This is a genomic window from Bdellovibrio sp. HAGR004, from assembly GCF_055397015.1.
In genome coordinates this window covers 3,169,174-3,224,539 of record NZ_AP029176.1, presented here as the reverse complement: position 1 = coordinate 3,224,539, position 55,366 = coordinate 3,169,174, and the positions used below count along the sequence as shown (strand labels likewise).

Here is a 55,366-nt window from a genome sequence, read left to right as displayed (position 1 = left end):
TCCTGCATTGGGGGTGGATTCTTTTTTATTCAGGTTGAAGTTCACCGGGGTGAAGCTGGCAAACGTGAAGAAGCCCGGTTTGGACTTCTGGATCAAGGTCTCGTCCGGTGTGTTTTCATACGATGCCGGAAGACCCTTCAGATAGTAATAACCTGTGACACCGATTCCTGAAATCGGTGTAAATCCATAGTTGCTGGCGAAATCAAGAATATAATGGATTCCCATACGAGAGTTGATGGAAGGGAAGTTCCACAGAACCATTGGTTGCAGAGTCAGCATTGAGCCCAAAGCCTCATCTTTAACCTGTTCACCGGCCGAAGCTGTCGTACTGAACATGGAGAGCTTCGTCCGAATTACCGGCGCTTGGAATTCCGCACTTGCAATGTGAGGAACAGTTAGAAGTAGGACTAAGGTTATGAAGTATTTCATAGTGTTGTTAATTACGAGCTTTGCCGAGAAAATGTAGGAAGTCAACTGACCCCGAATCTAGGATGGATGGTGGTAATGAAAATCTTGAAAACAAGGCAACTTGTGTTGTTGTCTTTATCTGTAACACCAGTATTGCTGTCTTCATGTGCTGGTAAGTACTCAATCAAATCCTATCCCAATGGAGCAAAAGTCTATATCAAGGACGTGCAAAGCCAGGAGAAGAAGCTTCTGGGGATTGCTCCATTGCAGGTCAAAGAGGAATCCAAGCTCGGTGACGTTTTCTTCCTGATTTTCGAAAAGCAAAATTACCGCACCAAAGAGGTGATGGTGAAGGTCAACGAAGGGGAAAGTTTGTCGGTGGCCACTCGCCTGGATCCATTGTCTGACGAGGAAAAGAAAGCCGAAGAACTGGCGCAGAATGATGATCAGAAAAAGAATGACCAGCAAAAACCAAAGCCAGAAGACAAGGATAAAAAGCCGGAAGACAAAAAAATGGAAGAGCTGCTGGCGGAAATGCAGGAGCTTAAGCTTCGTGTGGCATTGCTGGAAAACACATCCTCCTTCTATAAAGATGCTTTGTTCTCGCCACGCCTTTCTGGTGGGATGCCCTCCACGGAGCGTGACCGCACGGATCGTGTGGTCGGCCATGTGTTCCAAGGTCAACAGTTGATCGTAAAAGGACAGTACGAAAAGGCTTTGGCGGAAATCGACAAAGCTTTGCAGCTGGATGAATATTCAAATAACGCATGGTTGTTGAAAGGGTCCGTCAAGTATCTGCAAAAAGACTTTGAAGGTGCGAAGATTGCCTGGGAAAGATGTTTGAAGATCGATCCTTACAACAAAGTGGCTTATCAGTATCTGTCTGATGTCTATCAGCGCTTGGGTATGGCGCCACTGCCTAAGACAGGAGCCGAGATGAGATATCCGGCATCTAATATCGAAATTGAGAAAAGAAATAATAGCAGGGTTCGCTGATGAAGATTCTGGGTGTCGTTCTTTCTTTAATGCTTGCTTTGCCTGCACAGGCCTATCTGTCGTCTGATTGGGACGTCAGTTTGGGGGCAAGTTCCCTGAAGTATCAGATGCCAAGTCGAGAGATTGACGAGACCGTTGAGTCTTCCACGACCCTGGAAGTAAATTACTCCATCAATAACCCGTCTCTGAACACGGCCATGACCTTATCCTTTATGGAAATGGCGGGTGGGGGTGGAAAGCAGCTGCCGTTCACGCGCATGGCAATTGGCGGCCGCTATTATATGTTTGGTGTGAATGGAATGCGCATGATCGTGGACAGCTCCTCTGAAGCCAAAGTCTGGCGGCCCACGCCGTTTATTGCGGCGAATTTGGGGTTGAGCAATCTGTCTGTGGACAACTTGAATGCTTCATTGATTGATCTGAGCTTGCGGGGTGGCGTGGAAATCCCGGTGATGTCCGATCTGCTTTTGATCGGGCAGGTTGCAATGGGCATGAGTCTGACGGCTCCCTCCGCCGAAGACGAAGATATCAAATATAACTTTATGACTTTATATGCGGGCCTCCGCTTTGTGGGGTTTGACTAATGGCAAAAACCAACACCAATAAAAAAATACTTATCGGGGCAGCGTCTCTTGTCGTTGGCGCGGGTGCCATCTTTGGATTTTACACCGTCTTTAAAGGCACCGGTGGATCCGTGCTCTCCAAGCAGCGCTCCAATCAGTCCAACTTTCAAGAGCTAAAACGAGCCCAGGCTTTGGCTGTGAACACGCACTTGTCCTCCAAGACAGGACAGGCGTGGAAGAATCACAACTTTGCTGACCTGCTGGCGGGTTTTGGAGAATCCAAGACAGCAAAAGAAAACAAGGAGTTTTTCCAGGCAAGCATCTTTGTCTTGGATGTGGCTCCTGCGGCATTTAAACCTGAAGAAAAGCAGGATGTTGAAAAGTTACAAAGTCAGATTGTGAAGTTCCTGACCCAGGATGCGCAAGTTGTTGGGGATGCGGCGCAAACACACAGCTATGCAGCGAAGACTCTTGTGAAGCTGGGCACGCCCTCGGCAGCTGATTTGAAGCAACTGGAAAGCTTCTATAAGAAAACCAAAGATGCCCGCAAGGAAATCATAGCGGATGTGTTGATTCAGACTGAACCTTTAAGCAGCGAAGGCAAGGCTCTTCTAAGCAAACAATTACTGTCCAAGTCAGAGGTGACTCAAGGCATGTTCTTACTGGCGCGGGTGCGTGATGGTGAGGCACGCAAAGAATTGTTTAATAGGGTTTATAAAAACTACGCAAGTTATCCTGCAGAGGTGAAACCGTTTGTGTACAAGCAGTTGGCTTTGAATCACAGTTTGATTCAGGGAGACCTGAAGAAACACCTGGCGGCAGCGGCTCAAAGCAAGGATGAAAAGTGGGAAGACACCTTCCTTGTGGCGGTTCAGGAGCTGGACTGTGTAAGTGAGTTTAAAGAGGATATTCGAAGAATTCAAAGTCAGTCACAACATCCGCATTTGCAGATGTTGGCCGGGGCGATTCTCGCGAAAGATAAAGGGATAAAATGATGAAGCGTTGGTCGGTACTTTTCGCATTGTTGATGTTTTCTCAGGCGTCCTGGGCCCAGTATATTGAAGAAATGGGCTCTTTGGAGAATGTGTATGAGGCGCGGGCTCGTTCAGTTCTGAATACTATTTTGCGCCCGACGGATTACACTCTTGTTGTCGCCATTGAGCTGGATCATGATGAAAAGAAACTGAAAGAGTTCCACGACGAAATGGATGTGCAGTACCTTCCGGGCATGCCGTTGATGGGTGATGTGCCGACGTTGGGTAAAGCCACAAACAAACTTCATGAAATGAAGTCCAAGACAGATATTTCGGTGGTGTTGTCTCGTAATGTGACCCCGGAAACGGAAAAGGTCATCAAGGACCTTCTGACTTCCAAGCTTCATCTGGATGCGACGGCGGGGGACAGTGTGACTGTCAAACGCATTGAACTGCCTGCGGACCCACCAAAAGGGGAGCCCAAGCCCGATACGTTGCCTGAGCTGACCTGGAAAATGTGGGCTTTGATTGTTATTCTGTCTTTGTTGGCACTGTCCGGTTTGATGTTCTGGGCGTGGAGACGCGGCCGTGCGCAGGAACCGCGCAAAGAACTTAAAGAAAATCACGATTATAAGCACACAGAGAAAGATCAGGAAAAAGAGCCGGAAGTTGCTGCTCAAGCCGCTCCGACCCCGGCACCGGTGCCTGAGGTCGCTGCAGAACCTGAATTCAATATGGATGCAGTAAAGCAGCATGTGCTGGCGATTGCGGCCCAATATCCTCAGATGACTTCTCGGGCCGTGACGGAATACACCTTGAACGATTCTGCCGACAACGCTTCCGTTTTGATGGAATTCCTGGGCTGGGATGTTTCCAAGCGTGTCTTTACAGAGGTCCCGGCGATGGCCTGGGCTCGTTTGGGTAAAGCAGTGAAAGAGCGCGCCAATCCGCCAACTAAAGCTCAGACAGAACAGGCGATTCGCGATGTCTATAAGGCAATTTTGGCTGCTTATGTTGAGCACGAAATGTCCACGGATGAAAGCAACCCGTTCTCGTTCGTTTTAAAAATGCGTGAGGAAGAGCGTCAGCAAATTCTGGACAAGGAGACCCCTTCCAACATCGCGGTTCTGTGCTTGCATTCCCCTCCGGAAGTGACGGCGGGTATTGTGGGGACATTGGATGCGGAAAAACGTGTACGTGTTCTTGCAGAGATTTCTCGTGTTGAAAAGCTTCCACACAATGTCGTGCAATCCGTGGTGGGTTCCTTCAATCAAAGACTGACGGAACTTAGAATGCGCCCTGAACCAAAAGTGGAAGGGGCGACTGTCCTGGCAAAAGTGATCCGTGGCATGTCCGCCGAAGAGGAGATGGATTTGCTGGCACTTTTTGCCAATGACAACCCTGAAGAGCTGGAACGTCTTCGCCAGGTGATTCTGACCTTTGACGATCTGAAGTTGGTGCCATCGGATATTCTTTCAGAAGTCCTGGGGGCCTACGAAGTGGATGCGTTGTATGCAGCGCTGTTCAAAACACACTCCGCTTTCTATAACAGAATTCTTTCCACGATCCCTGAGCGTAAAGCCATGATCGTTGAAAGAGATCTGGGTGACATGGTTCAGATTCCGTCCCGAAAGAAAACAGCGGAAATCCGTCGAGACATCTGTCTGCAGGTGGAAAAGGTGATGTACAGCAGATCCCTGCGTATCGGGGATCTGGTCAACGGCAACGTTCGCGTTGTTAAGTCGGTTTAACGTAGAGCCCGATGAACGTTATGTCGTCGGGCTGTTCCTGAGCCTCAATGTGCTCCACAATCTGTTTTTGCATAATATCATGAAGACTTCGGGCGGCTCCACGATTGGTGCTGTCCACAGCAGTTTTGATCACGGCTCGTTCACCGTAAGCCGTTCCCTCCTTGTTGACCGCATCAATCAGGCCATCTGTATAAGCAAAGAATGCACTTCCTGGTTGCAGGGGAACTGTGACCGTCGAAAAGACGGATTCCTTGGTTTCACCCAGGCGTTTTGAATTCGCATCCGTCAGGAAGACCAGGTCATTTTTCTTCAGCTTTTTACCTTCCGCAGGCAAGGGGCAGATCAAAGGGAAATCATGGCTGGCATTGGAATAGGTCAGGGTGTGGTTGGTCTGATCATACAGCGCAGCGAAAGCCGTCATCATTTTTTCACCTTTGGCCAGATCGCACAGAACCTGATTCATCATGCTAAGAACTTTTGCCGGATCCCAGATGTTTTCAGCCATCGACAAAGACAGGACAGAACGGGCGGCAGAGGTGATTAAAGCCGCCGGAACACCGTGCCCGGTGGCGTCGCCGATAAAGACAAAGAGTTTTTCACCATCGTTAAAGTGAAACCACAGATCTCCACCGCATTCGGTGGCAGGTTGATAGAAGCCTTTGAGTGTGTACCGATCTGTATCAGCTTTGCTCTTCGGAAGCAGAGTTGTTTGAACCTCTTTGGCGGTTTCCAGCTCGGCTTCCATGCGCGCCTTTTCCTCGGTTTGACGGAGCAAGCCCTGGATCTTTTCCAGCATGGAGTTAAAGACCTTGGCCATGCGTCCCACTTCGTCGGAGGACTTCAAATGAATCGGCTTGGACTGCCCTGTAGAGGCAAACAGGGACATTCCCCCCGCCAGAACCGAGATACTTTGAGTCAGAGAATCAACGCTGACAAAGGTGGCGATCAAACCCAGAGCAATGATGAGGGCCGAGGCCATCAATGTCTTATTCATGGTCTGCTTCAGAACAGAATAGATCTGGGCTTTGTCGAAGGCCTGAAACATGTAGGTTTGAATCTGGGGCAGATAAGAATAAGAAACCAGGTATTCACGATGGCCCAGTTCCACTTCACGCACACCACTGCTTTGATCCTTTAAAAAGGCCATAAAGGCCTGCTTTGCCATTTCCGGATTTTGCAGACCTGCAGGTGATTTCCATTGCGATCGGCCCGGACTCCAAAGCCCCAGGGCTCCTTTTTGGCTGGCAAGTTTCAACCCCTCGAACTTGAGGTCGCCGTAAATGAGCAACTCCCCTTTGTGGAAATAAACAATCAATGAGTCCGGACGATCCAGATTCAGATCAGTTTGCAGTTTCCCTTCAGGCAAAGCTTGCAGGTAGCGCAATTGCGCCGGAGGAAGGCTGGTCGCTGTTTCGGCCAGGGAATCCATAAATTGGGTGGTGCCTTCCACCTGGCGATAGACCTGGATATTTCCCCATTTTTGTTGCGTGGCGACCGTCTTGATCTGATTGGAGAAAACGGCGCCATCAAAAAAGAGCAGGGCGGTTTGCACCCGCTCCATCACCTTGTCAGAACCTTTGGTGATTTCATCAGTGGCATTCTGGATTCTTTCCATTGCCGAAGAATATAAATAGGAGCGCTTGTCATCCAGGAAAGAGGATCGATTGATCCAGAAGATCGTGGCAGAGGACAGCAGCAGAAGCAAAGATGTAATAACTAAGAACTTAATCTTGATCGACATGGCCTTTTCGTATCGGCTGTTTCCAGGTCAGAGTTAGCTGGACCATGGTCGAAGAATGCAAAGCTACGATCAAAGTCCAGGCGTGCTTTTCTGTGCAGCAATTGCTCCTGTTCTTATTTAAAATGAAAATATGAAGTATCTCGTAGTTGTCTCAGTCCTGTTCTTCGCATCTATATCTATGGCGGATGAAATCGTCTTTGATCGAACCACCAACGTGGGGGTGCAGCAGCGTGATGTCTTGCGTTTCGAAAAGGGTCATTACTATTTTGACGGTAAGGATCTGGGAAGAAAACTTCCGCCCATGGTTCAAGGAGCCTGGAAAGAGATTGAAACAGGCCCGACCGAGCGTCAACCGGCCTCTTGCTTTGCTGGTAATTATGTCTATTCCAAATCCATTTCCGGTTCCAAGAAAAAGATCGTTCGGAAAGGTTGTACTTTCGGCCCTGAATTTGGTCGTTTGATGCAGAACCTTGAGGATCTGCGTAGCTATGCGCGGAGTTTATAAACTATGATAAAATTTTTGACCTTGGCGGCAATGTCGTTGTCTGTTTGTGCGGCTCAGGCCCAAAATGTCTCAGGAGAGGCCCTTTTGCAACGGCTGTCCCAGGTGCGTACGGCCTTGAAAGCGTCTGCGGGGGCATCGGTGGCTTGTGAAACACCTCAGTCTGCAAGCTGTGACTTTTCAGGTTATTGCGGCAAATTGGCGGAAAAGGCCGGTGATTTTTATCTGTATCGGGATAAAGAGGGTCGCACGATTCCCAATACGCAACTGATCGGGGCCTTAAGCATTGCCGAGTTCTGCGCCAAGAATCCGTTCCCACAGTCTGTGGTTCAGGATCCCTTTGTGTTCGTGGATCAATTTCTGTCTGAAGAAAAGGCCGGAGGAAAAGAACAGTTCCAAAAAAACCGGGCCGCATTGAAAGCCGCCGAACAGCGTGTGGAAAAAGTCTTCACCGACATGAAAACACGGGTGATCCGCATGTTGGAATCCAAGCGCACGGCAGAAAACTCGGCGGCCATTGATAATATGATCGGGCGCATTCGCACGGTGAAATACAAGCCCGCCAACACCAACGGCAACTATGGTGATCTGGCCATGCAGGGATGTGTTGGTCCTAACGGCTATTACAGTCCGGATGAACATGCCATCACCGTGTGTCCACAGTCCATGAATATGCCGGAGGCTTCTCTTTTTTCCTTGATGGCCCACGAAATCGGCCATGCCTTTGATCCCTGCACAATGGCGATGGGACGCAGTCAGGAAGGATTGATAGAACCCGATTGGATAGAAGGTCGGCGTGCGGCAGGAAAAGAGGTCTTTGCCCCCGTGTTTATGGAGAAGAACCCCTTTAAATCCGTCGTGGCCTGTCTGCAGTCGCCAAGCTCTTTGAATGTTAAAATTCCTTCGATGAAGAATTTGCTCTCAAACGTCGACAAGTTTGAACAGGATTTGAAAAATGAGATGTCTGAAATGGAGGACCTGCAGGGTGAAGGCGAGGAGGCTCCTGCTCGCGATGCCACCATGGCTCGGTTTGAGGATGAGCGACAAAGAATCCGAGACAATTATGACAAGTTCAAATACTGCTCGATGCTGACCAACTCCGGCCATATCGGAGAGGCGTTTTCCGACTGGATTGCGGCAGAGGCGCTTGCCTCCAAAATCAAGGAGATTCCTGAAGCGGGCAAAAGACAAGAGTTTGCCTTTGCTTCGCAGGCGCATTTTTATGGCACCGGCTGTTCGAATATTCTGGAATCCAGTTTAAACAAGATTAACAGCGCCACTCAGGGCGCGTGTCCGGAACTTCAGGAATTTATGAAACATCAGGCTTCGGGGGGCCGACATAACGATCCTTATCATGTCGACTCACACCCAGCAACGGGCCAGCGTGTTGACCGCATCTATTATGCAAAGCCCGAATTGCGTGAGGCCCTGGGATGTAAGGGTGGCAATCACGGGCAGGCTTGTAAGTAGTGTGGCAAGCTGTGTTGAATTGTTAGGATTCTGTCAGGGGTCTTGACGGAACTCTGTCGTGGTCGCTAGCGTTGATGGCCATGACACCTGAAATGTTAACCAAACATTCGATGCCACTGGGAGCCCCACCCTCGGGAGAGAAAACCCGATTCGGCACCCGCTGTGTGTCTGCAAACCCGAAGTGTCAGCTAAAAAAATCAAATATTAATATCAATAAAAACGGCGTCCCAGTGACGCCGTTTTTGTTTTTTCAGGGAGTGCTTCCATGTGCGGAGTCGTAGGTCTTATCGGAGAAGATCAGGCCGGGGAAAAGCTGTATCCGGCGTTATTCGCCCTTCAGCATCGCGGCCAGGATGCTGCCGGAATTTTAAGTTACGACTTTGAGCGCTGCCAGTTCCATCTGGAAAAAGGCCTTGGCCTGGTGGAAGATGTTTTTACCAGCGAACGCCGTCAGCGCCTGAAAGGCAGCATGGCATTGGGTCACACTCGCTATTCCACCATCGGCAGTGTCGACAAAGAGGACCTGCAGCCCATCTTCCTCAGCTACCCTTATGGAATCGGGATGATCCATAACGGCAATGTCACCAACTACGACGAGATCGTGGATTATCTTCGGGACCGAAAACTACGTCGCACATTCTCGCGTAACGACCTGGAAATTCTTATGCATATGGTGGCCGTGGGACTGGCTTCGCGCAAAGAGTCTGCCGACATTGCCGGCAACTTGTCCGCGTCAGTGAAGGAACTTTTGCAACAGGTTCAAGGCGCCTACAGTGCCATTGGCATGTTGGCAGATCACGGACTTTTCGCATTCTGCGATATGAATGGAATTCGTCCTCTTCTGATCGGGCGAAAACGGCAAGGGGACAAATACAGTTACTGTTTTGCCTCTGAAAAGCAGGTGTTTTTTGGTTTGGGGTTTGAGTACTGGCGTGATCTGCGCCCCGGTGAATTGGTGCTGGTGGATAAAGATCTGAATTTTCAGTCGTCAGTTTTGACGGAAAAAAAGCCGCGTCCCTGCATGTTTGAATGGATCTATTTTGCCGGCTCTGAAACCGAATGGCACGGACGTCCGGTGTATGAAGTTCGTTTGAAACTGGGTGAAATTCTGGCGCAGGAATGTCAAAAGCAAGGGATTGATGTGGATCTGGTGGCCCCGGTGCCGGATACATCCCGCGCAGCGGCCTGTCGTCTGGCGGAGGTACTGGAAAGGCCTTACCGCGAGGTTCTTATTAAAAACCGCTACGTACAAAGAAGCTTCATTGTCAATGAACCTGAAGTTCGCAAGATGATGGTGAATCTGAAACTCTCGCCCGTTCAAAGTGAGATCAAAGGTAAAAAGATTCTGCTCGTGGACGACAGTATCGTGCGGGGCACGACGTCCAATCGTATTGTGCGTCTGCTGCGTGAAGCGGGGGCGGAGAAAGTCTATCTGGCCAGCACATGCCCTCCGATCCGCCATCCTTGTTTTTATGGAATTGATTTCCCGGAAGGGGAATCCTTGGTGGCGCACAAACGCAGCGAGGCGGAGGTGGCGCGGATTCTGGAAGTGGACGGTCTGGTCTTTCTTCCTTTGAATCGTTTGCAGGAGGGCCTGGGGCTTAGCAGCCTTTGTAGTGCCTGCCTTGATGGAGATTATCCTGTTCCGGTCTCAAGCGAAAACTTTTTGAGGACGCGGAACCTTAACCTTGGTGGTGAACTATGAAGATACAGGTTCTTTTTGGCAGTGCAAATGACGAGCGTGTGTACGGTCCGCTGTGCCGCTCTCTTGAAAAATGTGGTGAAGTAAAAATGCAGGTGGCTTCTGCCCATCGGGATCCACAAAAGGTCCACGAGATCGTCACGACCTGCAAAGCCGACGTTTTTGTGGCGGGTGCAGGTCTTGCGGCCCATCTTCCCGGAGTGGTGGCTTCCTTGACAGAGAAGCCTGTTTTCGGAGTGGCGGTCAATGGTGCCTTTGCCGGTTTGGATTCGTTCCTGTCTATTGTGCAGATGCCGCGTGGAGTCCCGGTGATGGCTGTGACCGAGGAAAATGCCGGGACCATAAGTGATTATCTGCTACACCTGAATCAAGTTCCCCGGGACCGAATTTGCCTGCACTGGAATCGCAGCCTTGAAAGTTATTCGCCCATTCAAAAGGCTTTGGACGAGATCCAGGCACAAACCCAACTCCCCGTGGAATGGACTGCGGCCAATGCTAAAAACTGTCTTGGTGAAATCGTCAGCCCCTGGGAATTGCCCAGAACACAGGGACTCAATCTGTTCCTGTGCGAAAAAGAACAACTGGCAAGTTCAAATCTGGCGCTGGATTTCTTTGCCAAAGCTCGCCACGGCGGATTCTGGGTTGGGGCCAACAATGTGACGAACTTTGTAGAGCAGTGGAAGAAGCTCATGATGTTGGGGGCGGCAAAATGAATCTAATCTATAAAGGTTCAGTGAAGGATCTTTACAAAAGCGGTGATGGCAAAATCATTTTTCAGTACAGCAACCGCTATTCCATTTTTGACTGGGGCGAAATGCCGGACGAGATCCCCTTGAAAGGGGAGGCCTTGGCGGTCATGGCCGGCATGTTCTTTGACTATCTTTCGGAAAAAGGAATTTCCTCCCACTACCTCGGGCAGAAAAACCGAAACTCCATTGAGGTTCAAGCCGTCGATGTTCTGCGGCCCGAATGGAAAGAAGACCGCTATGATTACGGTGCTTATGCCCATCGTCCGACGCAGTGTCTGGTTCCCCTGGAGGTGATCTTCCGTCGTCATTTGGGGATGGGGAATTCGCTGCAAGCCCGACTGGCCAGGAATCCGGCCTATGCTCAGGATCTGGGATTGAACCCCATCCCCACCAGTGACAGCAGCTTTGCTCCGGCTTTGATAGAGTTCTCCACCAAACTGGAAAGCACAGATCGCTATCTTTCCAGAGCGGAAATCCAAGCCATGCATGTGGTGTCAGAAGAAGAGTTGCACGGTCTGAAGGCCCATACGCAACAGGTAAGTCAACTGATGGAGGATCTCTTTGCCTCTTTCGGTGTGAAACTCTGGGACGGCAAAGTGGAGTACGCGTTCAGGAATGACGTGAACGGGCAGCGCGAGTTGATGCTGGTGGATTCCATCGGACCTGATGAGTTACGCCTGACCTATGAAAACCTGCCGCTTTCCAAAGAGTTCCTGCGCCAGATCTATGCCGGATCCGCCTGGAGTGAGGCGGTTAAAAAGGCCAAGGTCCTGGCACAGGAAAGAAAGACCCAGGATTGGAAAAAGATCTGCATCGAAGAACTGAAACAGCACCCCCTGCCGCTGACTGCCGCACAGATTCAAGTCGCCTCTTATCTGTATCAAGCCCTGGCCAATGAGGTGGCGGTGGCTCTGCGACGGCCGACGCCCTTTGCGCCCGATGTGAATTTGCGCTTCTGGTTTAAGAAAGTTCAAGAGATGGAGCCATTGTCATGAAGGTCGTTGTCGTCGGAAAAGGGGGACGGGAGCACGCCTTGGCGCGGGCTCTGCTGAAATCCCCCATGATCACCGATTTGTGGGTTTGCCCTGGCAACTCAGGGATGCAACAGGCGGGGGTTTCATGTGCCCCCTGTGAAAGTACCGAAGACATCGAAAGCTTCTGTGTCCGTCATGGCGTGCCCCTGGTGGTGATTGGTCCAGAGATCATGATCCTTTCGGATCTTAAACCCCGTCTTGAAGCACACGGCATTTCCTGTTTTGCTCCCTCTGCAGAGGTGGCGAGGCTTGAGGCCTCTAAACTTTTTTGCAAAGGCGTTTTAAAAGAAGCCGGCGTAAAGACCGCGGCCTGTCAGGTCAGTTATTCTTTGCCTGAGGCCTTGAAGTCAGTGGAGGCGCATGATTTCGCAAGTCCTCTGGTGATCAAAGCGGATGGCTTGGCTCAGGGAAAGGGTGTCTGGGTTTGCGAAAGCAAAGACAAGGCCCGGGAGGCGGTCCGAACTTTGGGTGAGCACTTTGGCTTCCCTCTGCTTCTGGAAGAATGCCTGCAGGGGCCTGAACTGTCGGCCTTCGCTTTATGTGATGGGGAGGATTTTGTCGTCTTAGGTACGGCCTGTGATTACAAAAGAATTTCTTCGGATCCTTTTAGTGCGAATACTGGAGGCATGGGGGCGTACAGTCCTTGTGACTTCATCACTTCCCAGGATCATCAGGAGATTCGAGGTATTTTTGCCAAAACTTTGACCCATCTCAATCGCAAAAAAATGCCCTATCAAGGATTCCTGTTTGCGGGTCTCATAAAGACGGCCCAGGGACTTTATGTCCTGGAATACAACGTGCGTTTGGGTGATCCGGAAACGCAGGCTCTTTTGCCCCGACTGCGCTCGGATCTGACAGAACTTATTGTTAAAGCGGTGACCCATCAACTGCAGAACCAGGATTGTGAGCTTTCTCCGGAAGTGTCGGTCCACGTCGTGGCGGCCAGTGAAGGATACCCAACGTCCCCGATGAAGTTAGGAAGCCCCATTCAAGTTCAGGCGGTCGATGATCCGAAAGTGGATCTGTATTTTGCCGGAGTCAGCCGCATCCAGAATGAGCTAGTCAATGTGGGGGGGCGTGTTCTGGGGGTGACGGCTTTGGCCCAGACGAAGCGTGAAGCGCGAAGCAAGGTCTATGAACACATGGAACGGATCAACTTCGAGGGTATGTACCTGCGACAGGATATCGGACTATGAGACCGCCACGAATTGCCATTCTGGCATCAGGAACCGGCAGCAACGCGCAAGCCCTGATTCGCAAGGCGCAGGATTTAGGAACTGACAAACTAGAGATAATTTTTGTTCTTTCTGATCAGGAAGAGGCCCCGGTTCTTGAAAAAGCCCGAGATCTGGGAGTTCCGGCCTTTCTGCGAATGAAGTTTGCGGATCGTCGCACCCATGAAGAATCCATTCTAATGCTGCTGAAAGAGCACCGCATAGACTGGGTCTTGTTAGCTGGTTATATGCGCTTGCTAAGCCCTTATTTTATAAAAACCCTGCAGTCCTGGCATCAGGGGGCTTCACAAGTCGTGAACATTCATCCCTCGCTGCTGCCAGCCTATCCGGGATTGGATTCGATAGCGCGAGCTTACGCCGATCAAGTATCTGAAAGTGGCGTGACATTGCATTTAGTGGACGACGGCATGGACACCGGGCCGATTTTACGACAGCAGAGGATTCTACGGGGCCCAGAGACATTGCCTGAGTGGACTGCCCAGTTTCATCGGGTTGAACATCAAATCTATGGAGCTTTCCTGGCCGATATTGCCGAGGGACATCAGAAGACTTGTTATTTTATGGAGACTTAAAAATGCAAAGACTATCTGTTCACAGCCGCTTTGATCTGAGCACAGAAAAGGCTCTTAAAAAAGCCTTTCTTCAAGCCGGACCGATTCATGATTTAAAACTCCGGAAACTGTACTGGGTGTTACCCAAAACGGACTTCCAGAGCGAACCGGATCTGGAAAAAAAGCTGGGCAAAGTTTTTTTTGACCCTATCACTGAACAGATGCACCAGGGATTCCCCGAATTCCAAGACGACCGAATCTATGTTGAAGTCCGTTTTCTGGCAGGGGTGACTGACAATCTGGCCCGCTCGGCGACGGAAGCTTTGATGTTGCTGACTTCGCAACATAATACTTCTTCGTGGCAGGATTTCCCGTGGGAAGTACATAGCGGATGGGAACTTGAAGTTCACGGAGATGTCTCCAAAGAACAGATTGAAAACCTGATGTTTCAAACATTGGCCAACCCTTTGTTACACAAAGTGACGGTGGCTCCGGGGCAAGAGTTGATAAAGAAAAACACCTGGGCGTCGTTTGCCGATTACTGGAAGACGGCCCCCCACAAGTCCGAACTTTTGTTGCTGGATCTTCACCAGGAAACACTGGAACGGATCAACCAAGAGCGCGGACTGGCACTCAGTGAAGAAGAAATCAAAACCATTCTTAATCACTTTAGTTCGCCGGAAGTCGTTGAAAATCGCAAAAAGTGGGGATGGGACGGCAAGATCACCGAGGTTGAACTGGAGTGTCTGGCGCAAACCTGGAGCGAGCACTGCAAGCACAAGATCTTTGCCGCGGAAGTGGATTACTCCGAAAGTGCCGAGGGACTTCCATCCCTTGGCAACAAGAAGGTCATGAGTTTATATAAAACATACATTCAACAGGCCACGAAGGATCTTTCAGATTGTGGCTATCTGGTCTCTGTTTTCAAAGACAACGCAGGCATCGTCGATTTTGATTCCCAACTGAATGTCTGCGTCAAAGTGGAGACTCATAACAGCCCGTCTGCTCTGGATCCTTTTGGGGGAGCCCTGACCGGAATTCTGGGAGTGAATCGTGATATCCTGGGCTGCGGCCTTGGCGCAAAACCCATAGCGAACATGGATGTGTTCTGTCTGTCGACTCCAAATCTTTTTCCGCCCAAAGATTCGGCCCGACGGCCTGAGCTTTTAAAAGATCCCAGCCTTATCTTCAGAGGTGTTCATCAGGGGGTCGAAGAGGGCGGAAATCAAAGCGGTATTTCCACAATCAACGGAAGTTTTTGTTTTGCCAGCGAGTTTGCCGCAAAGCCGCTGATTTTTGTCGGCTCGGTGGGGATCTTGCCAAAGACGGTGCAGGGGCGCCGGTCAGAAGAAAAAAACATCCGCGCCGGGGATTGTATTGTGGTGGCCGGGGGGCGTCTGGGAAAAGATGGCGTTCACGGCGCCACTTTCAGTTCTTTGGCGCTGCAAGATCAGGTGGCTTCCAATGTGGTGCAAATCGGGGATAGCATCACACAAAAAAGACTTCTGGATTTTACCCTGATGGCGCGGGATCAGAATCTGATTCAGGCGATTACAGACAATGGCGCCGGCGGGTTGAGTTCCTCGATTGGCGAAATGGCCCAGTACTCGGGCGGTGCGCGCCTGGATCTTAGCTGCCATCCGGTAAAGTACCAAGGACTTGAGTTCTGGGAGATGCTGATCAGCGAATCTCAGGAACGCATGTCCTACGCTGTGGACCCTTTAAATGTTCCTCAATTCATGGAGCTTGCAAAGAAGATGGGTGTTGAAGCCTTCGTTTTGGGTGAGTTCTCGGATTCAGGTGTCTTTGAAGTCCATCACGGTGAAACCATGCTGGCGTGTTTGGATTTACACTTTCTGCATGAGGGTCTAAGCCGACTCAAGCTGAAAGCCCACTTCACCGGACCACAGGCCTATCGGGAGTTCTTCCGTGCCGCAGATAGAAAAGAGCTGCCGGCAGCCAATGCCGAAAATCTGGCCAAGGTTTTGAAGGTCGTTCTGGCCTCTCCGAACGTCGCCTCTCGCGAACCTCTTGTTCGCCACTATGATCATGAAGTGCAGGGTGCCACACGAGTAAAACCCTATGGGGGTAAAACGCAGCAAGGCGCCAACAACGCAGGTGTTCTGGATCTGTCCGTTCACGGGGGGGACGCCAATAATGCCGTGGCAGTTTCAAATGGTCTGTGCCCTCAGTATTCCTATTATGACACTTACTTGATGGCCCAAAAGGCGGTGGATGAGGCTGTTCGCAATCTGGTCGCAACCGGAGCAGATCCTTCCAGGATGGCCCTGGTGGATAATTTCTGCTGGCCGGATCCATTGGAAAAATCCAACAATCCGGATGCTCATCATAAAATGGGACAACTGGTGCGGGCTTGTGAGGGGCTTTATCAAGCGGCTCTGGCCTTCCGGGCTCCGTTTGTCAGCGGCAAGGACAGCATGAAGAACGACTTCATCGGAAAAACCAGGGGCGGCGACACAGTGAAGATCTCAGTTCCACCGACCTTGCTGGTAACAGCCATCGCTCAGGTCCCCCAGGCAGAGAAAACAGCTCCGGGGTTCTTTCAAAATGAAGGCGATCAGATCTATCTTTTGGGAGAGCTCACAGAAAGCCTGTATGGTTCGGTCCTGGCACAGGAATACCTGGTCGACGAGGACAAGCCCGAATACCCGGATCTGGTGCGCAATAAAAACCTGTATCAACGTATTTTTGAGGCACATCAGCTGGAGCTTCTGGAGTCCTGTCATGACATCTCCGAAGGAGGTGTGATGGCAGCTTTGGCCGAAGCGGGCTTTGGCAACGATCTGGGAATGGAATTGCAGTTAAACTCTTTAAGTTGGAAGCAGCTCTGGTCCGAAGCCGGCTCGCTGTTCGTGATCAGTGTTCATCCCGACAACGATCAGCAATTCAAGGCGCACTTCCCTGAGGCACAGGCCTTAGGGGTGGTGACACAAAAGCCTGCTATGAGCTGGGAATTCCAAGGCCAGCGCCATGAGGAATGTCTTAGCGATCTTCGCGATATCTGGAGCAAAGGAGTTCTGAATGTCTATCAAGCCTAAGTTTTTGGTTCTGTGGGGCGATGGCATTAATTGTGAAAACGAAACCGCACGCGCCATCGAACTGGCAGGAGCGGAAGCCTGCAAGGTTCATATCAATGTTTTGCTGGAAGCCCCTGGGCAGCTCGACTCTTATCAGGCATTGGTCATTCCCGGAGGGTTTTCCTTCGGGGACCATCTGGGCAGCGGTCAGGTGCTGGCATTAAAACTGGAGCTTCGCCTGAAGAGCGAGCTGCAGAAATTTGTAAAATCCAAACCCGTGATGGGCATCTGCAATGGCTTTCAAACCCTGATCAAACTGGGGTTGCTGCCGGATGCCGACTTTCAGCGCAGCTGTGCGCTGGTCAAAAATGAACAGGGTCATTTCATCAATCGTTGGATCGAGCTAAAGCGAAATGAAAAGTCCCCCTGCATTTGGACCAGAAGTCTTCCCGGCAGCTTTGCTTTACCCATTCGTCATGGCGAGGGCCGCTTCGTGTGTCAGGATGAGGCTGTGTTAAACCGCCTGCTTCATAATAATCAGGCAGTTCTTCGTTACACCGAAGACGTCAACGGGGCCCAGGCTCAGATTGCCGGGATCTGCGATCCTTCCGGTTTGGTGTTTGCACTGATGCCGCATCCCGAAGCGGCACTGCATGACTGGCATCTGCCGGTGCCGGGCAAGGCCTACGGTCTGGAATTTTTTAAAAGTGCTGTTCAATATCTAAGGAGTCATTCATGAAATCCATTCACAGAGCTTTGCTGAGTGTGTCTGATAAAACGGGTTTGTTGGAGTTGGCGAAAACTTTGGCCGCTCATCATATCGAGCTGATCGCCAGTGGCGGAACCGCTAAAGTGTTGACCGATGCAGGTTACAAAGTCACTCCGGTGGAAAAACTCAGCGGCAAAGGGGAAGCCTTTCAGGGGCGGATGAAAACCATCAGCTTTGAAATTGCCTCGGCATTGCTTTTCCGTCGTGAAGACAGCCGCGATATTCAGCAGGCCGCTGAATTAGGCATTGAACCGGTGGATCTGGTGGTTGTGAACTTGTATCCCTTTCATGAAACATTGAAAAAGCAAGCCCCCTTTCAGGAGTGTATCGAAAACATCGACATTGGGGGGCCCACGCTTCTGCGGGCCGGGGCTAAAAACTTCCGCTCTGTCACAGTGCTCAGTCAACCGTCGCAGTATCAGGAATTCTGCGCAGAGCTCACCCAGCATCAAGGCAGCACCACACTGGAGTTCCGCCAAAGATGTGCGGCGCAAGCTTATACAATGACGGCTTTTTATGACTTGGCCATTGCGGGTTATATGACGGAACAATCAGGGCAGGTGTTGCGCTACGGGGAAAATCCCCACCAAAAAGGTCTTGTGTTGAAAGATCCGTTCCAAGCGGGTCTGGCCCATGCCAGGTCATTGCAGGGGAAAGAGATGTCTTACAATAACTATCTGGATGCGGACTTTGCGTTGAAGACCTTGCAGGATGTGCAGTCTTGGCAGGGGGATAAGGCTTTGCCGACGGCAGTGGTTGTGAAACATAACACGCCTTGCGGGCTGGCCATCGCCGAAACCCCGTTGCGAGCATTGGAAAAGGCCTGGCAGGGGGACGAAAAAAGCTCATTCGGAGGGATCATTGCTTTAAATGTGAAAGTCACCGACGAGATAGCCTCATTTTTCACTGACAAGTTTGTCGAAGTGATACTGGCTCCCGCCTTTGATGAGAGCGCCTGTGAAAAGCTTAAGAAAAGCTGTCGGGTGATGGAAATCTCTGTGAGTTCTCAGACCCATCCCCAGGTGCGCTCGATTGAAGGCGGCTTGCTGATACAGGACGCAGACATGTGGAGCTTGTCGCAAATGAAGGTCGTGACCCAGAAGCCGCTGTCACCGGAAAAAGAAAGACTAGCGGCTTTTTCGATGCTGGCGGTGAAGAATCTGAAAAGCAACGCGATTGCCCTGTGTCGGCAAGACGGGCCTGAGTTTGAACTTGTAACCATGGGGTCTGGGCAGACCAACCGTGTGGACTGCATTGAAAAGCTGATCACTTCCCGCTTAAAGGACAAGGGAATTTCAGATCTGTCAGAGGTGATGCTGGCGTCGGATGCGTTTTTCCCTTTCCCTGATTCTGTGTTGGCTGCGGCTCGTTTGGGGGTAAGGCACATTCTTCAACCGGGAGGCTCTGTGAAAGACACCGAGGTGATCGCCGAAGCCGATCGTCACGGCGTGGCCATGGTCTTTTCCGGGCGCCGCCATTTCCTGCATTAGAACTCTGTACCGTGGGTTTTCTCTTCTCGGGCTTTTTTGCTCCTTGAGAGAAAACCCACGTTACAGGGTTCTAAAACGAGGGAGCAGTTGTGGTTGATTATAAAGACTCAGGAGTTGATATCACAAAGGCCGATGCCTTTGTTGAGCGTATTAAAAATCTGGTTCCGACGACCTTTAATGATCAAGTCGTGCAGGGGATTGGTGGTTTTGCAGCCGTCTATAAGCTGAACCAGGAAAAATATCTGGCGTCTTGCACTGACGGTGTGGGCACGAAGCTGAAACTGGCGCAGAAGCTCGATCTTCACCATGGCATCGGTATCGATGTGGTGGCGATGTGCGTGAATGACCTTCTTTGTGTTGGCGCAAGACCGCTGTTTTTTTTGGATTACATGGCCTTCGGAAGGCTGGACACCCGGGTCAGCGAGGAACTGATTGCGGGCATGGTGGATGGTTGCCGTCAGTCTGGCATGGCGTTGATCGGTGGCGAAACTGCTGAAATGCCTGGGGTCTATGAAGTCGGCGAATACGATCTGGCCGGATTCAGCGTGGGCGAAATGACCCCCGAAGAGATGTACGACGAAAGCCACATCGAGGACGGCGATGTCCTGCTGGCCCTGCCTTCTTCGGGTTTTCACTCCAATGGGTACTCGCTACTAAGAAAACTGGTCCAAGACGATGAAACGGAGCTAATGCGGGAACTTCTGACGCCGACCCGGATCTATGTGAAGCTGGTGACTGCATTGCGCAAGGAATTCCGCGGGGCTCTGCGCGGAGCCTCACATATCACAGGCGGTGGAGTTCATAATATCCCGCGAATGAGCCAGGCCTTTGATTACGATCTTAGCGGCTGGCCTTCGGTGAAAGAAATAGCCCCCATTTTCCAGAAGATATTGCCCAGACTGGAGCTTCCGCGCGAAGAGCTGTATCGCACATTCAATATGGGGGTGGGTTTGGTGCTTTTGGTCAAAAATAGTGAGGCAGCAAAGGTTCAATCCTGGCTCGAGGGTCAGAATGAAAAATACTGGGTTTTAGGTGCTGTTCAAAGAGGAAATGGGCTGATTAGGGCCTGATTTCAGCGGGGCCTGGGCTGGGATCTTTCTAAAATAAGTGGGTCGGCTGTGGATAAGTCCCTTTAAACGGGATACGCCATCCAGGCTCAGCCGGCTTCTTGCCCGCCAGTAGGCGGGCGCAGGCATCCTGCCTGCCGGAGATCCCTTTTTAAAGGCACTTACCCACAGCCTACGCGCTAAAATAAAAAAGCCCCTGCTTTCTGTGCATTTGTCTGTTTTGATTTTGTTACTACGCAATATCAATACGACAACACAAAGAGCCGAGGCTTCAGATGTACATTCCTCATTGTTTCAGATCCTTTCAAGGATTTTCTGTTAAAGACATCAAAGAATTTCGTTTCCGACAACACATGGAGCTAATTTTAGAGTCTGAAACCTCGCGGAAACGACTTTGCAATGTCTGTGGAGAAGAACTTGGGGCCATGCATGATCGATACTGGGTTTCTGCGAAACATCTTAGAGCATTCGGGTGGACTGTCTCTGTAGGATTTTTTCGAGAAAAACGAGAGTGCCATAACTGTAAAAAAGTTCGCAGTGAGTGGATTGACTTTCTTTGCCCCACAAGCCCACATATCACGATGGAACTAGCTTGGTGGATCAGTCGCCTTTCTGAGGTTACAACGGTCTTACAAGTCTCAAAACTTGAATCTGTCGATAAAATGGCCTGCTATAAAGTCGACAAACATATTTTACAGAGGCTGCTGCAGGGATACTCCATTCCCGAAGTCACTCATATCTCTGTTGACGAAGTTTACGCTCGCGGTACTGCCCAACTCAAAGAGGGGGAAGGTCGAGATGATCTGTTTTTAACTGTGATAATTGATCACCGAACTCACAAAGTAATCTGGGTCAGTACTTCCAGACGCAAAGAAGCTCTGGACACCTTCTTTGAAATGATCGGCCCAGAGGCCTGTCAACGCATCAAAGTCGTCACCTGCGATCAACATCGTGGCTATGCTGAGAGTGTCCGGCAGTACTGCCCAACTGCAGATATTGTTTGGGATCGTTTTCACTTAGTTCAGTCTTTCAACGAGACTCTGAACCAAGAGCGAAGAGAGGTCTGGACTAAAACACAAAAGATCTCCGACCACGGCTATCTCAGCGGAAAGTATAAATACCTTTACATCACCAAAGCGAATAACAGATCAACGCATGATAGGGAGCTCATTATGAAGGTCATGGGAGAAAATAGAATTGTTGGGCAGCTTGAGATGATCAAAGAGCGCTTTCACAGGATGTTCGATATTTGTGGAACTCCAGATGATGCCATGAATGAACTTACTTTGTGCTATGAGTGGAGCGAAATGATTGGAGCAAAGTATTTAGCTAAGTACTTTTGGAGCCTTCTAGATAGACCCGAATTTACGGCGTACTTTGTTCATCGTCTAACTTCTGGGGTGTCGGAGGGCATAAATCGAGCTATAAAAACCTTAAAATGGGTGGCATATGGCTACAAAGACATGAGCTACTTTGCTTTAAAAATCATGCAAAAGTGCGGGTACTTGAACTCTAAATACGCATTAAGTTGGCTTTATAACCAACCGGCTTAACCCACAAAAAGAAGAAAGACCGCCTGGGCTGTCAAAAGAATGATCAGTGGGCCCATTTTTTCGTGGTTGGATTTATTGGTGGACTCACATTCCTAGAGTGGGCTATAGCTGGGGGCCTATTCATTAACCATGGAGTTTATCATGATGAATAAGAATGCATATCTGGTACTGGCTGCGACAGGGTTGTTGATGGCCCCTGCAGCGTTCGCGCAAAACTCTTCCACAACAAGTGTGAATACCAATTCCAGCACTGTTAAAATGGAAGACCTGAAAAAAAGCTGACGAGAAAAACAAAGACATCGACAGCGAAATCACGGATGCCCGTATGAGAGCTCAATTGGGTTCCAAATCAAAATGGTCTTTCAAATCCAGCTTGGCATACTCTGGTGGTTCTATTCAGGAGCCTTTGAACAGTGTGCGCCCCAACTATCGCGCTTCTGCGACTATGGAAGCGATGACTTCCTTGTCCGGGGATGTGGGTATCAATTACCGTGCGGGTGAACGTGACAATTTCAGCTTCGGTACAGGTATCACGATCATCGATCCTCTTCACGGTGACATCACAAAACCTGCCCAGGATGAGCGCAAAGGCCGCGATGGATCCTTGGCTCGTTACCAAGTCTCCACTCCGTACCTGAGCTGGAGCCGTGGTTACCGCGCTTTCGACACTCAGATGATCTCCAGCATGCAGTATTCCCATGCGACCGACAGCGACTCTGTTAACATCGAAAAAGTCTTCGGTGCTGCCAGCTTCAGTCAGACTTTCCTGGCGAACTTTGGCAAGTCCGGATGGAATGGAGGTACAAGTCTGACGATCAGCAAAACCCTCTATGGCGGTGATGTCACGGATGCAAAACTTTTGAAAAGAATGGATTTGGGTCTTTATAAGCGTTCTGAGCTGGGCTTCGGTTTGTATCCGTTCCTTCAGTACTCTTTCAATGACCGCTATTCTTTCCGTACAGTGTTTGGTTACTTCCAGTTCACTCGTTATCAAGGCGAGAACGACAATGTTCAAATCGAACCTTACCAATCCGTTGGGACTGGTATTTCAATTACTCGCGATATCTACTTGTATCCGAACGTTCAGTTCACTCCGAAGGACATCCGAGCGGACAGAACTAACGTGGCTCTTTCAGCGAACATCAATTTGTTCTAAAAACTTTCAGGACCATTTTGGTTTCTTATTAAAGACCGCCCTAAAGGCGGTCTTTTTATTTTTCTATTGCGGCTCTGCCAGTTTCATTTCCAAAGTCCGGTGTTAGCACCCACGGAAGCTGGTGAAAAGCTGATCGGAAGATTGCCTTTTGCCCTCATTTCAGCAACGCTTAGTGGGGTGGAGGTGAGACATGAGAAAGGCCATCTGGTTCTTAATACTATCTTTCGCATTGGTTTCAGTCCAAGGGCAGGCTGCTCAGACATGCGGGACCAAGGAAATCTCTGCGGGTTATACTTACGACTATTGCATTCAAACGGCGGATCGCACGAAGACTCAGGACGTTGTCTATTTCTTCCATGGTTTGGGCGGAAATGCCCGAACCTGGTTTACCCAGACTCAGGGTACGCAGTGGATTGAAAATAAGTGGAGCTCTCAGGGGTATAAGCCCACGATTATCACAGTCTCTTTTGGTGAGATCTGGCTGCTTGTGAACAACGAAGAGTTTCCTCTGGTTTCCGCGTTTCGCGATGAAATGATGCCTTTTCTGGAAAACCAGATTGGGGGCCTTGGTAAGGGTCGCCGTTTGCTGTTAGGGCAGTCCATGGGCGGCTTTAACTCCATTCAGGCCTCATTGCAGATGCCGGGGACTTTCCTGAAGGTGGTGCTGATGTGTCCGGCGATCACCACCGTCGGTCCCTTTGATCCGCCCGAAGCGATTGACCGTTATATTGCCCGAACCAAGGCTTTACGTTCGCGCGTCAACTTGATGCTGGATATTTCGCGTGAATTCTTTAAGACGCCAGAAGATTGGCAACGTCACGACCCTTTGCAGCTGATCAAGACGTTCGATCCGGCTATTAAGCAGGTTTATCTGGTCTCTACCGGGATGAAGGATGAGTTCGGCTTCCAAGAGGGATCGGCTGAGTTTGTGAAAGCCGCCAAGACCCAGGGGGTGATCGCCAGTTGGTTGCCGGTGCAGGGCGGGCATTGTGTCTTTGACCGTGACGCTGTCGCGCGCTTTATCTGGAATAAGTAAGATCTGTGGTGATGAACTTTTGGTCGTTTCTCAAACAGAAACGTTCCGGGTGGGCTGACGGGGAATGGCTTCTGAAAGCCCGCCTTCATCAGATATAATGGTATGATATGAAAACATTCCGTCCTCGTCGCAAGCTGATAGTAAATCGCGAAGTGCAATTTGATGTGGTCATGCACGTCAGCCTGTTTGTGGCCGTCCTCTTTTTGGGGCAGATTTTTGCCGCCTACCTTTTTATAGGAAAAATCCAGGAGCTGGCTGGCTCCGGAGCGTTTTCCCTGATGTCGGTGTCAGAGTTCATCGGCCGCTATAAAACAGTTTTCCTGGTGTATCAGTTGATCCCCGTGCTGTTGGGGCTGGTGGTAGGGTTCTGGTACTTTAACCGCATGACCCGCCGGATTGTGGGGCCGCTGTTTAATATCAAGCGCACTGTCAAAAGAATGGCGGAAGAAAATCTGGATTCCGTTGAAATTCATCTGCGCGAAAACGATTACTTTCAGGATCTGGCTCAGGACATTAACGTGATTCTGCAGAAAAAAACGAAGTGACGGCGGGGCCGGAAGCGGATCGGTTTTCTGGCGTATAGGATAAAAACCTAAAAAAAAAGGCCACTGATGAAGTGGCCTTTTTCGATCTGACTACTGGCAGTCGCTTTTGATGGCTTTGTCCACGTTCTGGTAGCGAGCATAAAGCTCTTCGTATTGGTCCATGTAAAGCTCAAGTTTGTCAGAGTTTCTTGTCTGTCTCATTTTTTCTCTGATCCAGTTCAATTCGTTAGCCAGTTTTGTTTTGTAAGAAACAAGCTGACCGCAGGATAGGGCCGCGTGAGAGGAAGAAGCCGCGCAAACGAATGCCAAGGCGATAAGAAGAGCTTTCATGTATTCTCCTTTTGAGGTTATTTAAATCCTGTTAACGGGCACAACCTACTAACGCGGGCTGTGAAAGACAATCTTTGATGCCCTCGGCATAATTTTTACATAGAATCCAAAGGACCCCTGAAGGTATTCCAGGAGACTCCATGAGAAAAAACTTACGCGCGCACCCTATGAAAAATCCGATTATTTTGGCTTTGGATGTGGACACCCGTGATCAGGCGCTGAAAATCGCCGATGATCTGTCGGAAATTGTGGGGGGCTTTAAGTTGGGGCCACGCCTGTGTCTGCGCTATGGGATGGAGTTTGTAAAAGAGATGGCCGAGCGCGGTCCGATTTTTCTGGATAACAAACACTTCGATATTCCCTCCACCATGGAGGCAGCGGTTCGCGCCAGCTTTGAAGCCGGGGCTTCCTTGGTGACGGTGCATGCTCTCAGTGGCAAAGAGGCTTTGCAGCGCATGGCCGCTGTTGAAAAAGAACTCAACCAGCGCAGGCCTTTTAAGATTCTGGCGGTGACGATTCTGACCTCATGGGATCAAAGCTCTGTGCCGGCAAATATGAAGGATCAACCCATTGCTCAGCACGTGACAGACCTTGTGTCTTTGGTGCAGGATGCGGGGCTTTCCAGCGTGGTTTGTTCTCCGCATGAATTAGACCTTTTACAAAACCGTGATCTTTACCTTGTCACCCCGGGAATTCGCTTTAGTATGCAGGATTCTGGCGATCAAAAACGAATCATGGGGCCGAAAGAGGCGCTTCGTAAAGGAGCTTCCGCTTTGGTGGTGGGTCGTCCTATTCTGGAAGCTTCCAATGTGAAGGAAGCTGCAACTGATTTTGTAATGGCTGTATATGAAGAAAAATAACTCTCGTCCCTCTGGCAGAAACTCCTCCTCTCAACGTCCTCCGCACGGGCGCGGTGGAGGCGGTCGTCCTCACTCTCCGCAACAGCAGCATTCTCAGCCTCGTGCGGACTATATTCCTCGCGAATGGCGTGTGGTGATCGGCACACATGCGATCAATGAGGTTCTCAGTGTGCGCCCATCGCAGGTGAAGGGCTTCTGGCTTCGTCAGGGGTGGGAAAATTCGGGCGATCTGCGCGACATGAACGATCGTGCTCAAAAGCTGCGAATAAAAGTCGATGTGAAATCCGAACAGGTTCTGGAAAAATTCGGCCCGTCCCAGCAGGGTGCGGCTATTTTTGTTGATGGCGCCCCGGAACTTGATCTGGCAAGTCTAGAAAGTCTGGATAAATCCATCATGCTTATTCTGGACGGAATTGAAGATCCGCACAATTTAGGAGCTATTCTCAGAACTTCGTGGTTGGTCGGGGCGCAGGGTGTGCTGATTCCTGAAGACCGTGCGGTGGGTTTGACTCCCACGGTGCATAAAGTGGCCTGCGGCGGGGTCGAGCACGTTCCGGTCGAGGAGACAACTAACTTCGCTAACTATGCGGAAGAACTAAAGAAACAGGGTTATTGGATCTATGGATTAAGCCCTCGTGGAAAGCGTTCTATCTTTGATTTGGACCTGCCAGACAAGGTTGTTTGGGCCATTGGATCCGAAGATAAAGGAATGAGAGTGACAACGGAGCGACTTTGTGATGAATTGGTCGTCATCCCGCAAGCTAGCTCTTCGGCGAGTTATAACGCATCGGTGGCAACAGCGATGGCGTTAACGGAGACCTTAAGGCAGCACGCGGCGCGCGGAAATCGAAAAAAATCGTAATCTGGCGAATAATTATCTTTGACGGACACTGTTTTTCTCCGTAAAACATGTCGGTTATCTCAGTAAGGCTGGTTTAGCTCAATTGGTAGAGCAGCTGATTTGTAATCAGCAGGTTGCGGGTTCGAGTCCCATAACCAGCTCCAAATTTTTCTGGGTAAGCATTCACAAGTGGGTAGGTGCCCGAGTGGCTAAAGGGGACGGACTGTAAATCCGTTGGCTTATGTCTACGAAGGTTCGAATCCTTCCCTGCCCACCATTTTTGAATGTTTTCCCGGAAAAGTTTGAAGAAGGGGAGAAGTCCTCTTCGGGCGTTCTGATAGGGCGGGAATAGCTCAATTGGCTAGAGTATCTGCCTTCCAAGCAGAGGGTTGCGGGTTCGAGACCCGTTTCCCGCTCCAAATTTCAGGACACATGCCCATGTAGCTCAGTGGTAGAGCACACCCTTGGTAAGGGTGAGGTCGTCGGTTCGGCTCCGATCATGGGCTCCACTTATTTGGCTTTTAATTTATTTTTTGGTTTTAGATAAAATAAAAAAATCTCTGCAGGAGGAATAATGTCTAAAGAGAAATTTACACGCACGAAGCCGCACGTAAATATCGGCACAATCGGTCACGTTGACCATGGTAAAACAACTTTGACTGCTGCTATCACTACTACTCTTGCAGCAGCTGGTAAAGCGCAAGCGATGGCTTACGATCAAATCGATAAGTCTCCAGAAGAAAAAGCTCGTGGTATCACGATCTCTACTACTCACGTTGAGTACGAAACTGACAACCGTCACTACGCTCACGTTGACTGCCCGGGCCACGCCGACTACGTAAAAAACATGATCACTGGTGCTGCTCAAATGGACGGAGCTATCTTGGTAGTTTCTTCTGCTGACGGTCCAATGCCACAAACTCGTGAGCACATCCTTCTTGCACGTCAAGTAGGTGTTCCTGCTCTAGTTGTATTCATGAACAAAGTTGACATGGTTGACGATAAAGAACTTCTTGAGCTTGTTGAGCTTGAAGTTCGTGAACTTCTGTCTAAATACGAATTCCCTGGCGATGACATCCCAGTAGTAAAAGGTTCTGCATTGAAAGCTCTTGAGGGCGATCAATCTGAAATCGGCCGTCCAGCTATCATGAAATTGATGGAAGCTTGTGACGCTTACATTCCAGAGCCAGTTCGCGCAGTAGACAAAACTTTCTTGATGCCAGTAGAGGACGTGTTCTCTATCTCTGGTCGTGGTACAGTTGTTACTGGCCGTGTAGAGCGTGGTATCGTTAAAGTTGGTGACGAGGTAGAAATCGTTGGTATCCGTCCAACTCAAAAAACTACTGTTACTGGTATCGAGATGTTCCGTAAACTTCTTGACGAAGGTCAAGCAGGGGACAACTGCGGTGTTCTTCTTCGTGGTACTAAAAAAGAAGACGTTGAGCGCGGTCAAGTTCTTGTTAAGCCAGGCACTGTTAAGCCACACAAGAAATTCAAAGCTGAAGCGTACATCCTGACTAAAGAAGAAGGCGGACGTCACACTCCATTCTTCAACGGTTACCGTCCACAGTTCTACTTCCGTACTACAGACGTTACTGGCGTTTGTACTTTGAAAGCTGGTACTGAGATGGTTATGCCTGGTGATAAGATCGAAGTTTCTGTTGAACTTATCGCTCCTATCGCTATGGAAAAAGAGCTTCGCTTCGCGATCCGTGAAGGCGGTCGTACAGTTGGAGCTGGTGTTGTTACTGAAATCCTTGAGTAATAACGCAGCGTAAGCTAAGTAATAATCACCCGGGGGACTTCTTGACAAAAGAGTCCCCCTCGGTGTTTCTTGGCAGTAGTAAAATGTAAGTCAAAATGGCTTTTACTGGTCCTAAAATCTCCCTCAAAAACAGTATCGCAGGGGAGATTATTGATGAGAAACGATCCGGCGCGGTCGCTTGTCATCAATAAGATCAGTAGGGGTGTAGCTCCAGCGGTAGAGCGAACGACTCCAAATCGTTAGGTCGTGGGTTCGAATCCCTCCGCCCCTGCCAATTTTGACTCCATAACTTTAGGATGAGGAACAATGGAAAAGGCGAACTCTAAGATTTTGACTATCAGCTTTGCACTTGCAGGTATCTTGGTCGGTTTGACTGTGTCTCTTCTTATTAAGGCTTTCGCTGGTGCTTTCGGTGTTGTTGCTCGTGCGGCTGACTCCGATATGGTTCGCCACGGTTTGCCGGTGTTGGCAGGTTTCGCGCTTTTTGCGGCCCTGCAATTCAACCCACGCGTTCATGCTTGGGGTGAAGAAGTTGTTTCTGAAATCCGTAAAATCGTATGGCCTTCACGCAAAGACACAACAGCAATGACGATTGCGTGTGTGGTGATGGTTCTTATTTCCAGTGTTATCATCAGTTCCTTCGACTTGATCTCTGGCTTCTTTATCAACTATCTCATGAAGTAAGGACGGAACCATGGAAAAGAAATGGTACATCGTTAACGTTCAGACGAGCTGTGAAAATACAGCTAAGAAGGCCATTGAAGAGAAAATCAAGTCTTCCAAAATGGAAGAGTTCTTTGGCGATATCCTGATCCCTGCGGAAAGCGTAGTGGAGCTTGTAAAAGGTCAAAAACAGACTAAATCACGTAAATTTTTCCCAGGTTATATCTTCGTTCAGATGTTTTTGAATGATGAGACTTGGCATTTGGTACGTAATTCGTCTAAAGTCACGGGCTTCGTGGGCGGTACTAAAACCCGTCCTCCGGAAGTTCCGGAGGCAGAGGTTCTTCGTGTAACTCAGCAGATGGCTGGCGTTGCTGAAAAACCAAGACCAAAAGTGAAGTTCTCTGTTGGTGAGAACGTGACTGTTATCGACGGTCCATTCTCCAACTTCCAGGGAACTGTAGAAGAAGTGAACGAGGACAAAGCGAAGCTTAAGGTTCTTGTGAGCATCTTCGGTCGTCCGACTCCAGTTGAGTTGGACTACATTCAAGTAGAAAAACCATAACCAGATGCCGCATGGGGCGGCTTTTGGATATTAATTAACACAACCTCTTGCAGGAGTGGGTCATGGCAAAAAAAGTTACAGGAATGATCAAGCTGCAAATACCGGCAGGGAAAGCTAATCCAGCTCCTCCCGTTGGACCGGCACTTGGACAGCACGGGGTAAACATCATGGAATTCTGTAAGCAGTTCAACGCTCGTACACAAGCGTTGGGTGATAGCATCATCCCTATCATCATCACTGTTTACCAAGACAGATCGTTTACTTTCATCACAAAAACACCACCGGTGTCTTCTTTGATCAAAAAGGCGTTGAAATTGGAATCTGGTTCCAAGCAGCCTCAAAAAGACAAAGTTGGCAAAATCAATAACGATCAAATCAAGCAAATCGCTACAACGAAGTTGCCTGACTTGAACTGCTTGAAAGTTGAATCCGCAATGTCACAAGTTGCTGGTACAGCTAAGAGCATGGGCATCGACATCGGTTAAGGGTGGTAAAAATGGCAGGTAAGAAATTCGCAGCAGTCGCTAAAAAAGTTGATTCTGCAAAAAAGTACACTGTTGAAGAAGCATTCAAACTGGTTGTTGAAACAGCTCCAGCAAAATTTGATGAATCTATCGACGTAGCTTTGCGCTTGGGTATCGACCCTAAGCAATCCGACCAACAAGTGCGTGGAGCGATCGCTCTTCCTCACGGTCTGGGCAAAGAAGTTAAAGTTGTTGTTTTCGCAAAAGGTCCTAAAGAGGCTGAAGCGAAAGCAGCTGGCGCTGACTTCGTTGGTGCAGACGACCTTGTGGCTAAAATCCAAGAAGGTTGGTTGGATTTCGATAAATGTATCGCGACTCCAGACATGATGGCGACTGTTTCTAAAGTTGCTAAGATCCTGGGGCCTCGTGGTTTGATGCCGAATCCAAAAATCGGTACTGTAACTATGAACGTTGGTGAAGCCGTGACTGCCGAGAAAAAAGGTAAGTTGGACTTCCGCGTTGATAAAGCAGGTATCGTTCACGCTGGTATCGGTAAGAAATCCATGGGTGATGCTAAACTTAAAGATAACTTCATGACTTTGTTGGGAGCTATCGTTAAGGCAAAACCAGCATCTTCCAAAGGTATCTATCTTAAATCCATCGCCGTAGCTTCAACTATGGGCCCTGGCATTAAGATCGAGCCAAATGCAGCAGCTGCTGCAACTGGTGTTAACTAGTAAATAATTAGGCTCCGATTTCAATCGGGGCCTTGTTTTTTTGTTAGTTATTATGTATTAGTTCATACGTTTTATTGCGATCAGAGACAGTAGGTTTCTTTTAGTGGATTTAATCCTTCGTTTGTGAAGGGCCTACCGAGATAAGGCAAAAAGGTTTTCTATAATGGGTTCAGATTTATCTGAGCTCACCAATGCGACCTCCAAACCGACCTGATTCGCACAGGCCCCTTCGCAAGAAGGGCAAAAAGTCTAATGAAAGGAGGCTCACTTATGATCACTCGCGCAGATAAAGAGCAAGAGATTAAGCTTATCACTGAAAAGTTCGGTAAGGCTAAAGGGGCTTTCATCGTCGACTTCAAAGGCATCAAGGTTGAGCAAGTAACTAACTTGCGTAAAAAATTGAATGCTGCTGATTCTGAGATGAAAGTTGTCCGTAACACTCTTGCAAAAAGAGCGTTCAAAGATCACCCAGCTATTGAAACAGCATTTGCTAATTCAATGAAAGGTACTAACGCCATCGTATTCTCTTACGGTGAAGTGAACGCGACTGCTAAAACATTGGCTGATTTTGCTAAGGACGTAGAAGTTCTTCAAATCAAGTCTGGTGTGATGGACGGCGAAGCTTTGGATGATGCTAAGATTAAATTCTTGGCGACACTTCCGGGCAAAGACCAGCTCCGCGCTATGTTGTTGGGTACATTGTTGGGTGCAGGATCTGCACTTGCTAGATGTCTTAACGCTTACGCTGAGAAAATGGGCGGCGGCGCAGCCGCTGGTACTGAAGAAGCTCCACAAGCTTAATGGCTTGAATCCCGAAGGTTCGGGACTGATGGTGCTGAATATTTGAATTTTTAAATAATTTTTTATCCCTGGAGGATTAAAATGTCTCTGACTAACGATCAAATCGTTGAAGCGTTGTCTGCGAAAACTGTTCTTGAGATCGCAGAACTTGTAAAAACTTTGGAAGAAAAATGGGGCGTTTCTGCTGCTGCTCCAGTAGCTGCTGCTGCAGGTCCTGCTGCTGTAGTTGAAGAAAAAACTGCTTTCGACGTTATCCTTGTTGACGCTGGCGCCAACAAAATCAACGTTATTAAAGAAGTTCGTGGCTTGACTGGTTTGGGTCTTGCTGAAGCTAAAGCCCTTGTTGAAGCTGGTAACAAAGCTGTTAAAGAAGGCGCTTCTAAAGAAGACGCAGAAAAAATCAAGAAAGCTCTTGAAGCTGCGGGCGCGAAAGTTACTGTTAAGTAATTTCTGCCTTTTAGTTTACGCTAAAAATGAAAAGCCTCGTGGAAACACGAGGCTTTTTGTTTGTCTGGGCCTGTCGGCGAATCTTACCAAGCAAAGCCGACTTTCATTCCGTAGGCTCCTTGTCCTGTCTGGTTTGATTCTTTCCATTTAATGTCAATATAGCTGTACTCGGCGGCGATGCGCAGTCCGCGGCGATGGGTGCTGAGTCCCAGGGAATAGTAGCTATGAATCCCGTCGTCAGTGTAGGGGCCGAAAGATCCGTGATTGTTCTTTACGTCTGTTTCGATTTTGTGAGCCTCATAGATATATGAAAAGTAGGGCACTACGTTTTGAAATTTATATCCCAAGCTGATTCCTGCCTGGGAGGTTGTGATACTGGATTTGGCTTCAGATTGGGGTGTGGATTGGTTGACGGTAAAATCGTCGGTGGACTCGCTTTTTGTTCCAAAAGCTCCCTGAAGCGACCCAACCCAGACGCCAGTTTGGGGGCCGTTGTTCAGGAATTGATACCGAGCTCCCCATAGAAAGTTATCCATGTAGATCTCAATGCCTTTATAGGCGCTGAGGCTGGCGTCAAAACCGATATTATTGGCGGCAAACATGTCCCCAGCGTTGAAGTCCTCATTAATACGCACCTTATTGCGAACAGGAGGATTGGAGGAAATGTCATCGATGACAGTCACTCGCGTTTCAGAGGAGGCTACGATGGCTGCGTGGCCACTCCATTGGTTTTCTCCAACCACAGGAACGGCGAAATGTGAGGCGCGCAAGCTGATAGAGTGGGAGCAGGCGCTTAGAAATAGGGAAAAAAGAGCAAAAAGGGCTTTCATCAGCTGGGTCCTTTGAGGGTTTAAAATAGGCTACGATGCGGTCTCGTTTCTGAGCCAGAAAAATGGCGGCAACCAGACCTATTGATGCGTCGCGTTTGATTGCGAAAATCGGGCTCTGAAGAAATTGGAAAGTCCTCAAAAACCTCTAGAATCACTTGATTTATTGAAAACTTAGGGTAGTTTGAGATACTTGCGTTTTTATTTAATGTGGGCCTTGGAATGTTCCCCCCGAAGCGAACATCCGATTTTCTTATCACGGAGAGTACATTGGAAAAAACTCCAGTTACGGCTTCTAACATTCGAGTTAGAAAGTCATTCGCGAAAAATAAGCAAGTCATTGATATCCCAAATCTGATTGAACTGCAGAAGTCTTCTTACGAAGCTTTCATTCAAAAAGATATGGATCCAGATCGCCGTGGCGATGCTGGTCTTAATGGCGTTTTCAAATCTGTTTTCCCAATCACAGATTTCAACAATACAGCAAGCCTTGAGTTTGTATCTTACACTCTAGAGCCGGCTAAGTACGACGTGGACGAGTGCCGTCAGCGTGGTATGACTTTCGCTGCTCCTATCAAGGTGACTCTTCGTCTGATCGTTTTCGATGTTGATGAAGAAACTGAAGCACGCAGCATCCGTGACGTGAAAGAGCAGGAAGTTTATCTGGGCGAAATCCCATTGATGACTGCCAATGGTTCCTTCATCATCAACGGTACTGAGCGCGTTGTTGTTTCCCAGTTGCACAGATCTCCGGGCGTGTTCTTCGATCACGACGGTGGTAAAAACAATGCTTCCGGTAAACTGATCTACTCTGCACGCGTGATCCCTTATCGTGGTTCATGGTTGGATGCTGAGTTTGACCAAAAAGATCTTATTCACGTACGTATCGACCGTCGTCGTAAGTTCCCAGTCACAATCCTTCTTAAAGCTCTTGGTTACAACTCTGAGCAGCTTCTGGAATACTTCTACGATCTTGATGAAGTTTACGTTAAGGGCGGCAAGCTCTTCCGTAAGTTAGACATCGAGCGTATGTCCGGTCAAAGAGCATTGACTGATATCGTTGATCCTAAATCCGGTGAGGCACTTGTTAAAGCAGGTCGTCGTATCACTCGTGCTATCGTTAAAAAGATCAAAGATCTTGATATCACAGAGCTTGAAGTTCAGCCGGAAGATCTGGACGGTAAAGTATTGGCGAAGCCGTTGATTGATGAATCCACTGGTGAAATCATCGCTGACGCCAATGCGGAATTGAACTCTGCAATCATCAAGCGTTCCATCGAAGCTGGTATCGACCGCTTCTTCATGATCTTCTTCGACGGTTTGACTGTAGGTCCTTACCTGCGCAACACCCTGTTGGTTGATAAAGTCTCCAACAAAGAAGAATCCCTGGTGGAAATCTACAAACGCCTTCGTCCTGGTGAGCCTCCAACTTTGGAAGCAGCTACGACATTCTTCGGCCGTTTGTTCTTCGATCCAGAGACTTATGACCTTTCTGAAGTTGGTCGTATCAAGATCAATCACAGATTCGGTATCTCTATGGACGAGTGTCCTCCGTCTCACAGAACACTGACTCACAAGGATATCCTGAGCACCATCAAAACTTTGATCGATCTGAAAAACGGTCGCGGTGTTATCGACGATATCGATCACTTGGGTAACCGTCGTGTTCGTTCTGTGGGTGAGCTTCTGGAAAACCAATACCGCATCGGTTTGGTTCGTATGGAGCGCGCTATCCGTGAGCGTATGTCCCTTCAGGACGTTGAAACTATGATGCCTCACGATCTTGTGAACGCGAAACCTGTGAACGCCGTAGTAAAAGAATTCTTCGGTTCTTCCCAGTTGTCCCAGTTCATGGATCAGACGAATCCTCTTTCTGAGATCACGCACAAACGTCGTTTGTCTGCTCTTGGACCTGGTGGTTTGACTCGTGACCGCGCTGGTTTCGAAGTACGTGACGTACATCCTACGCACTACGGACGTATCTGTCCTATCGAAACTCCAGAGGGTCCAAACATCGGTTTGATCGCCTCTTTGGCAACTTACGCTCGTATCAACAACTATGGTTTCATCGAGACTCCATACCGTAAAGTTGAAGCGGGTCAGGTTTCCAAGGACATCAACTATCTTTCTGCACTGGAAGAAGCTGGTCACCACATCGCTCCGGCGGCACGTGACGAAGCTGGCAACAAAGCCATCCAGACTCCAACGACGATCACTCGTCGTGACGGTGAGTATGAGATCGTGGACAAGGATAAAGTTGCTTTGATGGACGTTTCTCCATCTCAGTTGGTTTCCATCGCGGCTTCCCTGATTCCATTCCTTGAGCACGATGACGCCAACCGTGCCTTGATGGGATCGAACATGCAACGTCAAGCGGTTCCACTGCTGCGTTCTCGCGCTCCACTTGTTGGTACGGGCGTAGAGCGTTTGGTTGCTCGTGACTCCGGTACTTCCATCGTTGCTCAAAACGATGGTATCGTTGAGGAAGTTGATGCTTCCCGTATCGTTATCCGTCGTTTCGCCAAAGGTGGCGAACTGGGTGCGAACGTGGACATCTACAACCTGACGAAGTATCAGCGTACGAATCAAAATACGTGCTTCAATCAAAAACCAATCGTTACTGTTGGTGACAAGATTTCCAAAGGCGACATCATCGCTGACGGTCCTTCCACTGAACTGGGCGAACTGGCATTGGGTCAGAACATCCTTGTGGCGTTCACTCCTTGGCAGGGTTACAACTTCGAGGATTCCATCCTTATTTCTGAGCGTCTGTTGAAAGACGACGTTTACACTTCCATCCACATCGAAGAATTCGAGTGCGTGGCTCGTGACACAAAACTTGGTAAGGAAGAGATCACTCGCGATATTGCTAACGTTGGTGAAGAAGCTCTGAAAGACCTGGACAGCTCTGGTATCATCCGCATCGGTGCGGAAGTTCGCCCTGGCTTCATCCTGGTTGGTAAAGTGACTCCAAAAGGTGAAACTCAGCTTTCCCCAGAGGAAAAACTTTTGAGAGCGATCTTCGGTGAAAAAGCCGGCGACGTTCGTGATACATCTCTGCGTGCGCCATCCGGCGTGTACGGAACTGTTATCGATGCTCAAGTTTACTCTCGTGAAGGTGCAGACCGCGATGAGCGTTTGTCCCTGATCATCGAAGAGAAAAAACGCAAGCTTGAAAAAGACTTGGCGGTTGAGCAGAACGTTATCAAAAATAACGCTATCTCCAAACTTCGTGACATCCTGGTTGGTAAAACAACTACAGGCGTTCTTCTGAATGAAGACGGTTCTCAGAAGTTGTTGAACAAAGGTCAGGACATCACTGAAGCGGATCTAGAGACAGTTCCATTCGAATTGTTGAACTATATCCCTCTTGAACAAGACCTTGAGTTCCAGGTGAACAAAATCATCGACAATGCTCGTAACCAGTTGGATGCAGTTAAACTTGTGTTCAATGAAAAGATCGATCGTCTTCGTAAAGGTGACGAATTGCCTCCGGGCGTGATCAAAATGGTTAAAGTTTACGTTGCTATCAAACGTAAAATGCAAGTCGGGGATAAGTTCGCTGGTCGTCACGGAAATAAGGGTGTTGTCTCCAAAGTATTGCCTGCGGAAGACATGCCTTATCTAGCTGACGGTACTCCAGTGGACATGGTTCTGAATCCACTAGGGGTTCCTTCTCGTATGAATATCGGTCAGATCCTTGAGGTTCACTTGGGTTGGGCAGCGCACAACCTGGGTAAACAACTGGGAGCACATCTTGAGAAATGGAATGCGGAAAACGCACGTTCCGAGATGAAAGACATCTTCAGCGACAGCGACATCTCTGCAAAACTTGATAAAGCTGACGATGCTTCATTGAAGTCCATGGTCAACCGCATGAAGCACGGTATCCACGTGGGTACTCCGGTCTTCGACGGTGCTCGTGAGGCGGATGTGAAAGGTCTTCTTGAAAAAGCACAGGTTCCAACATCTGGTAAGTCCGTCCTCTTCGACGGTCGTACAGGGGAGCCGTTCACGAACCCAGTAACCGTGGGTATCATGTACATGCTGAAACTTCACCACTTGGTGGAAGAGAAGATCCACGCTCGTTCTATCGGACCTTACTCACTCGTTTCTCAACAGCCTCTGGGCGGTAAAGCTCAGTTCGGTGGTCAGCGTCTAGGGGAGATGGAAGTTTGGGCGATCGAGGCGTACGGTGCGGCTTATTCTCTGCAAGAGTTCCTGACTGTTAAGTCAGATGACGTTGCGGGTAGAACTCGTATGTACGAAAGCATCGTGAAGGGTGAAAACATCCTTGAGCCAGGCTTGCCTGAATCCTTCAACGTATTGGTGAAAGAGCTTCAATCTCTGGCACTGAACGTGGAGCTGATGGAGTCTGACATTCTACGTGACCAGGACGAAGAGTTCGGTGACGAAGAAGTGATCGAGGTAGAACCTGTTGCACCGGTTGCGTCTAAAGACGAACCAGAGCAGCACTAAGTTTAATAATTTAACAACAGGGGTGTTCTTTGAGAGACTTGTTGAATTTTTTCGATAAACCAAAAGATCCACTTTCGTTTGACGCCGTACGAGTATCGTTGGCGTCACCTGAAATGATTCGTGAATGGTCATTTGGTGAAGTTAAGAAGCCAGAAACTATCAACTATCGTACTTTCAAGCCTGAGCGTGACGGCTTGTTCTGTGCGAAAATCTTCGGTCCGATCAAGGACTACGAGTGCTTGTGCGGTAAGTACAAACGTATGAAGTACCGTGGCGTCGTCTGTGAAAAGTGCGGCGTTGAAGTGACTCAGACCAAGGTTCGCCGTGAGCGCCTTGGTCACATCGAATTGGCAACGCCTGTAGCGCACATCTGGTTCTTGCGCTCTTTGCCTTCTCGTATTGGTAACCTTTTGAATCTTTCTTTGAAAGACGTTGAAAAGGTTCTTTACTGTGAAGCACACGTTGTTATCGATCCAATGGAAACAACATTGGAAGAAGGCCAGGTACTGACTGAAGAGGCGCTGCAAGCGGCTCTGAACGAATTTGGTCCTTCCTTCAAATACGGCATGGGCGGTGAAGCGGTTCGTGATCTTTTGAAAAAGATCGACCCAGAGTACCTGTCTCGCAAGCTTCGTATGGAAGTGAAAGATACCAAGTCTGAAGCTGGTATCAAAAAATTGACTAAACGTCTGCGTGTTGTTGAAGCCTTCAAAGGTTCCATCAACAAGCCAGAGTGGATGATGTTGGAAGCGCTTCCGGTTCTTCCTCCTGATCTTCGTCCATTGGTACCTCTTGATGGTGGCCGTTTCGCGACGTCTGACCTGAATGACCTGTACCGCCGTGTAATCAACCGTAACAACCGTTTGAAACGTCTTCAGGAGCTGAACGCTCCAGACATCATCATCCGCAACGAAAAACGTATGTTGCAAGAAGCGGTTGATGCGTTGTTGGATAACGGTCGTCGCGGTAAGACCTTCACGGGTCCAAATAAACGTCCATTGCGTTCTCTTTCTGACATGTTGAAAGGTAAGCAAGGTCGTTTCCGTCAAAATCTTTTGGGTAAACGTGTAGACTACTCTGGTCGTTCCGTTATCACAGTAGGTCCAACTTTGAAGCTTCACCAGTGCGGTCTTCCTAAGAAGATGGCTTTGGAGCTGTTCAAGCCATTCGTTTATAACAAACTTGAAGAAAAAGGTTTGGCAGCAACGATCAAGCAAGCAAAACGCCTTGTTGATCAAGAGACCGTTGAAGTTTGGGATATCCTGGCAGACGTGGTGAAAGAGCACCCAGTGCTTCTGAACCGTGCGCCAACTCTTCACAGATTGGGTATCCAGGCATTCGAACCTGTTCTTCACGAAGGTAAAGCTATCCAGTTGCACCCGCTAGTATGTACGGCGTTCAATGCCGACTTCGACGGTGACCAAATGGCAGTTCACGTTCCACTTTCTGTGGAATCCCAAGTTGAAGCGCGCGTTTTGATGATGTCTACAAACAACATCCTTTCTCCAGCTTCCGGTAAGCCGATCATCAATCCTTCTCAGGATATCGTGTTGGGTCTTTACTGGTTGACTCGTATGCGTCCAGGCGCCAAGGGTTCAGGCAAAGCCTTCTCTAGCGTTCAGGAAGCTCAATACGCGTTTGAGACTGGTTTGGTAGACCTTCAGGCGTCTTGTAAGGTTCGTATCAAAGGTCAATTGCAGGAAACGACTGTAGGTCGTGCAATCCTTTCTGATATCGTTCCTAAAGAAGTTCCGTTCAACGAAGTGAACGTAACAATGAATAAAAAACAAATCGCTGCGTTGATCGACAAGACGTTCCGTCTTGCGGGCGCTAAAGCGACTTGCATCCTTGCTGATAAAATCATGGAGTTCGGCTTCAAGTATTCAACAGCAGCAGGTATGTCCATCGGTATCGATGACATGGTGATCCCGGCAGCGAAAGCTCCGATGATCGCGGATGCCGAGAAGCAAGTGACTGAGATCCAGCAGCAGTACGACGAAGGTTTGATCACAGATGGTGAGCGCTACAATAAAGTGGTGGATATCTGGGCTCAGACTGCGGATAAGATCGCTAAAGAAGGTATGAACGCGATCGAAAAACAAACGTTCAACGTTGGTGGCAAAGAAGTTGTAGGCCCGTCCTTCAACCCTATTTACATCATGGCTGACTCCGGAGCCCGTGGTTCCGCAGCTCAGATCCGTCAGTTGGGTGGTATGCGTGGTTTGATGGCGAAACCTTCTGGTGAGATCATCGAAACTCCGATCACTGCGAACTTCCGTGAAGGTTTGACAGTTATCCAGTACTTCATCTCCACGCACGGTGCGCGTAAAGGTTTGGCCGATACCGCATTGAAAACAGCGAACTCCGGTTACCTGACTCGTCGTTTGGTTGACGTTGCTCAGGACGTGGTTGTTTCTGAAGTGGATTGCGGTGTTGAAGATGGTTTGGAAATCACTCCGATTTACGAAGCGGGTGAGATCGTTCAAAACATCGGTGACCGTATCTTGGGTCGTACAGCATTGAAAGATGTTGTTGATCCGGCAACGAATGAAGTTGTCGTTCGTGCAAACCAAGAGATCACTGAAACTGACGTTAAAAACATCGAAGGCCGTGGTATCGACAAAGTCGACATCCGTTCTGCGTTGACCTGTCAGTCCAAGCGCGGTGTTTGCGTGAAGTGTTACGGACGTGATTTGTCCCGTGGTGCGACCGTGAACCTGGGTGAAACAGTGGGTATCATTGCCGCTCAATCTATCGGTGAGCCTGGTACTCAGTTGACGATGAGAACGTTCCACTTGGGTGGTGCGGCTTCTCGTGCGGTTGAACAATCTGTTCACACATCTCGTTATGACGGTACAATTAAACTTGAAAACGTTCATGCAGTTACAAACCGTAATGGTAAGTTGACTGTGATGAATCGTAACGGTTCTGCAAAAGTTATCGACGAAGCAGGCCGTGAAAGAGAAGACTTCAAGCTTGTTTACGGTGCTGTATTGAACTTCAAAGAAGGTGACAAAGTTGCCAAAGGTCAGACAGTAGCGGAATGGGATCCATATTCGAATCCAATCATCGCGGAGGTTTCTGCGAAGATTCAATACCAGGATATCGAAGAAGGTTCCACAATGCAGGAACAAGTGGATGCGGTAACTGGTTTCGCGACCAAAGTTATCATGGAATCCAAGTCTTCTGATGTTAAGCCAACAGTGTTCCTAGTGGACGGTGCTGGTAAGACATTGAACCTTCCTGGTCGTGACATCCCAGCACGTTACCTGATCCCGGTTGGGGCTCAGTTGCTTGTTGCGGATCAACAGGAAGTGCATGCGGGTGACGTAATCGCGAAGATGCACCGTGAAGCTTCGAAAACGAAGGATATCACCGGGGGTCTTCCGCGCGTTGCCGAGTTGTTTGAAGCTCGTAAACCGAAAGAAGCAGCTATCATCTCTGAGATCGATGGTTATGTGACATTCGGTAAAGACGTTAAAGGTAAACAACGTGTGATCGTAACTCCTGAAGTGGGTGAGCAAAAAGAATACCTCATCCCTAAAGGTAAGCACGTTGCTGTAAGAGAAGGTGAGTACGTAAGAGCCGGTGAGGCTTTGATGGATGGTCCAACAAATCCTCATGACATTCTGGCGGTTCTGGGTGCTAAAGCCTTGTCTGCATACCTTGTAGATGAAATCCAAGAAGTTTACAGACTTCAAGGGGTTGGTATCAATGACAAGCATATCGAAGTCATTGTTCGTCAGATGCTACGTAAAGTAGAAATCAAAGATGCCGGCGACAGCCGCTTCTTGGCTGGTGAGCAAGTGGAAAGATACGCTTTCCTTGAGGAAAACGAACGTATCAATAAAGAAGGCGGACAGCCTGCGACTTGCAGCCCACTTCTTCTTGGTATCACTAAAGTTTCCTTGAGCACTGACAGCTGGATTTCAGCAGCGTCCTTCCAGGAAACTACAAAAGTTCTTACGGAAGCAGCGATCAATTCTCGCACAGACCATTTGCGTGGCCTGAAAGAGAATATCATCATGGGTCGTCTGATCCCGGCAGGAACTGGTTTGACTTCTTACAAACGCTGGAAAGTGTCTGTACATGAAGACGACGATATTGGCTTTGTTGCATTGCCAGGTATGACGTCCTCTGTTCAGCCTCAAGGGTAGGTAGGAAAAGCCTGATTTGCCGGCTTCACAGGCCGGCAATAGGGTAAAAAGCCCATAGAATAAGGACCTCACGCCTGTTTTTATGGATAAATGTAATTTTAACAACAAAGTCTTGACCTGGGCGTCACAGAAATGTAAGTTCCAGCGTCCAGAACCGCATAATTGTTTTTAAGGGGTATATAAAGTGCCAACAATTAACCAGCTCATCAAAAGTGAGCGTACAGTTCAAAAAAACCAAACAAAATCACCAGCTTTGGACTCTTGCCCTCAGCGCCGTGGTGTTTGTACTCGTGTTTATACAACGACTCCAAAGAAGCCGAACTCCGCTCTTCGTAAAGTAGCAAAAGTTCGTCTTTCCAATGGCTTCGAAGTTATCTCTTACATCCCTGGTATCGGCCATAACCTTCAAGAGCACTCCGTTGTACTAATCCGCGGTGGTCGTGTGAAGGACTTGCCGGGTGTTCGTTACCACATCGTTCGTGGGGTATTGGACCTTCAAGGTGTAAACGGTCGTCTGCGCGCCCGTTCTAAATACGGTACTAAGAGACCTAAGAAATAAGGATTGAGAGATGTCACGTCGTAAAAAGACCTTTAAAAGAGAAATCATTCCAGATCCGGTTTTCAAGGATCTAGTAATCGCTAAGTTCATCAATAAAATGATGATCCAAGGTAGAAAAGCAACTTCTCAAAAGTTGTTCTACGGTGCTTTGAAAGAGCTTGAAGGTAAAGTTCAAGGTGAAGAGCCATTGGCAGTCTTCAAAAAAGCTCTTGAGAACGTTAAGCCGTCTATCGAAGTTCGTTCCCGCCGTGTAGGTGGTGCGACTTACCAAGTTCCAGTAGATGTTCGTCCATCTCGTCGTTTGGCTTTGGCTATGCGTTGGTTGGTAGAATACTCTCGCGAGCGTGGTGAAAAAGACATGGCGAAGCGTTTGGCTGGTGAATTCTTGGACGCGTACAACAATAGAGGTAACTCTATTAAGAAGAAAGACGACGTTCACAGAATGGCTGAGTCTAACAAGGCATTCTCTCACTACAATTGGTAATCTGCTAAGATGTCAGCTAAAGATCCTAAAGTTGTAGCTGATCTCAAGTACACTCGTAATATCGGCATCATGGCTCACATTGATGCCGGTAAGACGACCACCACCGAACGTATTCTTTACTATACAGGTAAAAGTCATAAAATCGGCGAGGTCCATGATGGCGATGCTACCATGGACTGGATGGTTCAAGAGCAAGAGCGTGGTATCACTATCACATCTGCTGCGACCATGGCGTTCTGGAAAGATCACAGAATCAACATCATCGATACTCCGGGCCACGTTGACTTCACTATTGAAGTTGAACGGTCTTTGCGCGTTCTGGATGGTGCTATTGCTGTTTTCGATGGTGTGAACGGTGTTGAGCCTCAGTCTGAAACTGTCTGGAAGCAAGCTGACAAATATAAGGTTCCGCGCATTTGTTTTGTGAACAAAATGGACCGTGTTGGTGCGGACTTTGTTATGTCCTACGGGACGATCAAAGAAAAGCTCAATGCGAACCCAATCCCTGTGCAAGTTCCTATCGGAGTCGAGGACACCTTCCGTGGTGTTATTGATCTGTTGGAGAATCGTGCTTATATGTGGGATCAGTCCGGAATGGGTGACCATTTCGAAGTTACCGATGTTCCCAATGACATGAAAGAGGAAGTAAACCGCTTCCGTACTGAGGTCATTGAGAAGATCGTTGAATTTGAAGACGAACTTCTTGAGAAATATCTCAATGGAGAAGAAGTCACTGTGCCAGAGCTTAAACGTGCTTTGCGCAAAGGGACTCTTGAATTGAAAGCCTTCCCGGTATTCTGTGGGGCCGCTTTCAAGAATAAAGGTGTTCAGCCACTTCTTGATGGCGTGATAGATTATCTTCCGTCACCTTTGGAGGTTCCTGCGATCGTGGGTCATGACCCTGATCGTCCTGATAAAGAAATTATCTGTAAAACTGACTTTGAGGGTAATACGGCTGCATTGGCATTTAAGATCGCCAATGATCCGTTTGCCGGTACTTTGACTTATATCCGTGTTTATTCCGGTGAAGTAAAAGTCGGTGAGCAGCTTTTGAATCCTCGCACTCAAAAGAAAGAGCGCATTCAGAAGCTTGTTAAGATGCACGCAAATTCCCGCGAAGAGATCACGGGTCTTAAAGCAGGGGATATCGGTGCTGTGATTGGTCTTAAGTTCACTGGTACGGGAGACACTCTTTGTGAGAGTGCTCATCCTGTTGTGCTTGAGGCGATCACATTCCCAGAGCCGGTCATTTCTGTGGCGGTGGAGGCGAAATCCTCTGCGGATCAGGAAAAAATGTTGGCGGGCCTGGCAAAACTTGAAAAAGAAGATCCATCCTGTCGTTTGCGTACTGATCCGGAAACCGGGCAAATCCTGCTTTCTGGCATGGGTGAATTGCATTTGGAAATTCTCGTGGACCGGTTGCTTCGCGAACATAAGATTCAGGCCAATGTGGGTAACCCACAGGTTTCCTATCGCGAGACTATTACGGCTGCAGCCAAGGCTGATCACGTGTATGAGCGTGAAATCGCCGGTGAGGCGCATTTTGCGAAGGTTTCCTTGTCTTTGGAGCCTATTGCTCAGGCAGAGGGCATCCAGTTTGTTAGTAAGGTGGCTGTGTCTAAAGAGTTTACAGCCCCTATGTTGAAGGCGGTTGAGGCGGGCTTCCGTGAGGCGGCTGAGGTCGGTCCTTTGGCGAGCTGCTCTATGTTGGGTATTAAGGGCACTTTAACTTCTATTGAAGTGCGTCCTGAGGCTTCCAGTGAAATGGCCTTTAAAGCGGCGGCTTCCTTGGCGTTCCGGGATGCTGTAAGGGCAGCTTCTGTGGAGCTTATGGAGCCTATCTTTAAGCTAGAAGTGACATGTCCTGATGAGTTTGTGGGTAATATCGTTGGAGACCTCAATGCTCGTCGTGGAAAAATCCTCACGATGAATGTTAAACAGGGTGGCGGGCAGGTTATTTCTGCCGAGGCTCCTCTGGCGAGTCTGTTTGGTTATGCTACGGACGTCCGCAGTTTAAGTCAGGGTCGTGCTAGTTTTAGCATGGAATTCCTAGAGTACGCCGTGGTGCCTGCGAAGGTAAAAACGGAAATTCTACATAAAATGGGAAGATACTAAAAAAAGTAATATTTCCCTTTGACATTAGATTTCAAAGTGCGCATACTCGCGCACTCATAGCGTCTAAATCTACAAAAAACCCCCCGCGTTGAAGGCGATTCAGGCCGCAAGGGCTAATTCGGGGCAAGTTTTCGATGGGATAGGGACGTGAGTTGTTAACAATTTGCTAGTAAAAACGATACTTTATAAAAGAGAAGAGTGTCCATATGCAAAGTCAGAAGATTAGAATCAGATTGAAGGCATTCGATCATAAATTGCTTGATCAGTCGACGAAAGAAATCGTTGAGACTGCTCGTCGTACAGGCGCTAAAGTTGCGGGTCCAATTCCCTTGCCTACTCGCATCAATCGCTACACTGTATTGCGTTCTCCGCACGTAGATAAAAAATCTCGTGAACAGTTCGAGGTGAGAACTCATAAGCGTATGCTCGATATTTTAGAACCCACTCAACAAACAGTAGATCAACTTATGAAGTTGGATCTTTCTGCTGGTGTTGATGTTGAAATCAAACTTTCTGCGGTTTAGAGGTAAGACGTGAGCGAAACTACAGAAACTCAAAATACTGCAGGTCTAAAGTTGAACGGCCTGTTCGCGTTCAAAGAAGGTATGGCTACTATCTATAACGAGAACGGCGAAGCTGTTCCTGTTACAGTTCTTCGTTATGAGCCTTGGTTTGTTTCTCAAATCAAAACTAACGAAACAGATGGTTACGAAGCTCTTCAAGTAGCTTGTCATCCTAAAAAAGCTAAAAACTCCAACAAAGCTGAAAAAGGTCACCTTGAAAAAGCTGGCTTCGAGAATGGCGCTCAGTTCGTAAAAGAACTTCGTCAAGCTCTTCCTGAAGGTGCTGCTGTTGGTGCGCAAATCTCTATCGACAGCTTGGCTAAAGGTGACTTCGTAAAGATCACTTCCAAGTCTAAAGGTAAAGGTTTTGCGGGTTCCGTAAAACGTTGGGGCTTTGCGGGTGGTCCTGCATCCCACGGTTCTAAATTCCACCGTCGTCCGGGTTCTTCTGGTAACAGAACATGGCCAGGTCGTGTAATGCCGGGTAAGAAATTCCCAGGTCATTTGGGTGCTGAAACTGTCACTGTTAAGAACGTAGAAGTTGTTCAGATCATCGCTGAAGAAAACGTTCTGATGGTTAAAGGGCCAGTTCCAGGTGCTAGAAACACTTTGGTGAAGTTGGTGAGAGAATAGTATGGCTACAGTAAATGTATTAAACTGGAAAAAAGAAAAAGTTGGTTCCGTTGAATTGGCTGCTGACGTGTTCGAAACTCCTGTTAAAAAGGAAGTTCTTCACACAGTTGTTCAATGGCAATTGGCGGCTCGTCGTCAAGGCACTCACATGACTAAGACCAAAGGTCTTGTGTCTGGTGGTGGTAAGAAGCCGTTCAAACAAAAAGGTACTGGTGGAGCTCGTCAAGGTTCTAGCCGTTCTATCTTGATGCCTGGTGGTGGTACCGCTTTCGGTCCTCAGCCTCGCAGCTACGCTTTCGTATTGCCTAAGAAAGTTCGTCGTTTGGGTCTGAGCATGGCTCTTTCTCACCTTCAAAAAGAAGGTAAGTTGTTCGTTGTGGACAGCATGGCTTCTGAAGGTAAAACTGCTGAGCTTAACAAGCGTTTGAAAGCTTTCGGTTTGAAGAAAGCCGTATTGGTTGATTCTGCTGTTGATGAAAAATTCAGCCGCGCATCTAAAAACTTGCCGACATTCAAATACTTCCCAGTTGAAGGTTTGAACGTATTCGATTTGTTGAAATACGATGCAGCTATCATCACTAAAGAATCTGTGGCAAAAATCGTTGATCGTTGTTCATTGGAGAAGGCGTAATGAAACAAGTAATTAAAGCCCCTCTTGTTACAGAGAAAAATACATACCACAACGCAGCTGGCGTTTATGTTTTCGAAGTAGATATGAAATCTACGAAAACAGAAATCAAAGCTTCTGTTGAAAAGAACTTCAAAGTTAAAGTTGACAGCGTAAGAACAAGTGTCTGCCGCGGTCACTCTAAGCAAACTAAATTTGGTCTAACCAAGGTCCCTTACTGGAAAAAAGCTTACGTTAAGCTTGTTGAAGGTGAGAAGATCGCTCTATTTGAGGGAGTATAAAGATGGGTATTAAAACATTCGCCCCACGCTCTCATGGTCGCAGAGGAATGACTGGTTTCGATTTCAAAGAAATCACAAAGACAACTCCAGAGAAGTCTTTGCTTGCTCCTCTAAAAAAACAAGCTGCTCGTAACAATCACGGTCAAATCACGATCCGTCACCAAGGTGGTGGTCATAAGAGAAAATACCGTTTGGTTGACTTCAAACGCACTAAGCTTGACGTAGCAGCGAAAGTTGTTGCGATCGAGTACGATCCAAACAGAACTTGCCGTATTGCTCTTATTTCTTACATCGACGGTGCTAAGGCTTATATCCTTGCTCCAGTTGGTTTGAATGTTGGTGATACAGTTATTTCTTCTGATAAAGCCGACATCAAGCCAGGTAACTCCCTGACTTTGGGTGCTATCCCAGTTGGTACTGTTATTCACAACATCGAATTGCGTCCGGGCAAAGGTGGTCAAATCTGCCGTGGTGCTGGTGCAAGCGCGACTCTTGCTGGTAAAGGCGAAAAGTACTGCCAAGTACGTATGCCATCCGGTGAGTTGAAGCAGGTGTTGACAGTTTGCCGTGCTTCTATCGGTCAAGTTGGTAACACTGACAACGAAAACATCAACCTAGGTAAAGCTGGTCGCTCTCGTTGGAGAGGTATTCGTCCATCCGTTCGCGGTATGCATATGAATCCAGTTGATCACCCACTCGGTGGTGGTGAGGGCGTTGGTAAGGGTCATCACCCAGTAACTCCATGGGGTCAACCATGTAAGGGTTACAAAACTAGAAACAATAAGAGAACCAACTCTTCAATCATCAAGAGACGTAAGTAGGAGTAAAAGGTGGCACGCTCAATTAAAAAAGGTCCATTTGTCGATACTCATCTTCAAAAGAAGGTCGACCATGCGATCGAAAAGAATGATAAAAAAGTTATTAAAACTTGGTCTCGCCGCTCAACAATTCTTCCTGAGACTATTGGACTTACTTTCGCAGTTCACAATGGAAGAAAGTTCGTTCCTGTGTACATCACAGAGAACATGATTGGTCACAAACTCGGTGAGTTTGCTCCAACAAGAACTTTCCATGGTCACGCCGAGAAGAAGGCCGCAGCTCCTGGCGCGAAGAAGTAATAGAGGTTGATAATGGAAGTTAAAGCAAGCTTGAAATATGCAAGAGTTGGCGCTCAGAAAGCAAGATTGGTTGCTGACCTGGTTCGCGGTAAAGACGTGAATGAGGCTGTTAAAACCCTTACTTTCCTGAACAAAAAAACCGCAGGTATGGTAAAAAAGCTAATCGAATCAGCTGTTGCCAATGCTGAATACAAAAAGGTTATGGATGTAGACAGCCTTTATGTTAAAGCTATCTGGGTTGATCAAGGTCCAGTTCTTAAAAGATTCCGTCCTCGTGCACAAGGTCGCGCGTTCGGTGTTCGTAAGAAGACCAGCCACATTAACGTAGTACTCGAGGAGAAATAGTCGTGGGTCAGAAGGTTAATCCAATTGGTCTAAGAGTTGGTGTTATCAGAACTTGGGATTCTCGCTGGTATGCGAAGGGTCAACAATATTATGAAAATCTCCACGAAGACATCCGTTTGAGAAAGTTCCTTAAGGACAAGCTTAAACACGCGGGTGTTGCGAAAATTGAAATGGAACGTGCTGCGAAGAAGATCAAAATCATCATCTCCACAGCTCGTCCAGGTGTTGTAATTGGTAAAAAAGGTACTGGTATTGACGCTCTTAAAGCGGAAGTTCAAAAACTTACACCCAACGAAGTTTTCTTGAGCATCCAAGAAGTGCGTAAACCAGACCTCGATGCTCAGCTCGTTGCTGAGAGCATTGCTCAACAACTTGAGAAACGTATCTCTTGGAGAAGAGCTCTTAAAAAATCTATTGCAGCTGCGATCAAAGGCGGCGTGAGAGGTATCAAGATCCGTGTTTCCGGTCGTCTTGATGGTGCAGAGATTGCGCGTTCTGAGTGGTACAATGAGAAGAGTGTTCCTCTTCATACATTGCGCGCTGATATCGACTACGGTACAGCAGAAGCTCTAACAGCATATGGTATCATCGGCCTGAAAGTATGGATCTATAAAGGCGATATCTTATCTGCTCGCGAAGTTGAGGAGGCAGGTCGTGTTAAGTCCTAAAAGAGTAAAATGGCGTAAACAATTTGTAGGCCGCGCTACTGGTTTTGCAGTAAGAGGCGCTAACCTTGATTTCGGAGACTACGGTCTTCAGGCAATCGAGGAAGGTCGTCTGACTGCTCGTCAGTTGGAAGCTGGTCGTATCGCTATCTCCCGTTCTGTTAAGCGTGGTGGTAAAATCTGGTGCCGTGTGTTCCCAAACATCCCGGTAACAAAAAAGCCTGCTGAAACTCGTATGGGTAGCGGTAAAGGTAACCCTGAGCTATGGGTTGCTCGTGTTCTTCCTGGAAAAGTTCTTTTCGAAATGAACGGTGTGACTCGTGAGCAAGCTAAAGAAGCTTTCGAACGCGCAGCTCACAAACTTCCTTTCAAAACTCGTTTCTTGGTAAGGGAGTAGTTGTATGAAGTTCGTAGAGATTAAAGATCTTTCTGTAGCTGAATTGAAAAAGAAAAGAGCGGCTCTTTCTGAAGAGCTGTTCCAGGCGCGTATTAAGAATTCCATTGGGCAGCTTTCTAACCCAGTGCAAATCCGCGGTCTTCGCCGTGACATCGCTAAAATCAACACAGCGATCGTAAAAAAAGTGGCGAGATAGGGGTAGGACATGACTGAAACTAATTCTAGAGGACGTAAAATTGAAGTCGTAGGTGAAGTTATCAGTGACAAGATGGATAAAACTATCTCTGTCCTCATCTACCGCATGGTTAAGCACGCTAAATACGGTAAGTATGTTAAGAAGACATCTGTATTCAAGGCTCACGACGAAAAGAACCAAGCAAAAGTTGGTGACATCGTTAAGATCCGTGAAACTCGTCCTCTGAGCAAAACTAAACGTTGGGCTTTGGCTGAAGTCGTAGAAACGGCAAAGGCGTAGGAGACTGTTATGATTCAAATGCAAACTAGACTGAATGTAGCAGATAACTCCGGCGCAAAAGAAGTTATGTGCGTTAAGGTTCTTGGTGGTTCTAAACGTCGTGTAGCATCCATTGGTGATGTTATCGTTGTTTCCATCAAAGAAGCTCTGCCAAATGCAAAAGTAAAAAAAGGTGACGTAGCTAAAGCTGTTGTTGTTAGAACTGTTGCTAAACTTCGTCGTCCAGACGGATCTTACATCCGTTTCGATGATAACTCTGCAGTTTTGATCAATGCTTCTAAAGAACCAATTGGAACACGTATCTTTGGCCCAGTAGCCAGAGAATTGAGAGCTAAGTCTTTCGTTAAGATTGTTTCTTTGGCTCCGGAAGTTCTATAAGGGGTGATGAGATGAATCGCTTACATACAAGATATAATAAAGAGATCGCTCCCGCTCTTCAGAAACAACTGGGAGTTAAAAACGTGATGCAAGTTCCTCGCTTGGAGAAAATCACTCTTAGCGTGTGCTTGAGCGAAGCTGTTCAGAATCCAAAAATCTTGAACACTGTGGTTGATGAAATCACAGCGATCACTGGACAAAAAGCTGTTATCACTAAAGCGAAGAAAGCTATTTCCAACTTCAAATTGCGCGCTGGCATCCCATTGGGTGTTCGTGTGACTTTGAGAAGAGAGAAAATGTGGTCTTTCATGGATCGTTTGAACACGTTGGCACTACCTCGCGTACGTGACTTCCGTGGTTTGCCTAATAAAGGTTTCGACGGCCGTGGTAACTACAATATGGGCTTGAAAGAGCAGATCGTGTTCCCTGAGATCAACTACGATAAAGTTGATAAAACTCGTGGTATGAATATCACTATCTGTACAACTGCGAAGAACGATACTGAAGGCAGAGCGTTGCTTGAAGCGCTTGGCATGCCTTTCAGAAAATAAGAGGTGTCACTTGGCTCGTAAAGCAAGCATTGAAAAAAACAATAAAAGAAAAGCTCTTGCTGCTAAGTATGGTCAATACAGAGCAGAATTGAGAGCTAAAACTGTTGATATGAAGCTTTCTGACGAAGAAAGAGCGGCTGCACGTAAAAAGTTGCAAGCTCTTCCTCGTGACACAAATCCAAACCGCACAATCACACGTTGTGAAATTTCTGGTCGCCCTCGTGGTAACTACAGAAAGTTCGGTTTGTCTCGTATTGCGTTCAGACAATTGGCCCTTGACGGTAAATTGCCTGGCGTAACGAAAGCCAGCTGGTAAGAGGTTCAGAATGGATACAATTTCTCAGTTCCTTACAATGATCAGAAACGCTGGAGCGGCGAAACACGAAAAAGTGGATATGCCTGCTTCCAAAGTGAGAGCTGGTATTGCTCAGATCTTGGTAAACGAAGGTTTCATCAGAAGCTTTAAGGTTGCTAAAGACAGCAAACAAGGCATCATGCGTGTTTATTTGAAGTATGACGAAGCTGGAGCTCACGCGATCAATAGCATTGACCGTGTAAGCCGTCCTGGCCGTCGCGTTTATGTTAAATCTGACAAGATTCCAACTGTTCGTTCTGGTATGGGCATGTCCATCATCAGCACAAGCAAAGGGATCATGAGCGGTAAGCAAGCTACAGAGCAAAAGCTTGGTGGCGAACTGCTTGCGACACTTTGGTAGGTGAATTATGTCTCGTATTGGAAAAGCACCCGTTGTTTTTGATAACACAGTACAAGTAAGCGTAACACCTGCTAACGAAGTTGTCGTTAAAGGTGCGAAAAGCTCACTTAAAATCGGTATGAAGCCAAATGTTTCCGCGAAAATCGATGGAAACAAAGTGGTTTTGACTCCGAATGATGACTCTAAAGAAAGCCGCGCAATGCACGGTCTTTACAGAGCTCTTATCCAGAACGCAGTAACTGGCGTTACTAAGGGCTTCACTAAAGGTTTGGAGCTTCAAGGGGTTGGATATCGTGCAAACGTAGCAGGTAAGAAGTTGGAGCTTTCTTTGGGCTTCTCTCACCCTGTTATCTTCGATATTCCAGAAGGTATTGAAATTAAAGTCGATAAGCAAACCAGCTTGACCATCACTGGTCCAAGTAAAGAGCTTGTTGGACAAGTAGCGGCTAAAATCCGTTCCTTCCGTCCACCAGAGCCATACCTGGGCAAGGGTGTTCGTTACACTGGTGAGCAAATCAGACGTAAAGCCGGTAAGTCAGCTGGTAAATAATTGAGGTAACGTATGAAACTTAAAATTAGCAAACATACAAGCGATAGAAAAGTAAATCGCCTCAAGAAGAAGATCAGAATCCGCAAGACTGTACAAGGTACTGCGGAGAGACCACGTCTTTGCGTATTCAGAAGCGGTAAGCACGTCTACGCTCAGATCATCAACGACGTTGATGGTAACACGTTGGTAGCTGTGTCTTCTTTGGGTAAAGAGGATAAGTCCGGTATCGAAATGGCGAAACTTGTTGGTATCGAAGCAGCTAAAGCAGCTACTGCGAAAAACATCAAGGACGTAGTTTTCGACAGAAACGGTTACCTCTATCATGGCCGTGTTAAATCTCTTGCAGATGGCGCTCGTGAGGGCGGCCTCAATTTCTAAGGAGTGATGTGTGGAGAAAGTTCAAGCTCAAGCAGCTGAATTAGAAGAGCGTGTAGTCGCGATCAACCGTGTAACAAAAGTTGTTAAGGGTGGTCGTCGCTTCTCTTTCGCAGCTCTAGTAGTTGTGGGTAACAAAGCTGGTGATGTTGGATTCGGTTCCGGCAAAGCTGGTGAGGTTCCAGAAGCAATCGGTAAAGCAAGCAGATCCGCTAAAAAATCTGCTAAATCTGTAGCTTTGAAGGAAGGTCGTACAATCCCTCACGAAGTTATCGGTAAATTTGGTGCTGCAAAGGTGATCATGAAGCCAGCAGCTCCTGGTACTGGTGTTATCGCGGGTGGTGCGGTTCGTGCCGTTCTTGAATCTGTAGGTGTAAAGGACATTCTTACTAAGTGTGTTGGTACTCGTAACCCACACAACGCTGTAAGAGCAACAATCGACGGCTTGAAGCAGTTGAAACAACAGCTTTAATTCGCGGACTGGTGGCAAAAATGGCTAAAACATTCGTAGTAACTTTGAAAAAATCAACTATCAAGTGCACTCAAGACCAAAAGGACGCGGTTCGCGTTCTTGGTCTTAAGAAACTTCACCAAACTGTTGAGGTGAAAGATTCTGCAGCAGCACGTGGTAATATCATGAAAGTACAACATCTTCTTGATGTTGTAGTTAAGTAAGGAGAAGCCATGAGCTTGCTTAAAACATTGGCACCTAAGGCAGGATCCAAGCACGCTCCAAAAAGAATCGGTCGTGGTATCGGTTCTGGTATGGGCGGCACTTCTACTAAAGGTCACAAAGGACAACTTGCTCGCACGGGCGGAACAGTGCGTCGTGGTTTCGAGGGTGGTCAAACACCTATGCACCGTCGCCTTCCTAAGTTCGGTTTCAGCAACGTAGCATTCGCAAATAACTTTGAGATTGTAAACGTTGGCCAACTTGCTAAATTTTCTGGAGAAGTCACTCCTGAATCTCTACACGCTGCTGGACTTATTTCCAAAGGCGCTGTTAAGATTTTGGGAAATGGCGAGCTTAAAACAGCTTTGACTGTGAAAGCTCACAAATTTTCAGAAAGCGCTAAGAAAGCTATTGAAGCTGCTGGCGGCAAAGTCGAGGTAATTAAGTAGTGTCTGCAATTGAGAGCATCGCAAAGAATTCTGATCTTCGTAAACGCATCTTGTTCACATTGGCTCTTTTGGCCATTTACAGAATTGGTGTACACGTTCCGACTCCTGGTGTGGACGGATCTGCGGTGCTCTCATTTTTCCAGGCGCAAAGTCGTGGGATTTTTGGGCTCTTTAATACCTTCACGGGTGGGGCCCTGTCTCAGTTCAGTATCTTTGCACTCGGTATCATGCCTTACATCTCCTCTTCCATTATCTTCCAACTTTTGACTTCTGCGGTTCCATACCTAGAGGCTCTTAAGAAAGAAGGGGAGCAAGGTCGTCGTAAAATCAACCAATACACTCGTTATGCGACTGTCGCTTTGGCAATTATCCAAGGTTACGGTATCAGCACATGGTTGATGAACTCCACAAGCCCTGATGGACATCCTTTGGTGATTGCTCCAACTGTGGCCTTCCTTCCGTTCCAGATCATGACTATCATCACCCTGACGGCAGGTACCTGCTTCATCATGTGGTTGGGTGAGCAGATCACAGAACGTGGTATCGGTAACGGTACATCTTTGATCATCTTCACAGGTATCGCTGCTGCGATCCCTGGTGGTGCTCAACAGCTTTGGGAGCTTGTTCGCACAGGCGAAATGCGTTTTGCATTGGCTCTATTGTTGGTGGCTTTCATGGTTGCGATCATCGCAGCTGTTATTTACATGGAAGTGGCTCAGCGTAGAATCACAGTTCAGTACTCTCAAAGACAGGGTGGTGGCGGTATGCAGTCTATGCAGACTCCGACATCTCATCTTCCTATTAAAATCAATATCTCCGGGGTTATCCCGCCAATCTTCGCCAGCTCCTTGTTGATGTTCCCTGCAACAATGGCTCAGTTTGTAGACACTCCATGGTTGAAGGCTTTGCAGGATTCTTTGAATCCGTCTGGAACAATCTTCAACATCATGTTTGTGGCATTGATCATCTTCTTCTCGTTCTTCTACACAGAGATCGTGTTCAATCCAAATGACGTCGCTGAGAACCTGAAGAAGTACGGTGGTTTTGTTCCTGGCGTTCGCGCTGGTAAGTCTACCGCTGACTATATTCAGAAGGTTCTTGAGCGTGTAAACGTTCTTGGTTGTATCTACCTTTGTACAATTTGTATTCTTCCGGGCATCATGGTGAATCAGTTCAACGTTCCGTTCCACTTTGGTGGTACAAGCTTGTTGATCTTGGTTGGTGTTGCTTTGGACACTGCTCAACAGATCCAGTCTCATATGATCACTCAGAAATATGAGGGCTTCCTAAAGGGAGCTAAGATCCGTAGCAGAAGGGTTCAGTTCTAATGAACTTGATCCTCTTTGGAGCCCCAGGGGCCGGTAAAGGTACTCAATCCGAACTTCTGATTAAACGTCAGGGCATGACACAAATCAGCACTGGCGACCTGTTCAGAGCTGCCATTAAAGGGCAGACTGATTTGGGTAAGAAAGCTCAGGAGTTCATGGATAAAGGGCAACTTGTGCCAGATAGCATTGTTATCGGCATGGTTGAAGAAGTGCTCCAAAAGGGTGTAAAAGACTTTATTTTAGATGGTTTCCCTAGAACTGTGGCGCAGGCTCAGGCTCTAGATGAATTACTTGTAAAAATGAACCTATCCATTGGTAAGGCTATTTTCCTGGAAGTTCCCATGAAAATCCTTATGGATAGGCTGACTGGAAGACGCGTATGTAAAAATTGCGGCGCTGTCTATCATGTAGTCAGTAAGCCCTCCCAAGTAGAGGGTAAATGTGATTTGTGTGGTGGTGAGGTCATTCAACGGAATGATGACAAGGCGGAGGTAATCGAGACCCGTCTTAAAACTTATGAAGAGTTCACAAGCCCCCTAAAAGAGTTTTATAAAAAATCAGGCAAATATATTGAAGTGGACGGAAATAGAGACACCGAGGAAGTCTATAAAGAGATCGAAAAAATAATAAAATAGGCTGCTGTATTATTTTTATCTCTAGACTTTAAGGGTTTTCGGTGTTAGCGTGCCGGACCGCATTCGTATTTTTGCTGGAATTTTCACTTTTTTAATGAAGTGAAAAAATAGCGTATGGGAAGACAGTATGAAAGTAAGACCATCAGTAAAAGCAATCTGTAATAAGTGTAAAGTTATTAAAA

General features: G+C 48.0%; 61 protein-coding genes and 5 tRNA genes (2 of these 66 running past the window's edge). 62 read left to right on the top strand and 4 right to left on the bottom strand.

Annotated features, from left to right (window positions below):
- Positions 1–336 carry the 5' portion of a hypothetical protein gene (locus ACZ5ZV_RS16170; RefSeq protein ID WP_464118201.1) on the bottom strand. The gene continues 189 nt to the left of window position 1, outside the view, so the window shows 336 of its 525 coding nt (coding positions 1–336); its start codon is at positions 334–336; its stop codon lies off the left edge, out of view.
- Positions 337–504: 168 nt separating this feature from the next.
- On the opposite strand from ACZ5ZV_RS16170, the gene ACZ5ZV_RS16165 reads away from it, so the two are divergent.
- Genes ACZ5ZV_RS16165 through ACZ5ZV_RS16150 form a run of 4 tightly spaced genes read left to right on the top strand, consistent with a single transcriptional unit; the run spans position 505 to position 4,692 of the window.
- On the top strand, positions 505–1,404 hold the full coding sequence (locus tag ACZ5ZV_RS16165) for a tetratricopeptide repeat protein (protein ID WP_464118200.1): 900 nt from the start codon (positions 505–507) through the stop codon (positions 1,402–1,404).
- Positions 1,404–1,988 (top strand): hypothetical protein, encoded by a 585-nt coding sequence (locus tag ACZ5ZV_RS16160; RefSeq protein ID WP_464118199.1) that lies wholly within the window; start codon positions 1,404–1,406, stop codon positions 1,986–1,988. The genes ACZ5ZV_RS16165 and ACZ5ZV_RS16160 overlap by 1 nt, the downstream gene beginning before the upstream one ends.
- Entirely contained in the window at positions 1,988–2,962 is a 975-nt protein-coding gene (locus ACZ5ZV_RS16155) for a hypothetical protein (protein WP_464118198.1), read from the top strand. The genes ACZ5ZV_RS16160 and ACZ5ZV_RS16155 overlap by 1 nt, the downstream gene beginning before the upstream one ends.
- Positions 2,959–4,692 carry a FliG C-terminal domain-containing protein gene (locus tag ACZ5ZV_RS16150; protein ID WP_464118197.1) on the top strand — a complete coding sequence of 578 codons (1,734 nt, stop codon included), beginning with the start codon at positions 2,959–2,961 and terminating at the stop codon, positions 4,690–4,692. Before ACZ5ZV_RS16155 ends, ACZ5ZV_RS16150 begins: the two co-directional genes overlap by 4 nt.
- Here ACZ5ZV_RS16150 and ACZ5ZV_RS16145 read toward each other — a convergent pair.
- On the bottom strand, positions 4,679–6,433 hold the full coding sequence (locus ACZ5ZV_RS16145) for a SpoIIE family protein phosphatase (protein ID WP_464118196.1): 1,755 nt from the start codon (positions 6,431–6,433) through the stop codon (positions 4,679–4,681). The two genes, ACZ5ZV_RS16150 and ACZ5ZV_RS16145, sit on opposite strands and share 14 nt — an antisense overlap.
- 130 nt (positions 6,434–6,563) lie before the next feature.
- Between ACZ5ZV_RS16145 and ACZ5ZV_RS16140 the strand changes: the two genes are divergently transcribed.
- The 16 genes from ACZ5ZV_RS16140 (at position 6,564) to ACZ5ZV_RS16065 (ending at position 24,330) form a co-directional block, all read left to right on the top strand.
- Entirely contained in the window at positions 6,564–6,938 is a 375-nt protein-coding gene (locus tag ACZ5ZV_RS16140; protein WP_464118195.1) for a hypothetical protein, read from the top strand.
- 3 nt (positions 6,939–6,941) lie between these two features.
- Complete coding sequence (locus ACZ5ZV_RS16135; protein ID WP_464118194.1) at positions 6,942–8,405, top strand: hypothetical protein; 1,464 nt, start codon at positions 6,942–6,944, stop codon at positions 8,403–8,405.
- A 265-nt stretch (positions 8,406–8,670) separates the two neighbouring features.
- The gene (purF, locus tag ACZ5ZV_RS16130) at positions 8,671–10,110 is read left to right on the top strand and encodes an amidophosphoribosyltransferase (protein WP_464118193.1); all 1,440 of its coding nucleotides are present in this window, start codon (positions 8,671–8,673) and stop codon (positions 10,108–10,110) included.
- A complete protein-coding gene (locus tag ACZ5ZV_RS16125; protein WP_464118192.1) occupies positions 10,107–10,820 on the top strand; it encodes an AIR carboxylase family protein in 714 nt (237 codons plus the stop codon). The genes purF and ACZ5ZV_RS16125 overlap by 4 nt, the downstream gene beginning before the upstream one ends.
- On the top strand, positions 10,817–11,851 hold the full coding sequence (locus ACZ5ZV_RS16120; protein WP_464118191.1) for a phosphoribosylaminoimidazolesuccinocarboxamide synthase: 1,035 nt from the start codon (positions 10,817–10,819) through the stop codon (positions 11,849–11,851). Before ACZ5ZV_RS16125 ends, ACZ5ZV_RS16120 begins: the two co-directional genes overlap by 4 nt.
- Positions 11,848–13,086, top strand: coding sequence for a phosphoribosylamine--glycine ligase (gene purD, locus ACZ5ZV_RS16115; protein ID WP_464118190.1), 1,239 nt, complete (start codon positions 11,848–11,850; stop codon positions 13,084–13,086). The genes ACZ5ZV_RS16120 and purD overlap by 4 nt, the downstream gene beginning before the upstream one ends.
- Positions 13,083–13,697 carry a phosphoribosylglycinamide formyltransferase gene (gene purN / locus ACZ5ZV_RS16110; RefSeq protein ID WP_464118189.1) on the top strand — a complete coding sequence of 205 codons (615 nt, stop codon included), beginning with the start codon at positions 13,083–13,085 and terminating at the stop codon, positions 13,695–13,697. The genes purD and purN overlap by 4 nt, the downstream gene beginning before the upstream one ends.
- 2 nt (positions 13,698–13,699) lie before the next feature.
- Complete coding sequence (locus tag ACZ5ZV_RS16105) at positions 13,700–16,735, top strand: phosphoribosylformylglycinamidine synthase subunit PurL (RefSeq protein ID WP_464118187.1); 3,036 nt, start codon at positions 13,700–13,702, stop codon at positions 16,733–16,735.
- Positions 16,719–17,453 (top strand): phosphoribosylformylglycinamidine synthase subunit PurQ, encoded by a 735-nt coding sequence (locus ACZ5ZV_RS16100; RefSeq protein WP_464118186.1) that lies wholly within the window; start codon positions 16,719–16,721, stop codon positions 17,451–17,453. Before ACZ5ZV_RS16105 ends, ACZ5ZV_RS16100 begins: the two co-directional genes overlap by 17 nt.
- The gene (gene purH / locus ACZ5ZV_RS16095; RefSeq protein ID WP_464118185.1) at positions 17,450–18,973 is read left to right on the top strand and encodes a bifunctional phosphoribosylaminoimidazolecarboxamide formyltransferase/IMP cyclohydrolase; all 1,524 of its coding nucleotides are present in this window, start codon (positions 17,450–17,452) and stop codon (positions 18,971–18,973) included. Before ACZ5ZV_RS16100 ends, purH begins: the two co-directional genes overlap by 4 nt.
- A gap of 89 nt (positions 18,974–19,062) precedes the next feature.
- Entirely contained in the window at positions 19,063–20,043 is a 981-nt protein-coding gene (gene purM / locus ACZ5ZV_RS16090; protein ID WP_464118184.1) for a phosphoribosylformylglycinamidine cyclo-ligase, read from the top strand.
- A 272-nt stretch (positions 20,044–20,315) separates the two neighbouring features.
- Positions 20,316–21,593, top strand: coding sequence for an ISL3 family transposase (locus ACZ5ZV_RS16085; protein ID WP_464118183.1), 1,278 nt, complete (start codon positions 20,316–20,318; stop codon positions 21,591–21,593).
- Between the two features lie 141 nt (positions 21,594–21,734).
- The gene (locus ACZ5ZV_RS16080; protein WP_464118182.1) at positions 21,735–21,875 is read left to right on the top strand and encodes a hypothetical protein; all 141 of its coding nucleotides are present in this window, start codon (positions 21,735–21,737) and stop codon (positions 21,873–21,875) included.
- Between the two features lie 43 nt (positions 21,876–21,918).
- On the top strand, positions 21,919–22,749 hold the full coding sequence (locus tag ACZ5ZV_RS16075) for a hypothetical protein (RefSeq protein ID WP_464118181.1): 831 nt from the start codon (positions 21,919–21,921) through the stop codon (positions 22,747–22,749).
- A 190-nt stretch (positions 22,750–22,939) separates the two neighbouring features.
- The gene (locus ACZ5ZV_RS16070; protein WP_464118180.1) at positions 22,940–23,785 is read left to right on the top strand and encodes an alpha/beta fold hydrolase; all 846 of its coding nucleotides are present in this window, start codon (positions 22,940–22,942) and stop codon (positions 23,783–23,785) included.
- A 107-nt stretch (positions 23,786–23,892) separates the two neighbouring features.
- Positions 23,893–24,330: a HAMP domain-containing protein gene (locus ACZ5ZV_RS16065; RefSeq protein WP_464118179.1), complete on the top strand. Its 438-nt coding sequence runs from the start codon at positions 23,893–23,895 to the stop codon at positions 24,328–24,330.
- A 90-nt stretch (positions 24,331–24,420) separates the two neighbouring features.
- Here ACZ5ZV_RS16065 and ACZ5ZV_RS16060 read toward each other — a convergent pair whose 3' ends face one another.
- On the bottom strand, positions 24,421–24,660 hold the full coding sequence (locus tag ACZ5ZV_RS16060; RefSeq protein ID WP_347359624.1) for a hypothetical protein: 240 nt from the start codon (positions 24,658–24,660) through the stop codon (positions 24,421–24,423).
- A gap of 140 nt (positions 24,661–24,800) precedes the next feature.
- Here ACZ5ZV_RS16060 and pyrF point away from each other — a divergent pair, with 140 nt between their 5' ends.
- From pyrF to rplL, 14 genes are all read left to right on the top strand, one after another.
- On the top strand, positions 24,801–25,520 hold the full coding sequence (gene pyrF / locus ACZ5ZV_RS16055; protein ID WP_464118178.1) for an orotidine-5'-phosphate decarboxylase: 720 nt from the start codon (positions 24,801–24,803) through the stop codon (positions 25,518–25,520).
- Positions 25,507–26,382: a TrmH family RNA methyltransferase gene (locus tag ACZ5ZV_RS16050; RefSeq protein ID WP_464118177.1), complete on the top strand. Its 876-nt coding sequence runs from the start codon at positions 25,507–25,509 to the stop codon at positions 26,380–26,382. Before pyrF ends, ACZ5ZV_RS16050 begins: the two co-directional genes overlap by 14 nt.
- Positions 26,383–26,449: 67 nt before the next feature.
- Positions 26,450–26,525, top strand: a tRNA-Thr gene (locus ACZ5ZV_RS16045).
- Positions 26,526–26,552: 27 nt separating this feature from the next.
- Positions 26,553–26,638, top strand: a tRNA-Tyr gene (locus ACZ5ZV_RS16040).
- A 65-nt stretch (positions 26,639–26,703) separates the two neighbouring features.
- Positions 26,704–26,780 (top strand) — tRNA-Gly (locus ACZ5ZV_RS16035).
- Positions 26,781–26,795: 15 nt separating this feature from the next.
- Positions 26,796–26,870 (top strand) — tRNA-Thr (locus tag ACZ5ZV_RS16030).
- Between the two features lie 65 nt (positions 26,871–26,935).
- Positions 26,936–28,126, top strand: coding sequence for an elongation factor Tu (gene tuf, locus ACZ5ZV_RS16025; protein ID WP_464118176.1), 1,191 nt, complete (start codon positions 26,936–26,938; stop codon positions 28,124–28,126).
- 198 nt (positions 28,127–28,324) lie between these two features.
- A tRNA-Trp gene (locus ACZ5ZV_RS16020) sits at positions 28,325–28,400 on the top strand.
- A 32-nt stretch (positions 28,401–28,432) separates the two neighbouring features.
- Entirely contained in the window at positions 28,433–28,810 is a 378-nt protein-coding gene (gene secE / locus ACZ5ZV_RS16015; RefSeq protein WP_464118175.1) for a preprotein translocase subunit SecE, read from the top strand.
- Positions 28,811–28,820: 10 nt separating this feature from the next.
- Positions 28,821–29,354, top strand: a complete 534-nt coding sequence (gene nusG / locus ACZ5ZV_RS16010; protein WP_464118174.1) for a transcription termination/antitermination protein NusG — start codon at positions 28,821–28,823, stop codon at positions 29,352–29,354.
- Between the two features lie 62 nt (positions 29,355–29,416).
- Positions 29,417–29,839: a 50S ribosomal protein L11 gene (rplK, locus tag ACZ5ZV_RS16005; RefSeq protein WP_464118173.1), complete on the top strand. Its 423-nt coding sequence runs from the start codon at positions 29,417–29,419 to the stop codon at positions 29,837–29,839.
- An 11-nt stretch (positions 29,840–29,850) separates the two neighbouring features.
- A complete protein-coding gene (rplA, locus tag ACZ5ZV_RS16000; protein ID WP_464118172.1) occupies positions 29,851–30,555 on the top strand; it encodes a 50S ribosomal protein L1 in 705 nt (234 codons plus the stop codon).
- A gap of 270 nt (positions 30,556–30,825) precedes the next feature.
- Entirely contained in the window at positions 30,826–31,356 is a 531-nt protein-coding gene (rplJ, locus tag ACZ5ZV_RS15995; protein ID WP_464118171.1) for a 50S ribosomal protein L10, read from the top strand.
- 81 nt (positions 31,357–31,437) lie between these two features.
- Entirely contained in the window at positions 31,438–31,803 is a 366-nt protein-coding gene (rplL, locus tag ACZ5ZV_RS15990) for a 50S ribosomal protein L7/L12 (protein WP_464118170.1), read from the top strand.
- A gap of 83 nt (positions 31,804–31,886) precedes the next feature.
- On the opposite strand, the gene ACZ5ZV_RS15985 is transcribed toward rplL, so the two are convergent.
- Positions 31,887–32,633 (bottom strand): hypothetical protein, encoded by a 747-nt coding sequence (locus ACZ5ZV_RS15985; RefSeq protein WP_464118169.1) that lies wholly within the window; start codon positions 32,631–32,633, stop codon positions 31,887–31,889.
- Between the two features lie 219 nt (positions 32,634–32,852).
- Between ACZ5ZV_RS15985 and rpoB the strand changes: the two genes are divergently transcribed.
- From rpoB to rpmJ, 28 genes are all read left to right on the top strand, one after another.
- A complete protein-coding gene (gene rpoB / locus ACZ5ZV_RS15980; protein WP_464118168.1) occupies positions 32,853–37,109 on the top strand; it encodes a DNA-directed RNA polymerase subunit beta in 4,257 nt (1,418 codons plus the stop codon).
- Positions 37,110–37,138: 29 nt separating this feature from the next.
- Positions 37,139–41,266: a DNA-directed RNA polymerase subunit beta' gene (rpoC, locus tag ACZ5ZV_RS15975; RefSeq protein WP_464118167.1), complete on the top strand. Its 4,128-nt coding sequence runs from the start codon at positions 37,139–37,141 to the stop codon at positions 41,264–41,266.
- A gap of 184 nt (positions 41,267–41,450) precedes the next feature.
- Positions 41,451–41,825 (top strand): 30S ribosomal protein S12, encoded by a 375-nt coding sequence (rpsL, locus tag ACZ5ZV_RS15970; protein WP_011165356.1) that lies wholly within the window; start codon positions 41,451–41,453, stop codon positions 41,823–41,825.
- Between the two features lie 10 nt (positions 41,826–41,835).
- Positions 41,836–42,309, top strand: coding sequence for a 30S ribosomal protein S7 (rpsG, locus tag ACZ5ZV_RS15965; RefSeq protein WP_464118166.1), 474 nt, complete (start codon positions 41,836–41,838; stop codon positions 42,307–42,309).
- Positions 42,310–42,318: 9 nt separating this feature from the next.
- Complete coding sequence (fusA, locus tag ACZ5ZV_RS15960) at positions 42,319–44,424, top strand: elongation factor G (RefSeq protein WP_464118165.1); 2,106 nt, start codon at positions 42,319–42,321, stop codon at positions 44,422–44,424.
- 206 nt (positions 44,425–44,630) lie between these two features.
- Entirely contained in the window at positions 44,631–44,948 is a 318-nt protein-coding gene (gene rpsJ / locus ACZ5ZV_RS15955; RefSeq protein WP_011165353.1) for a 30S ribosomal protein S10, read from the top strand.
- 9 nt (positions 44,949–44,957) lie between these two features.
- On the top strand, positions 44,958–45,620 hold the full coding sequence (gene rplC, locus ACZ5ZV_RS15950) for a 50S ribosomal protein L3 (protein ID WP_464118164.1): 663 nt from the start codon (positions 44,958–44,960) through the stop codon (positions 45,618–45,620).
- A gap of 1 nt (position 45,621) precedes the next feature.
- A complete protein-coding gene (gene rplD / locus ACZ5ZV_RS15945) occupies positions 45,622–46,251 on the top strand; it encodes a 50S ribosomal protein L4 (RefSeq protein WP_464118163.1) in 630 nt (209 codons plus the stop codon).
- Positions 46,251–46,529: a 50S ribosomal protein L23 gene (gene rplW / locus ACZ5ZV_RS15940; protein WP_347358360.1), complete on the top strand. Its 279-nt coding sequence runs from the start codon at positions 46,251–46,253 to the stop codon at positions 46,527–46,529. Before rplD ends, rplW begins: the two co-directional genes overlap by 1 nt.
- A gap of 2 nt (positions 46,530–46,531) precedes the next feature.
- A complete protein-coding gene (gene rplB / locus ACZ5ZV_RS15935) occupies positions 46,532–47,350 on the top strand; it encodes a 50S ribosomal protein L2 (protein ID WP_262553302.1) in 819 nt (272 codons plus the stop codon).
- A 9-nt stretch (positions 47,351–47,359) separates the two neighbouring features.
- Positions 47,360–47,647, top strand: coding sequence for a 30S ribosomal protein S19 (rpsS, locus tag ACZ5ZV_RS15930; RefSeq protein ID WP_464118162.1), 288 nt, complete (start codon positions 47,360–47,362; stop codon positions 47,645–47,647).
- Between the two features lie 12 nt (positions 47,648–47,659).
- Positions 47,660–47,992, top strand: a complete 333-nt coding sequence (rplV, locus tag ACZ5ZV_RS15925; protein WP_011165347.1) for a 50S ribosomal protein L22 — start codon at positions 47,660–47,662, stop codon at positions 47,990–47,992.
- A gap of 2 nt (positions 47,993–47,994) precedes the next feature.
- Entirely contained in the window at positions 47,995–48,660 is a 666-nt protein-coding gene (gene rpsC / locus ACZ5ZV_RS15920) for a 30S ribosomal protein S3 (RefSeq protein WP_262553304.1), read from the top strand.
- The gene (rplP, locus tag ACZ5ZV_RS15915) at positions 48,647–49,054 is read left to right on the top strand and encodes a 50S ribosomal protein L16 (RefSeq protein WP_041577922.1); all 408 of its coding nucleotides are present in this window, start codon (positions 48,647–48,649) and stop codon (positions 49,052–49,054) included. Before rpsC ends, rplP begins: the two co-directional genes overlap by 14 nt.
- Before the next feature lie 4 nt (positions 49,055–49,058).
- Positions 49,059–49,250, top strand: coding sequence for a 50S ribosomal protein L29 (gene rpmC, locus ACZ5ZV_RS15910; RefSeq protein WP_011165344.1), 192 nt, complete (start codon positions 49,059–49,061; stop codon positions 49,248–49,250).
- A gap of 9 nt (positions 49,251–49,259) precedes the next feature.
- Positions 49,260–49,529, top strand: a complete 270-nt coding sequence (rpsQ, locus tag ACZ5ZV_RS15905; protein ID WP_041577921.1) for a 30S ribosomal protein S17 — start codon at positions 49,260–49,262, stop codon at positions 49,527–49,529.
- A 9-nt stretch (positions 49,530–49,538) separates the two neighbouring features.
- Positions 49,539–49,907 (top strand): 50S ribosomal protein L14, encoded by a 369-nt coding sequence (gene rplN, locus ACZ5ZV_RS15900; protein WP_011165342.1) that lies wholly within the window; start codon positions 49,539–49,541, stop codon positions 49,905–49,907.
- A gap of 11 nt (positions 49,908–49,918) precedes the next feature.
- Positions 49,919–50,458, top strand: coding sequence for a 50S ribosomal protein L5 (gene rplE / locus ACZ5ZV_RS15895; RefSeq protein WP_464118161.1), 540 nt, complete (start codon positions 49,919–49,921; stop codon positions 50,456–50,458).
- Positions 50,459–50,468: 10 nt separating this feature from the next.
- Positions 50,469–50,774: a 30S ribosomal protein S14 gene (gene rpsN, locus ACZ5ZV_RS15890; protein WP_464118160.1), complete on the top strand. Its 306-nt coding sequence runs from the start codon at positions 50,469–50,471 to the stop codon at positions 50,772–50,774.
- A gap of 10 nt (positions 50,775–50,784) precedes the next feature.
- Entirely contained in the window at positions 50,785–51,174 is a 390-nt protein-coding gene (rpsH, locus tag ACZ5ZV_RS15885; protein ID WP_464118159.1) for a 30S ribosomal protein S8, read from the top strand.
- Positions 51,175–51,181: 7 nt separating this feature from the next.
- Positions 51,182–51,724, top strand: a complete 543-nt coding sequence (gene rplF, locus ACZ5ZV_RS15880; RefSeq protein WP_464118158.1) for a 50S ribosomal protein L6 — start codon at positions 51,182–51,184, stop codon at positions 51,722–51,724.
- Positions 51,725–51,736: 12 nt separating this feature from the next.
- Positions 51,737–52,102, top strand: a complete 366-nt coding sequence (gene rplR / locus ACZ5ZV_RS15875; protein WP_262553310.1) for a 50S ribosomal protein L18 — start codon at positions 51,737–51,739, stop codon at positions 52,100–52,102.
- 10 nt (positions 52,103–52,112) lie between these two features.
- Positions 52,113–52,571 (top strand): 30S ribosomal protein S5, encoded by a 459-nt coding sequence (gene rpsE, locus ACZ5ZV_RS15870; RefSeq protein ID WP_011165337.1) that lies wholly within the window; start codon positions 52,113–52,115, stop codon positions 52,569–52,571.
- A 20-nt stretch (positions 52,572–52,591) separates the two neighbouring features.
- The gene (gene rpmD, locus ACZ5ZV_RS15865; protein WP_347358350.1) at positions 52,592–52,774 is read left to right on the top strand and encodes a 50S ribosomal protein L30; all 183 of its coding nucleotides are present in this window, start codon (positions 52,592–52,594) and stop codon (positions 52,772–52,774) included.
- A gap of 9 nt (positions 52,775–52,783) precedes the next feature.
- Complete coding sequence (gene rplO, locus ACZ5ZV_RS15860) at positions 52,784–53,221, top strand: 50S ribosomal protein L15 (RefSeq protein WP_088564474.1); 438 nt, start codon at positions 52,784–52,786, stop codon at positions 53,219–53,221.
- A complete protein-coding gene (secY, locus tag ACZ5ZV_RS15855) occupies positions 53,221–54,549 on the top strand; it encodes a preprotein translocase subunit SecY (protein WP_464118157.1) in 1,329 nt (442 codons plus the stop codon). The genes rplO and secY overlap by 1 nt, the downstream gene beginning before the upstream one ends.
- Positions 54,549–55,184, top strand: coding sequence for an adenylate kinase (locus ACZ5ZV_RS15850; RefSeq protein WP_464118156.1), 636 nt, complete (start codon positions 54,549–54,551; stop codon positions 55,182–55,184). Before secY ends, ACZ5ZV_RS15850 begins: the two co-directional genes overlap by 1 nt.
- A gap of 127 nt (positions 55,185–55,311) precedes the next feature.
- A protein-coding gene (gene rpmJ, locus ACZ5ZV_RS15845) for a 50S ribosomal protein L36 (protein ID WP_011165332.1) crosses the window boundary here: on the top strand, positions 55,312–55,366 show its start. Its footprint extends 59 nt past the window's final position; 55 of the gene's 114 nt are visible here — the first part of the coding sequence; it begins with the start codon at positions 55,312–55,314; the stop codon falls past the right edge of the window.

What these genes read in the sequence shown, in the direction of transcription:
- ACZ5ZV_RS16145 (WP_464118196.1), bottom strand. Translation starts at nt 6,433, where the DNA reads ATGTCGATCAAGATTAAGTTCTTAGTTATTACATCTTTGCTTCTGCTG.
- rpsJ (WP_011165353.1), top strand. Translation starts at nt 44,631, where the DNA reads ATGCAAAGTCAGAAGATTAGAATCAGATTGAAGGCATTCGATCATAAA.
- ACZ5ZV_RS16085 (WP_464118183.1), top strand. Translation starts at nt 20,316, where the DNA reads ATGTACATTCCTCATTGTTTCAGATCCTTTCAAGGATTTTCTGTTAAA.
- rplL (WP_464118170.1), top strand. Translation starts at nt 31,438, where the DNA reads ATGTCTCTGACTAACGATCAAATCGTTGAAGCGTTGTCTGCGAAAACT.
- rplJ (WP_464118171.1), top strand. Translation starts at nt 30,826, where the DNA reads ATGATCACTCGCGCAGATAAAGAGCAAGAGATTAAGCTTATCACTGAA.
- ACZ5ZV_RS16150 (WP_464118197.1), top strand. Translation starts at nt 2,959, where the DNA reads ATGATGAAGCGTTGGTCGGTACTTTTCGCATTGTTGATGTTTTCTCAG.
- rplE (WP_464118161.1), top strand. Translation starts at nt 49,919, where the DNA reads ATGAATCGCTTACATACAAGATATAATAAAGAGATCGCTCCCGCTCTT.
- ACZ5ZV_RS15850 (WP_464118156.1), top strand. Translation starts at nt 54,549, where the DNA reads ATGAACTTGATCCTCTTTGGAGCCCCAGGGGCCGGTAAAGGTACTCAA.
- rpmD (WP_347358350.1), top strand. Translation starts at nt 52,592, where the DNA reads ATGGCTAAAACATTCGTAGTAACTTTGAAAAAATCAACTATCAAGTGC.
- rplW (WP_347358360.1), top strand. Translation starts at nt 46,251, where the DNA reads ATGAAACAAGTAATTAAAGCCCCTCTTGTTACAGAGAAAAATACATAC.
- fusA (WP_464118165.1), top strand. Translation starts at nt 42,319, where the DNA reads ATGTCAGCTAAAGATCCTAAAGTTGTAGCTGATCTCAAGTACACTCGT.
- rpsQ (WP_041577921.1), top strand. Translation starts at nt 49,260, where the DNA reads ATGACTGAAACTAATTCTAGAGGACGTAAAATTGAAGTCGTAGGTGAA.
- rplO (WP_088564474.1), top strand. Translation starts at nt 52,784, where the DNA reads ATGAGCTTGCTTAAAACATTGGCACCTAAGGCAGGATCCAAGCACGCT.
- pyrF (WP_464118178.1), top strand. Translation starts at nt 24,801, where the DNA reads ATGAGAAAAAACTTACGCGCGCACCCTATGAAAAATCCGATTATTTTG.
- purD (WP_464118190.1), top strand. Translation starts at nt 11,848, where the DNA reads ATGAAGGTCGTTGTCGTCGGAAAAGGGGGACGGGAGCACGCCTTGGCG.
- rpsH (WP_464118159.1), top strand. Translation starts at nt 50,785, where the DNA reads ATGGATACAATTTCTCAGTTCCTTACAATGATCAGAAACGCTGGAGCG.
- ACZ5ZV_RS15985 (WP_464118169.1), bottom strand. Translation starts at nt 32,633, where the DNA reads ATGAAAGCCCTTTTTGCTCTTTTTTCCCTATTTCTAAGCGCCTGCTCC.
- ACZ5ZV_RS16125 (WP_464118192.1), top strand. Translation starts at nt 10,107, where the DNA reads ATGAAGATACAGGTTCTTTTTGGCAGTGCAAATGACGAGCGTGTGTAC.
- rpmC (WP_011165344.1), top strand. Translation starts at nt 49,059, where the DNA reads ATGAAGTTCGTAGAGATTAAAGATCTTTCTGTAGCTGAATTGAAAAAG.
- rplK (WP_464118173.1), top strand. Translation starts at nt 29,417, where the DNA reads ATGGCAAAAAAAGTTACAGGAATGATCAAGCTGCAAATACCGGCAGGG.
- ACZ5ZV_RS16105 (WP_464118187.1), top strand. Translation starts at nt 13,700, where the DNA reads ATGCAAAGACTATCTGTTCACAGCCGCTTTGATCTGAGCACAGAAAAG.
- ACZ5ZV_RS16075 (WP_464118181.1), top strand. Translation starts at nt 21,919, where the DNA reads ATGAGAGCTCAATTGGGTTCCAAATCAAAATGGTCTTTCAAATCCAGC.
- ACZ5ZV_RS16065 (WP_464118179.1), top strand. Translation starts at nt 23,893, where the DNA reads ATGAAAACATTCCGTCCTCGTCGCAAGCTGATAGTAAATCGCGAAGTG.
- ACZ5ZV_RS16080 (WP_464118182.1), top strand. Translation starts at nt 21,735, where the DNA reads ATGATGAATAAGAATGCATATCTGGTACTGGCTGCGACAGGGTTGTTG.
- rplD (WP_464118163.1), top strand. Translation starts at nt 45,622, where the DNA reads ATGGCTACAGTAAATGTATTAAACTGGAAAAAAGAAAAAGTTGGTTCC.
- ACZ5ZV_RS16120 (WP_464118191.1), top strand. Translation starts at nt 10,817, where the DNA reads ATGAATCTAATCTATAAAGGTTCAGTGAAGGATCTTTACAAAAGCGGT.
- secE (WP_464118175.1), top strand. Translation starts at nt 28,433, where the DNA reads ATGGAAAAGGCGAACTCTAAGATTTTGACTATCAGCTTTGCACTTGCA.
- rplN (WP_011165342.1), top strand. Translation starts at nt 49,539, where the DNA reads ATGATTCAAATGCAAACTAGACTGAATGTAGCAGATAACTCCGGCGCA.
- rpoB (WP_464118168.1), top strand. Translation starts at nt 32,853, where the DNA reads ATGTTCCCCCCGAAGCGAACATCCGATTTTCTTATCACGGAGAGTACA.
- nusG (WP_464118174.1), top strand. Translation starts at nt 28,821, where the DNA reads ATGGAAAAGAAATGGTACATCGTTAACGTTCAGACGAGCTGTGAAAAT.
- ACZ5ZV_RS16060 (WP_347359624.1), bottom strand. Translation starts at nt 24,660, where the DNA reads ATGAAAGCTCTTCTTATCGCCTTGGCATTCGTTTGCGCGGCTTCTTCC.
- rpsG (WP_464118166.1), top strand. Translation starts at nt 41,836, where the DNA reads ATGTCACGTCGTAAAAAGACCTTTAAAAGAGAAATCATTCCAGATCCG.
- rplB (WP_262553302.1), top strand. Translation starts at nt 46,532, where the DNA reads ATGGGTATTAAAACATTCGCCCCACGCTCTCATGGTCGCAGAGGAATG.
- ACZ5ZV_RS16155 (WP_464118198.1), top strand. Translation starts at nt 1,988, where the DNA reads ATGGCAAAAACCAACACCAATAAAAAAATACTTATCGGGGCAGCGTCT.
- ACZ5ZV_RS16070 (WP_464118180.1), top strand. Translation starts at nt 22,940, where the DNA reads ATGAGAAAGGCCATCTGGTTCTTAATACTATCTTTCGCATTGGTTTCA.
- tuf (WP_464118176.1), top strand. Translation starts at nt 26,936, where the DNA reads ATGTCTAAAGAGAAATTTACACGCACGAAGCCGCACGTAAATATCGGC.
- purN (WP_464118189.1), top strand. Translation starts at nt 13,083, where the DNA reads ATGAGACCGCCACGAATTGCCATTCTGGCATCAGGAACCGGCAGCAAC.
- ACZ5ZV_RS16135 (WP_464118194.1), top strand. Translation starts at nt 6,942, where the DNA reads ATGATAAAATTTTTGACCTTGGCGGCAATGTCGTTGTCTGTTTGTGCG.
- rplA (WP_464118172.1), top strand. Translation starts at nt 29,851, where the DNA reads ATGGCAGGTAAGAAATTCGCAGCAGTCGCTAAAAAAGTTGATTCTGCA.
- ACZ5ZV_RS16165 (WP_464118200.1), top strand. Translation starts at nt 505, where the DNA reads ATGAAAATCTTGAAAACAAGGCAACTTGTGTTGTTGTCTTTATCTGTA.
- rplV (WP_011165347.1), top strand. Translation starts at nt 47,660, where the DNA reads ATGGAAGTTAAAGCAAGCTTGAAATATGCAAGAGTTGGCGCTCAGAAA.
- purH (WP_464118185.1), top strand. Translation starts at nt 17,450, where the DNA reads ATGAAATCCATTCACAGAGCTTTGCTGAGTGTGTCTGATAAAACGGGT.
- purF (WP_464118193.1), top strand. Translation starts at nt 8,671, where the DNA reads ATGTGCGGAGTCGTAGGTCTTATCGGAGAAGATCAGGCCGGGGAAAAG.
- ACZ5ZV_RS16140 (WP_464118195.1), top strand. Translation starts at nt 6,564, where the DNA reads ATGAAGTATCTCGTAGTTGTCTCAGTCCTGTTCTTCGCATCTATATCT.
- ACZ5ZV_RS16050 (WP_464118177.1), top strand. Translation starts at nt 25,507, where the DNA reads ATGAAGAAAAATAACTCTCGTCCCTCTGGCAGAAACTCCTCCTCTCAA.
- rplF (WP_464118158.1), top strand. Translation starts at nt 51,182, where the DNA reads ATGTCTCGTATTGGAAAAGCACCCGTTGTTTTTGATAACACAGTACAA.
- ACZ5ZV_RS16100 (WP_464118186.1), top strand. Translation starts at nt 16,719, where the DNA reads ATGTCTATCAAGCCTAAGTTTTTGGTTCTGTGGGGCGATGGCATTAAT.
- ACZ5ZV_RS16160 (WP_464118199.1), top strand. Translation starts at nt 1,404, where the DNA reads ATGAAGATTCTGGGTGTCGTTCTTTCTTTAATGCTTGCTTTGCCTGCA.
- rplR (WP_262553310.1), top strand. Translation starts at nt 51,737, where the DNA reads ATGAAACTTAAAATTAGCAAACATACAAGCGATAGAAAAGTAAATCGC.